This window comes from Nocardioides hungaricus (assembly GCF_054782915.1).
The window spans coordinates 1-55812 of sequence record NZ_BAAGRO010000004.1; the positions used below are offsets into that span (position 1 = coordinate 1).

A 55812-nucleotide genomic window follows, 5' to 3' on the forward strand; every position below is an offset into this window, starting at 1 on the left:
GATGACTCGCGACACCTGTCCGGGATGACGTGAGACAGGGGTCCGGGATGTCCTGAACCAGAACACCCCTACCTCCGCCATTTCGAGTCGTCCGTCTGATGGTGGCGCGTGCACGCCAGAGGCGGACGACCTACCCGTCGCTAGGATCTGAGAGTGTCGAGGGGTACGAACAACGAACACGGCCGTGACCGCGACCGTTCGTTTGAGGTCGCCTTGGACCAGACCGACCGCGAGATCCTGCGGATCCTCCAGAAGGACGGTCGCACCCCCAACGCCGAGATCGCTCGTCGCCTGAGTACCACCGAGACGACGATCCGGAAGCGGGTCGCCGCGATGCGGGCGAAGGACTACTTCGAGGTGGTGGCCGTCCCGGCGCCTCACGTCGCGGGTTTCAACTTATCCGCGATCATCGGCCTGTCCGTCGCCCTCAAGCATCTGCGCACCGTGACGGACGAACTGGTCAAGCTGCCCCAGATTCGCTACGTCGGCGTATCGACCGGCCGGTTCGACGTCATCATCGAGGCGTTCTTCACCGACCACGAGGACGTTCTGGAGTTCGCCACCGACGTCCTCGGCGCCCTGCCCGGCATCACCGACGTGGAGACGTCGTTGATCCTGAGGATCGAGAAGTTCTCGTACGAGTGGGAGCTCGCCTGAGCCGAGCGCGCGCCGGCGACGCGTCCGGCCGTCCGGCAGCACCGGTCCTGAGTCGGCTCGGCGTCGATCACCGGTGATCCACCTGTGCTGGTGATCCTCATCGCCGCGGCACGGCCCTGTCCCCGAATACGGCGTTGCGCAATTCGCGCAGAAAGTTCCCCAACTTGTGCCTGATTTCGATTTTTTAGGCCGCATTACTATTGACATACGAACTAAAACAGGGTCAGCATGCTTCGAAATCGACCCTGAGGAGCAGGTGTGCCCACCCCGGAACAACTTCGTGATGACCTCAAGAGCCAGGGCGTCAAGTACGTCTTCGGCTTCTATGTGGACCTCAACGGCGTCCCGAAGAGCAAGTGCGTGCCGATCGACTCGCTTCCCCAGATGGCCGGCGGCTCCGAGCTCTACACCGTCGGAGCCATGGAGGGCATGGGAGAGCTCGGGCCGCACGAGGACGAGTGCGCCGGCATCCCCGACCTGGATCGGATCACGGTGCTCCCCTGGAAGCCGGACACCGCGATCGCGCCGACGCGTCTGCACCTGAACGGCGTCCCGTACGCACAGGAGGCGCGCAACTTCCTCATCAGCCAGGTGGAGGCCGCGGCAGACCTCGGCTACGTCGCCAACGTCGGGATCGAGCCGGAGCTCTATGTCGTCCGGGAGACCGAGAACGGATGGGAACCCCTGATCGCCTCCGATCGGGTCAACCAGCCGACCCGGGGCTACGACCTCGAGGCGACCGTGCTCGCCCAGAACTTCCTCGATCCCATGGTCACCTACATGAACCAGCTCGGCTGGCGCGTCTACTCCTTTGACCACGAGGGCGGGGACGGCCAGTACGAGTTCAACTTCGACTACACCGACGCCCTAACCATGGCCGATCGGATGGTGCTGTTCCGCCTGATGGCCAAGCACGTCGCACGAGAGCAAGGCTGCATCGCGACGTTCATGCCCAAGCCGTTCCAGGACGACTTCGGCTCTGCGGCGCACGTCAACATCAGCTTGGCCGACGCCGGGACAGGGCGCAACGTCTTCGAGGCTGCCGACGGTCGCGGCTACAGCGACGTCGCCCGGAGCTTCACTGCCGGCGTGCTCAAGCACGCTGGCGCCATCTGCGCGGTCACGTCGCCGACGGTGAACTCCTACAAGCGCTTCACGAGCAAGGGGTTCATGGACGAGATCTCCTGGGCGCCCATCTACCGCGCCTGGGGCGAGAACAACCGCACGCTGATGTGCCGGATGCCGGTCAACCGCCACTGCTTGGAGGTGCGCACCGTCGACGCGGCGGTCAACTATCACCTGGGCGTCGGTCTGATCCTCGCAGCGGGCCTGGACGGCGTGATCAACGAGCTCGACGCGGGTGAGCCACTGAACGCCGATGCCTACCAGATGAGCAGCGCCGACCTAGCGGCCCGGGGCGCGGAGCACCTGCCCCGATCGCTTGAGGCAGCGCTGGATCTGTTCGAGGACAGCGAGGTCGCGCAGAACGTCCTCGGCAAGGACTTCCACCAGACATTCCTGGCGTACAAGCGCGCCGAGTGCCACGAGTACGGCGCCGTCGTCACCGACTGGGAGACCTCGACCTACCTGCAGCGGTGGTGACAGCGATGGAGTCGACGACCATCCAGGTCACCAGCCTTCCCGACGAGGTCGAACACCGTCGTCGAGACGCCAACGAGATTGCGCTGGCCCGGATCGTGGGCGCGCGCCCGCATCTCGTGGGCGTGGCGCCCGCCGGCCACGTCGTGCCAGGCATGGCGCCCAACATGATCCTCACGTCCGGGGCACCTCTGTCCTGGCCCGAGTACAGCGGCGGCCAGCGCCGCGCCATCATCTTCGCGGCGCTCTACGAAGGTCTTGCCGGCACAGATGCCGAGGCCGAGGCACTCCTCGACAGCGGCGACATCGTGGTGTCCACGACGCAGAGCCATTCCTGTATCGGATCGGTGGCCGGCATCTACACGGCCTCGATGCCGGTGCTCATCGTCCGCAACGATGCGCACGGCAACTCTGCGTTCTGCAACCTGTACGAGGGCAAGAGCCGTTACCGCCTGAACTACGGTGCATACAACGCCGAGGTTCGCGACGGGCTCCAGTGGCTCGAGAACGTGATGGCGCCGGTGCTCGCGAACGCGATCGAGCGATCCGGCCCGATCCCCCTGCAACCGTTGATGGCACGAGCCCTGCGCATGGGCGACGAGCTGCACAGCCGCAACACAGCCGGAACGCTCCTCCTGCAGCAGGCCCTGGCGACGGCGCTGTTGGACGTGAGCCGGGCCGGCCGGGACACCGAGGTCAGGGAGGTCCTGGACTTCCTAGCCGCCAACGACTACACGTTCCTCCGAGTCGGCATGGCGGCCGCCAAGGTGACCGCGGACGCGGCACACGGCATCGAGTACAGCAGCATCGTCACAGGCATGGCGTTCAACTGCCGGGAGTTCGCCGTCCGAACCAGCGGACTCGGCGACCACTGGGCCCGTGGAGGCTACCCGGAGCTGGAGGGTCGCTTCTTCGACGGGTTCACCGCTGTCGATGCCGAATGGATCGGCGGCGAGAGCTGCGTGACCGAGACGATCGGGCTCGGCGGGTTCGCACAGGCATGCGCACCCACGCTCATGGATTACCAGGGCGGAAGCTACGCCCGCATGGTCGAGAACAACTCACGCATGTACGAGATCACCGTGGGCGAACATCCCGAGTTCCTGATCCCGTCCTTCGAGTTCCGCGGCACCCCGGTCGGCATCGATCTGTTCAAGGTCCTCGATCGCCAGATCACGCCGGTGATCGACGGGGGGCTGGCCGGCCGTGGTGGTGGCCAGATTGGCGCCGGTGTCCTGCACAGCAGTCCTGCCGCGTTCGAGGCCGCCGCACTCGAATACCTCCGCCGCTACGTCGCCTAGTCACATCGCCACTAATCCCTCAACGTATGGAGTGCCCATGTCTGCCGTGAATGACTCCGTCTCAGCGGACCACTCGGGATCCGCCCCATCCGGCCGTATCTCCGGCCGGATGGGCCCGGTCGAACTCGCCTTCTTTGTCATCGCCGCCGCCGGGCCCCTCCTCGTAGTGGCCGGCTTTGCGCCCATCGCCTTCATGCTCGGCGGCGTCGGCGCACCTGGAGCGCAGCTGGTCGCGGGGCTGGTGCTCCTGTTCTTCGCCGTAGGGATGACGCGGATGGCGCTGCGCATCAACAATGCCGGAGCCTTCTACTCCTATATCGGCCAAGGCATCGGTCGGCCGATCGGAGCGGGCGCAGCAACGCTGGCGCTCGGGGCGTACTCGGTGATTGCGATCGGCCAGCTCGGCGCTGTCGGCGCGTTCGCGCAGATCCCGATGCGCGAGGTCTTCGGGATCGACCTGCCTTGGCAGGTGTATTCCTTGCTGGCTCTCGCCATCGTGATCTACCTGGGTCACCGACAGATCTCGCTCAGCGCCAAGGTCCTCGGCGTCGCCCTCCTCACCGAGGCCGGTGTCCTGCTCCTCCTCGCGGTGCCGGTGGTCCTCCAGGGCGGCGCCGAGGGCATCGACTTCGACTCGTTCGCCCCGAGTGCTGTCTTCGCCGGTGGTGGTACCGGTGCCATGTTCGCCATCGTCTTCGGCGCGTTCATCGGCTTCGAGTCGACCGCGATCTATTCCGAGGAGGCGCGTGACCCGGAGCGCACGGTGCCTCGGGCGGTGTTCCTCGCGGTCGGGTTCCTCGCGATCTTCTACACCTTCATGTGCTGGGTGGTCTACCTCGCCTTCGGCAATGGTCACATCACCGACGCGGCGATCGCGGATCCGGTCGGACTGGTCGCGACGGCCATGACCGAGTACGTCGGCCAGCCCGCTGCCGTGATGATGGAACTACTCCTGGTCACCAGTGCCTTCGCCTCCACACTGGCGTTCCACAACACCGCGTCCCGCTACATGTTCACGCTCGGGCGTGAGCGAATTCTCCCTCGGGCGCTGGCTAAGCCGCACCCCACCCATCGATCGCCTCACATCGCAAGCGCAACGCAAGGCACTCTCGCGGTGATCGTCCTTCTCATCTTCATCCTCGCGGGCGCAGACCCCTACCTCGTGGTCTACCTGATCATGGTCGCCCCGGGCGTGCTGACCGTGATCCTGCTCCAGGCCCTCTGCTCGCTGGCGATCATCGTGTACTTCCGCAAGCAGGCCAACAGAGGTCTGTTCGGCTGGTGGAGCACGCTCGCCGCCCCGCTCGTGAGCCTCGCCGGACTCGCCGTGGCCTCGTGGCTCGTCATCGTCAACTTCGAGCTCATCTCCGGCCGGGTCGGCTGGATCAACTGGCTGCTGTTGACCACCGTCCCCGTCGCCTTCGCCGTGGGCGTCATCAGGGCGGCGATCATGCGACGCTCGGCGCCTGACGACTACCGCCGCCTGACCCAGACCAGCGTGTTCTGACCCGCGGGCTGGAGGCGCACCGAAGCGAACGGCGCCGCACGATAATGCGGCGCCGTTCGTGCGCTTCGGCGTCAGTCCACGCAGCCGTCCAGGGCCGACTTGGTCAGCCGCGGGCCGTCCTTGACCTGGGTGCCGGCGTCGATGCCGAAGCTGCGCTGCCAGTCGGAGTAGATGCTGGTGTTCTTGTACTCGGTGCCCTTCTCGCCGACCAGGCTGAACCGCATCGTCATCGGTACGTCGGACACGGCGGCCTTGCCCGTGACGACCCCGACCGGGGTGCCGTTGACGAACCAGGCGATGTGGCTCTTCGCCACCTCGACCGCGAACGCCGGGATGTTCCCCGACAGCGAGGGCGCCGAGATGGTCCTGGTCCAGCGGGTGTTCATCGCGTTCACGCCGAAGGTCAGCTGCGAGCCGGCGCCGGTGTAGCGGGCGATGGTGATGTTCCGCCGGCCGCACTGGTAGTCGGAGGCCCTCTCGGGCACCAGCTCGACGACGATGTCCATGTCCCTCGACCTGGTCTCGAAGGTCTTCATCCGCAGCCGGGTCTCCCAGCGGCCGTAGGCGTCGGCGTTGCCGGTCAGCGTCGCGCGGGTGGTGCCGAAGTCGCCCGACCCGCTGGGAACCAGCCGGCCGCTGTCGAGCCGGATGCCGCCGTTGTGCTTGCCGGCCCGGCCCGCGCCGTCGGTGTACTGGATCCAGCGACCCTTCCGCACGCCGTTCTTCGGCGGGCTGTCGAGGTCCTGGCCCTCCTCCCAGTCGAAGCCCCAGCGCACCGGGTACCACTGGTACTTCTGCGCGGCGGTCCCGGTCACCTCGACCGCGCGCGCCGCCGGGGCGCGATCCACCGGTGCCGGCGCGGGTGAGGGGCGTCCGGACCGAAGCAGGCCCAGCAGGCTGCCGACCTCGACGTAGGTCGGGAAGGACGCCTGCCAGCCGACGTCACTGCCGTCGCGGGTCCAGTCCTCCATGCGCACCCGGTAGACCTGCTCGCCCCGGCTCTCGAGGAAGGGCAGGAAGACGCCGCGCCCGTCGAGCCCGACCTGCGTCGTCGAGATGGTCTCCCACCCGGTGGGCGAGACCCGGCGCTGGAGGGTGAGGTCGCGGCCGGCGAACACGGGCAGGCCCTGGGTGTCGGGCCGGCGGTAGAGGTCCGGCGTCGTGTCGGCCACGACGACGAGCGCGCCCAGGTTGAGCGGGTTGAGGACCTGCATCGTGACGTCCTGCGTCTTCGGCTCGAACGTGACGCCCGGCGTGACGCCGCCGCCCTGGGCGCCGCGGACCCGGTAGCTGAGCCCGACCATGTCGGGCGCCCGGATCTGCATGGTGAACGAGCCGTCGGCGTTCGTCTGGCCGCGGTAGGGCAGGTCCTCGACCTTGGTCCAGTCGTCGCCGGGGCGGTTCATGTGCCGCTCGAGCCAGATCCTGCGCACGCCGGTCGTCGGGAGCTGGCCGGTGAGCGTGAGGCCCTGGCCGCCGACGTAGGCGTCGTACCCGCCGTTGACGGTCATGCGGAGCGTGGCGTCCTTCCGCGCGGGGTCGGCGGACCCGGGCGCCATCAGTCCGAGCGCGAGCACGACCGCGACGAGCGCACCCAGCGCCTTTCCCACCACCATGGAGAAGAGTGTCCGCGAGCGCGGCCTCCCGCGCCGGGTTATCGCCAAATCAGGTACGCCGGCGTGCGAGCACCGGCCGCAGCAGCAGCGCGACGACGAGGACGCCGCCGCCGATCAGGCCCCACCACACGGCGTCGTCGCGGGTGCCGGCCAGAGGGTCGACCTCGGGGTCCGGCGCGACCGCCGGCTCGGTGTCGCGGGCGGTGGCGACGGTGCGCTCGACGTTGCCGGCGCGGTCCGGGTCGAGCGGCCGGGTCAGCGCCTCGAGCGGCTGCACGACGCCGGCGCCGGTGAGCGGGGTCGGGTCGTCGGGGGTGCCGTTGGCGGTGTTCACGAGGCGGGCGACGGCCTGCTCGTCGGTCTCGCTCGGGTACCGCTGGAACAGCAGCGCGAGCACGCCGCTCACCTCGGCGGCCGCCCACGAGGTCCCGATCGGCTCGAGCACGCAGGCGCGGCCGTCGAGCCCGTAGGACACCGCGCCGAAGGTCGGCACCGCGACCGTCGTGGCGCTGTTCATCACGACGTACGGCGTGGGGTCGGCCTCGCCCGAGCCGTCGGCGGTCGAGTTCGCGGAGACGACCAGCGGCGCGCCGTACCCGGTCGGGAACATGACCGTCGCGGCGTCCTCGCCCGGACCGGGCCCGCCGCTCTGGAAGTCCTCGTCGAACGGGGCGCCGTCGCCGGGCCGGTTGCCGGCCGCGGCCACCACGACGACGTCCGCCCTCCGGACGGCCTGCACCGCCCGCCGGAGACGCGGCGACGGCTCGACCGCGAGAGAGACGTTGGCGACCCTGATGTTCAGGCCGGCGGCGTTCCTCGCCACCCACTCCAGGCCCGCGGCCAGGCTGTCGGTGGAGACCAGGTCGCCGTTCTGCGGGTCGACGTCGTCGTACACCCGGACGTCGACGATCTCGGCGTCCGGCGCGATCCCGACGGGCGCGTCGCCGGCGATCAGCCCGGCCACCGCGGTGCCGTGGTAGTAGGTCACCTCCCGGCGGCCGGTGATGTCCGTGGTGCGGCCGGCCACCGGGATCGACGGCCCCGTCACGCCGGAGTCGAGGACGGCCACGCGGATCGGCAGCTGTGACCGGGGCGCCTCCCGCCGGACCAGCGCCTGGGCGCGGCGCACGTCGAGCTGGTTGAGCACCGCGTCGCCGGCGTCCGGGCCGAGCTGCCCGGTGGCGCAGTACGGGTCGGCCGCCGCCGCGGGTGGGACGGACACGAGCCCGAGCATCCCGCCGCACACGACGCCGAGGAGAGCCGATCTCAGTCGCACGTCCGCGGGCTCCCCTCCGTGGGCGGCTGGAGGGCGGCGTCCTGGGAGAGGTTGACGCCGCACCGGAACAGCTCGACCCAGGTGTCCGGGACGACCGGCACCTCGACGTCGGCGTACCCGAGCTGGTCGGCGGCGCCCGCGCCGACCAGCGGGTCGGCGCGGCCCTTGGCGTCGATCAGGAACGGCGAGGCGCCGGTGGCCCGGCCGGACCAGTCGCCGGAGAGCACGTAGGCGCCGCGACCGGGGTCGACGACCGGGTCCTTCTGCCGCGCGGTCAGCGACCCGACCGCGGTGGCGTCGCCGGGGCCGGCCAGCGCGGCGACCGGGGCCTCGCCGCCGACCGCGGTCAGCTGCGCGCACGGGTCGGTGTCGAGCTGGGTGAGCCGGTCCTCGGGCCAGCTGGTGTCCAGGAGGAACTCCTTCGAGGCGCGGTACGCCGGAGGCGCGGTCGCGATCGGGATCGGCTCGGCCACGGTGCCGTCGGGGCGCACCAGGCGGGGGTAGAGGGCGGCCGCGAAGTCGCCGAGCAGCACCGGGCCGGTGTCGGTGACGAGGAACAGCGAGCCGTCCTCGGTCTCGAGCACGTCGCCGACCCGGGCCTGGCCCGCCTCCTCGGGCAGCGGCTCGGACGGCCGGTCGCCGAACCCCTCCAGCCGCAGGCTCGACAGGTCGAGCGGCGCCCCGGCCGGGAACAGGTTGAGCCACTCGCGCGGCACCCGGACGGCGCCGACGCTCGCGGCCGGGAGCCCGATGTCCTCGAGCAGCGAGTCGGTCTCGGGGCCGGCCCTGCTGATCTGCGGCGGCAGCGGGTAGGCGTAGGCGCTCCCGTCGGCCGCGCCGGCCTGCGCGACCACGAAGTACTTCCTCCCGCTCCTCACGACCAGGCCGCCGCCGGCGACCGGGGTGACGTCGGGGGCCGCGGCGACCGAGACCCGGATGCCGCGCTCGTCGCCGGTGCACGCCGTCCAGCCGCTGTTGATCAGCAGCGACGGCGTCGGCACGCTGGCCGGCGCGCCGAGGATGCCGATGTCCTCGCCGATGCGCTGGTCGTCGATGGTGTCCTGGGAGATCAGCGTGGGCTCGGAGCCCGCGCCGAGGATCAGCTTCGCCGAGGTGGTGTTGATGACCGGCCGCAGCTCGTCCTGCCTGGACTCGAGGATGACGTAGGCCGCCCCGGTCTCCTTGGAGATGATCAGCCCGGGCTGGTTCCAGTCCTCGGGGGTGCGCGGCGCGAACACCCCGGCGATCGCGGCGCCCGCCGCGAGGAGGACGGCGAGCGCGACGCCGCCGACGATGGTGCGCCCGGGCCGCGACGGCTCGACCTCCCGGCCGCCCGGGGCGCCGGAGACGAAGGCGGTGACCAGCCGGCGCCGGCTGAACGAGTAGGCCTCGACGAGGTCCTTCTTGGTCGCCACGTGCGCGTCCTATCCCCGGATGGCCGAGAAGACGCCGACGGCGACGACCAGCAAGGGGAGCAGGGCCAGCAGCGCGACGCTCTCGGCGACGTCCCCGAGCCGACCGCGCCGCACGGACGGCGCGGCCGGCAGCATGCTGGCGGCGAGCACCACCGCGCCGGCGCCGGCCAGCACGACGGCGACCGTCGGCCGCCAGTCCGGACGCAGCCACAGCGCGGCGACGCCGGTCGAGACCAGGCCGAGGATGCCGGAGACCAGGCCCACGAGGACCTCGCCGCGGGTGCGGTACTGCCGGGTCCGCAGCATCACGACGAGGCTGCAGAGCACGGCGATGAGGGTGCCGGCGAGGCCGAGCGAGACCGCGAGCGGCGCGATCAGCGCCAGCAGCAGCCCGACCGTGGCCGACACCGCGACCAGGATCTCGTGCGCGACGCGGGCGTCCGCGGCCACGCGGGCCGGATCGATCGGCTTCGGCTCGGCGGTGATGTCGGCGGTGCTGTAGAGCTGGTCGACCGACGTGCCGGTCAGGCCGAGCGCCAGCCACGGGAAGACGCTGCCGGCGACCACGACGAGCACCAGCGCGATGGCGAGGACGACCGCGGGGTCGAACTCCGCGGCCCGCATGACCAGGCCGGTCGCGAGGAAGATCGCACCGACCACGACCGGCGGGATGACGAGCGCGCGACCCTCGCCGAGGCCGAGCAGGCAGACCAGGCCGACCAGCGTCGCGGCGCCGCCCGCGGCGGCGACCGGCAGGCCGAAGAAGGGGGCCTCGGTGACGAGCATCAGGCCGGCGACGGCGCCGTACAGCGACGCCATCCAGGCCACCGCCACGGCCGCCTCGCCGTCGCGCTGGGCGCGGGACAGCACGATCGCGCCGGTGGCGAGCGCGGCGGCGGCGACGGTCGCGGCGACGCCGGCCAGCAGCGAGCCGCGCTGGATGAGGAGGGCGACGGCGCCGAGCGCCATCAGCAGGCCCGCGGCCCAGAGGGCGGTACGCCGGCCGGCGCCGGGCGCCCACGGCTCGAGGTCCTCCTCGACGACGTCGGTCATCGCCTCGACCACGTCGTCGTAGACGCGCGGGGGGCGGTCGTCGACGCCGGCGGCCACGGTCAGCAGTCCGCCGTCCTCGACGCCCTGGATGGTCAGGCCCGCGTCGGTGGCGAGCTCACGGCCCTCGGGCGTGACGAGCCGGTAGCCGCCGTACACGGTCGCCGGGTCGAGCAGGCCGACGCTGCGCGCCAGCTCCGGCACCAGCTCGGCGACGGGTACGGCGCCGGGGAGGACCAGGTCGACGCGGCGCGTGCCGGAGGCGACCGTCACGCGCACCAGCCCCGACTGCACGGGCGCCTGGCTCATGTCCCTCCCCTCCGGCCGTCAGGTCCGCACGAGGGGCCGGCGCGGCGCGCCGACCCCTCGCGTGTTGCAGGTGTGGTTGCAGGTGTGGTGGTCAGATGTCGAACGAGGCGGCGCCGCGCTGGTCGGCGGCCATGTACTCCTGGTTCGACTGGGTGACCGTGGCGCTGGTGTCGGCGAGCAGGGTCTTCATCTCCTGCATGGCGGCGTCCCACTTCGCCTTCGCGGTCTGGTAGGCCTGCTGGGCGTTACCGGTCCAGTCGCTGCGCAGCGGCGCCAGCTCCGACTCCAGCCGGTTGAGGCGGTCGTCGATCTGCTGGACGGCGCGGCTGAGGTCCTGCGCCGCCGTGTCGAGGCCGGCGTGGTTGACGCGAAGTCCGTCGAGGCTCATCTCTGTCACTCCCTTGTCCCGAGTCGGTGACGTCAGCCGAGACGGCCGGCGACGCGGTTGTAGTTGGACGACTGGGTGTCGTCGGTGCTCATGTTGTCGCGCTCGGTCGAGGTCAGCGAGGCCTCGAACTCGTTCAGCGCGTTGGTGATCACCGTCTGCTTGTCGGTCCAGGCCTGGTGCAGCGTGAAGAACGCCGAGCCACCGGCGCCGGTCCAGCGCCCCTGCAGGCCGGCGATCTGGCCCGAGAGGTTCTTGCTCAGTGAGTCGAAGTCGGCCTTGGCGTCGGCCACGAGGCCGGCCGCCCGGGTGAGTGTGCCCTCACCCTGTCCCATCTCCGGTGCGCCCTGCGACATGTCGCCTTCCTTCCCCCGTGGCGGCGGTCGCCGCCAGAGAATCTCTGTATCTGATTGGCGTGGTATGTGATTGGCGATCCGGTGGAGAGGTCCTCCCGAGCCGGACAGTGGTGCGATTACCCGGGGTCTAGGGCGGTAAACCTCAAGAACTGAGTTCCCACAGGCTCGCCATCTCCCACAGCTGACGGAACCATCCGGTCGCCACGAACAGCGACGCCAGCGCGCACGCGCCGCACAGGCCCTCGGCCACCTCGGCCCGGCGCGACCACCATGCCGAGCGCCAGCCGCGGCCCACCGCGACCGCGACGACGACGAGCAGGACGGCGAGCGCGACCCCGCCGAGGACGACCCACCAGAGGACGGTCGTCGACGCCTCGGCGAGCACCACGGCGGCCAGCGCGGCGACACAGGCCAGGCCGGCGACGCGCAGGAGGACGCGGGCCGCGGCGTGGCGGTGGCTGCGCGCCGCGAGCAGCAGCGCACCTCCGGCGAAGAGCACGGTGAGCCGCGCCCCGATCCGGTCGACGGGCAGCGTGGCCGTCGTGAGCAGCAGCGGCGCCGAGAGCCCGGCGACGGCGAGGACGGCGGCGGCCGCCGCCGTCACCAGCCGGGCCCCGCGGCCGGCGACCTGCGCGACCGCGTCGCGGCGGATCACCGAGCGGCCGCGCTTCCCGGGTGGTGCGGTGCGCGCCGACCACGCGGTGACCGCGAGCCGCTCGAGGTCGAGGAGGTACTGGTCCGGCACGTCGACGGCGAGCGCGGGCACGAAGCGGGCGGCCAGCACGGCACCGACCAGCAGGACCGCCCACGCCACGCGCGGCGGCGTACCGACGAGGGCGAGGAGGCCGGTGAGGCCGAACAGCCCGGCGCCGGCGACGATCCAGACCCGCAGCGCCTCCTCGGACCGCTCGTCGAGCGCGCGCGCGACCGCGGCGACGAGCGCCGCGGCGAGGCCGGCGGCGCCGACGACGACCGGCAGCCGGGCGGGCTCGGGGTCCCAGAGCAGCGCGAACGCGGCGGCGGCGCCGAAGGCCGGCGCGGTCGCGACGCGGTACGGCGCGAGCCGGCCGACCGGCAGGACGCCCAGCCCCGCGGCGCCGAGGAGCACGGCGACGGCGGCCGGACGCAGGCCGTCCGAGCCGGTCGCGGCGGACCATCCGGCGAGCCCGGCGAGCCCGGCCGCGACGGCGAACCACATCCCGGCGAGGCCGGCGGTCGGATCGGGTCCGCCGGCGACCATCGCCCTCCGGTGCGAGCGGCGGGCGGCCGGTGGCGGTCCGCCGGCCGTCGCCACCAGCACGTCGCCCGTCGCGACGCCGGCGCGCAGCAGCGGGACGTCGGCCGGGATCGGCGTGCCGATCCGCGTGCGCAGGTCGGGCACGGCCGCGAGGCCGGCCTGCCCGGCGTACTCCTCCGCGACGTCGCCGGCCGCGGCGCCCGCGGGCACGACGAGGTCGAGGACGCCCGCCGGCCCGTGCACGGTCACCGCGAGCAGCTCGGGGTGCGCGAGGGTGTCGGCCACGCCGTCACCGTGCCCCCATTCGGCAGGCGTCAACCACGGCCGCCGGGGGTAGAGGTGGCAACGTGAGTACGACGCTGCGGGGGACCCGGCTCGACGAGCCCGAGCTGCCGTCGGGCCAGATCGTGCTGCAGCCGCCGCCGCGGCTCGAGCAGGCCGAGGGCGCCAGCGGCGTGCTGATGAACGCGATCCCGATGCTCGGCAGCCTCGGCTCGATCGTGCTGGTCGCGACCATGGGCCGCTCGACCGGCGGGCGCGGCTTCATCGCGGCGGGCATGTTCCTCTTCGCCACGATCGGCTTCATCGTCGTCCAGCTCGACCGGCAGCGTAAGCAGCGCACCCAGCAGGTGACCGGCTCGCGCACGGAGTACCTGCGCTACCTCGGCGGCGTCCGCAAGGTCGCCCGCGAGGCGGCCGACCAGCAGCGCCGCGCGCTCACCTGGCACCACCCCGACCCGGCGTCGCTGCCGGCGCTCGCCGAGGAGCGGTCCCGGGTCTGGGAGCACGGCCCGTCGGACCCGAGCTTCCTGCACGTCCGCTACGGCCTCTGCGCCCAGCCGCTCTCGCTCGAGCTGGTGCCGCCGGAGAGCACGCCGATCGACCAGGTCGACCCGGCGGCCGCGTCCGCGCTGCACCGGCTGCTGGTCGTGCACCGGCTCCAGCCGGACCTGCCGGCGTCGGTCGACCTGCGCGCCTTCGACCGGGTCGAGGTGTGCGGCGGCGAGGCGCCTGCGCGGGCGCTGGCCCGGTCGCTGATCTGCTCGGCGGCCGCGTTCCACTCCCCCGAGCACCTGCAGGTGGCCGTGCTCTGCTCCGAGCAGCACCTGGCCCACTGGGACTGGGTGAAGTGGCTGCCGCACGCCCAGAGCACCCGCCAGTCCGACGCGGTCGGGCCGATGCGGATGGTGTCCACCTCGCTCGCCGACCTCGCCAGCCTGCTCCCGGCCGACCTCGGCGACCGGCCGCGGTTCGGCGCCGACGAGCGGCCGGCGACCCCGCACCTGCTGCTGGTGATCGACGGCGGGGAGCTGCCGCCCGGCAACCACGTCGTACCCCCCGACGGCCTGCACGGCGTCACCCTGCTCGACCTCCCGACCCGCTGGGACGAGCTCGAGGACTCCACGCGGCTGCGCATCCAGCTCGAGGGCGAGACGGCCTCCGACGGCCGACCCGCGATGCACGCGCTGCGGCTGCGCGAGGAGCCGGTGCGCGCCCGCGCCGACCAGTGCACGATCGCGACGGCCGAGGCGTTCGCGCGCCGGCTGACCCCGCTGCACACCACCGCCGCCGGCGTCGTGGAGCAGGGCGGCGAGATCGCCGGGCCCACCGACTTCATGGAGCTGCTCGCGCTCGGCGACGTGCGCAGCTTCGACCCCGCGGGCGCGTGGCGGCCGCGGCCCGCGCGCGACCGGCTGCGGGTGCCGATCGGCCTGGGCGAGGGCGGCTCGCTGGTGCACCTCGACATCAAGGAGAGCGCCCAGCAGGGCATGGGCCCGCACGGCCTGGTGATCGGCGCGACCGGCTCCGGCAAGTCGGAGTTCCTGCGCACGCTGGTGCTCGGCCTGGCCATGACGCACTCCCCCGAGCAGCTCAACATGGTGCTGGTCGACTTCAAGGGCGGCGCGACCTTCGCCGGCATGTCCGAGCTGCCGCACGTCTCGGCCGTCATCACGAACCTGGCCCAGGAGCTCACGCTCGTGGACCGCATGCAGGACGCGCTGTCTGGCGAGATGGTGCGCCGCCAGGAGCTGCTCCGCGAGGCCGGCAACTTCGCGTCGGTCCGCGACTACGAGAAGGCGCGCGCGGCCGGCGAGGACCTCGCGCCGCTGCCGTCGCTGTTCATCGTGGTCGACGAGTTCTCCGAGATGCTGTCGGCGAAGCCGGAGTTCATCGACCTCTTCGTCGCGATCGGCCGGCTCGGCCGCTCGCTCGGCCTGCACCTGCTGCTCGCCTCGCAGCGGCTCGAGGAGGGCCGGCTGCGCGGCCTGGAGTCGCACCTCTCCTACCGGGTCGGCCTGCGCACGTTCAGCGCCAGCGAGTCCCGTGCCGTGCTCGGCGTCCCGGACGCCTACGAGCTGCCGGCGGACCCGGGGCTCGGGTACCTCAAGCCCGACCCGACGACGATGCTGCGGTTCAAGGCGGCGTACGTCTCCGGGCCGCCGGCGACGGCGCGGGTGCGGGTACGCCGCGACGAGGGCGGCCACCTCCAGGGCATCCTCCCCTTCACGATCTCGGAGGTGCAGAAGCTCGACCCCCTGGAGAGCGCCGAGCCCGAGCCGGAGCCCGTGGCCGTCGAGCAGCCGGGCGAGCAGGAGTCGCTGCTCGACCTCGGCGTGCGGCGGATGCTCGGGCACGGCCCGGCCGCGCACCAGGTGTGGCTGCCGCCGCTCGACGTCCCCGACACCCTCGACGCGCTCATGCCCGACCTCAACGAGCACCCCGACCTCGGCCTCGTGTCGCCGCGCTGGCGCGGCGTCGGCGGGCTGGTCGTGCCGCTCGGCACCGTCGACCGGCCGCGCGAGCAGCGCCGCGAGACGATGACGATCGACCTCGGCGGCTCGGGCGGGCACGTCGCCGTGGTCGGCGGTCCGCGCAGCGGCAAGAGCACGCTGCTGCGCACGATCGTCGCCAGCATGTCGCTGACGACGACGCCGCAGGAGTCGCAGTTCTACGTGCTCGACTTCGGCGGCGGCACCTTCGCGCCGTTCACCGGGCTGCCGCACGTCGCCGGTGTCGGCACGCGCGCCGAGCCGGACGTCGTCCGCCGGATCGTGGCCGAGGTACAGACGATCGTCGACCGCCGGGAGGCCCACTTCCGCGCGCAGGGCATCGACTCGATCGAGACCTACCGGTCCCGGCGGCGTACCGCCTCCGTCGACGACGGGTACGGCGACATCCTCCTCGTCGTCGACGGGTGGAGCACGGTCCGGGCGGACTTCGACGACCTGGAGATCGAGCTCCAGCAGCTCGCCACCCGCGGCCTCACCTTCGGCGTGCACCTCGTGGTCGGCGCCGCCCGGTGGGCCGACTTCCGGGCCGCGATGCGTGACCTGTTCGGCACCCGCCTCGAGCTGCGGCTCGGCGACCCGATGGACTCCGAGATCGACCGCAAGGTGGCGGCGCTGGTCCCGGCCGGCCGGCCGGGTCGCGGCCTGGTGCCGGGCAAGCTGCACATGCTGACCGCGCTGCCGCGCATCGACGGCTCTCCCCACTCCGCGGGCCTCGGCGACGGCGTCGAGGACCTCATCAAGCGGATCGCGACGGCGTGGACCGGGCCGACCGGCCCGAAGCTGCGCCTGCTCCCGGAGAGGATCGATCTCGGCGAGGTGCGCGCGATGGCGGCCTCCGCCGGCCACTCCGACTCCACCGACCGCCGGCTGCTGCTGGCCGTCGACGAGCGCGAGCTCGCGCCGGTCGGGCTCGACGTGGACGCCGAGCCGCACCTGCTGATGTTCGGCGACGGCCAGTCCGGCAAGAGCGCCGCGCTGCGGGCCTACGCGCACGAGGTGATGCGCACGCGCCCGCCGAAACAGGCGCAGCTGGTCGTGGTCGACTACCGCCGCTCGCTGCTCGGCGAGGTCCCCGACGAGTACCTCCTCAACTACCTGACCTCGGCGGCCCAGGCCACCCCGGCGATCCGCGACCTGGCGTCGTACCTCGAGTCCCGGATCCCCGGCCCCGACGTGACGCCCGAGCAGCTGCGCAACCGGTCGTGGTGGACCGGCGCCGAGGTGTTCGTGGTCGTCGACGACTACGACCTGGTCGCGACCCAGCAGAGCTCGCCGGTCGCCGCGCTGCAGCCGCTGCTCGCGCAGGCCCGCGACATCGGCCTGCACCTGGTCGTCGCGCGCCGCTCCGGCGGCGCCTCGCGCGCGCTCTACGAGCCGGTCGTCCAGTCGCTGCGCGACCTGGCCATGCCCGGCCTCCTGCTCTCCGGCAGCCCGGACGAGGGCCCGCTGCTCGGCAACCAGAAGCCCCAGCCGGCGCCACCCGGCCGCGGCCGGCTGGTCACCCGCGACCGCGGCGTCGAGGTCGTCCAGCTGGCCTGGCGCGAGCCCAGCCTGTGAGGCGCCGGCCGTCCCGGGACGTCATCCGAGGCGGCTGCCCGGGCTGCCATATCGGCGCAATTGCGCCGCCACGACAGCCACGCCGGATGAGCCCGTCCCGGCACCGACCGCACCCCTACACATCAGCCGCAACCCCTACACATGCGTGTGCTCGCCCGGCCCCTTGATCTTCGTGCCGGGCAGGTCGGCCAGGTCGTAGGTGATCTCGAAGGTACGGCGGTAGCCGGTGTGCGCGACGCGCCAGCCGTCCGGCGTACGCACGTAGCGGTCGTCGTAGAACGCCGCGCCCTCGAGCAGGAACCGGAGCGCCGGGACGATCACCTTGTCCTGGAGGTACCAGCGGGCGTTGGCGGTGTCGCCGTCGACGGCGATCTCGGGGTGGTGCACCTGGTGCATGGTCAGCAGCCCCTCGCCGAGGTTCTCCCGCATGTAGGAGACCAGGGCGGCGCGATCGGCGAAGGCCAGCCCGTTGTAGTCGCCGGTCGCCTCGGGCACGAAGCAGTCGGCGAACTCGTCCCACTGCTTGGTGTCGAGGGTGCGCAGGTAGCGGTACTTCAGCTGGCTGATCGCGGTGAGGTCGTCCACGGAGGTAGAACGTATTCCAGTTCCTGGGATGGGTCACCCCTCCCGGGCCCGCGTTGACGCGCTTGTAACGCGGGGTCAACCTCGCCGCCATCCGGCTTCGGCACTCTGGAGACCTAAGAAGGAGGCCGGACATGGACACCACCGACATTCGTGACATTCGTGAGCAGGACCGACTCCGCGAGCGCCGCGCCGCGCTGCGGGTCCGGCACACCCAGGCGCTCACCTCCCTGATGGAGGAGCGCGCCGACCTCAAGGGCGTGCACGCGCTCGCGGACTACTTCGACGAGGCCGTCCGCTGGTCCGCGTGACCAGCTACCCGGCCACCCGCTGAAGGCCCCGCCGAGGGTGAGCCCGGCGCTGGGACGCGTCGTTATAGTCGCGACGTGATCTTCAAGCGCGTCGGCGTCGGGAGGCCGTACCCCGACCACGGCCTGTCGTCTCGGGCCTGGGCCGGCGTGCCGCCGCGCCAGGTGCGCCTCGACCAGTTGGTCACCACGAAGGACACCCTCCAGCTCGCCGCCCTCCTCGACGAGGACTCGACGTTCTACGGCGACCTGTTCGCCCACGTCGTCGAGTGGGAGGGCGAGCTGTTCTTGGAGGACGGCCTGCACCGGGCGCTGCGCGCCGCGCTCCAGCAGCGGCACGTGCTCCACGCGCGCGTGCACACCCTGGGGGCCTGATGGGCCAGGGCGCGCGGTCGGCGATCACGCTGTCGGTGCTGGGCCTGGTGCTCGTCGTCGCCGCCATCTGGGCGTGGGGCGCCGCGATGGCGCCGCTGCCCGAGAAGGTCGACACCGCGATCTGCGTCGACCGCACCGTCTCCGCGGGCGAGAAGGTCTTCCCCCAGGACGTCACGGTCAGCGTCTACAACGCCGGCACCCGCGTGGGCCTGGCCAGCCGGGTGATGCGGGAGCTGACCGACGCGGGGTTCCGCGAGGGCAACAGCGGCAACGCCGCGCCGACCGTGCGGGTCGCCGACGTGCAGATCTGGTCCCGGGAGCCCGACAACCCCGACGTGCTCCTGGTGGCGAGCCGGCTCGGCGAGGACGTGCGGATCCAGCGTCGCGACCCCGTGGGCTCGGGCGTGACGGTCGTCATCGGCGACGGGTTCACCGAGACCATCAAGGGCCGCAGGGCCGTGGTCGCCCAGGCGGACGCGACGATCTGCAGCCCGCCGGTCGGCTGACCACGCCCCCACACGTAGTCACGGCGTACGCCGGCGCTGCCGGCCGCCCAGCCACTGGGCGAGCCGTCCGTGCTCGCTGACCTGGCGGAGCCGCTCCTCGGTCTGCTCGCGCAGCTTGCGCGGGGTGACCACGAGCAGGTCGTCGCCGTGGCGCAGCACGGTGCGGCGCTCGGGCACGATCGTCTGCCCGTCGCGGATCACCATCGACACCGAGGCGCCCCGCGGCAGCCGGAGCTCGCCGACCTCGACGCCGTGCATCCTCGACACCGGGCTGATCGACACCTGGAGCAGGTCCGCCGCGATCCGCTCCAGGGGCGCGGCCTCGACCTCGAGCCCGCGCGGCTCGGAGCGGCGAGCGACCTTGAGCACCCGGGCGACCATGGGCAGCGTCGGCCCGGTCAGGAGCGTGTAGACCACGACCATCACGAACACCAGGTCGAAGAGCTTGGTCGAGTCCGCGACGCCCTCGGCGAGCGGGATCGTCGTGAGGACGATCGGCACCGCGCCGCGCAGGCCGGCCCAGGAGATGAAGCCGAGCTCGCGCCAGGGCAGGGGCTGCACGACCGAGCTGACCAGGACCGAGATCGGCCGGGCGACCAGCGTCAGGATCAGGCCGGCCGCGATCGCCAGGCCGACGATCTCCAGGGTGATCCGCCCCGGCGAGAGCAGCAGGCCGAGCATCACGAAGAGCCCGATCTGCGCCAGCCACGCGACGCCCTCGGCGAACGAGCGGGTGGCCTGGCGGTGGGGCAGCTCCATGTTGCCGAGCACCAGGGCGGCGACGTACACGGCGGCGAAGCCGGAGGCCTCGACGAACGCGGCGCCGCCGTAGGCGAGGAACGCCAGCGACATCACGGCGAGCGGGTAGAGGCCGGACGACGGGAGCGCCGCGCGCCGCATCACCCAGGCGCCGCCGAAGCCGATCGCCAGCCCGATCAGGGTGCCGGCGACCAGCTCGTAGGCGATGATCCCGACCACCGCGGGGACGCCGTACTCCGCGGTGGCACCGGTCGACACCAGTGTCACCAGGACGACGGTCGGGGCGTCGTTGAGGCCGGACTCCGCCTCGAGCGCACCGGTGAGCTTCTTCGGCAGCGGCACGACCCGGAGCACGGAGAACACCGCGGCCGCGTCGGTCGGCGAGGTCACCGCGCCGAGGAGCACCGCGAGCTCCCACGGCAGCCCGAGCAGGTAGTGCGAGCCGACCGCGACGATCGCCACCGAGATCGCCACGCCCACGGTCGCGAGCGAGACGCCGAGCCGGACCGAGGAGCGCATCTCGCGCCAGCTCGTGGTGAGACCGCCCTCGGCCAGGATCACCGCCAGGGCGGCGAAGCCGAGCGAGTGCGCGAGCGCGGCGTCCTCGAACTGGATGCCGAGCCCGGCCTCGCCGAGCACGACGCCCATGAGCAGGTAGAGCAGCAGGCTGGGCAGGCCGGCGCGGGAGGAGACCCGGACGGCGAGGATCGCCAGCAGCGTGACGGCGGCGCCGACGAGCACGAACGTGTCGAGCTGTTCGACGTCGAACGACACAGGTCACCTCGGCGATCGTCGGGGCGGCGGGGTCGGAGTCTATCGGTGTCTACCGGTGTCGCTCTCACCGCGTCGGGGTGTACCCCGGACGGCCGGCGGCGTCCCACTCCTCCCAGAACGAGGTGAACTCCTCGCCGAGGAACGGGTCGCCGCCCGTCATCGCGATCCCGCCCCGCCGGACGGTCCAGTCCCACGGCGCGAGCTCCTGCGCGAGCGCGAGCTGGGCCCGCGCTGCGTCGGTGCGGCCGGCTCGCTGGTGGTACGCCGCGATCCGCCGGTGCGCGAGCGCCCGCTGCTCGTCGTCGGTGCGCTCCGGGGTCTGCGCGCTCGCGCTCTCAGGCAGCACGCCGTCGCGCACCCAGGCCCGGAGCAGGTCGTGGTGGCGGTCGGCCGGGATCCTGGTGTACTCCACGAACTGGTCGTCGCCGGGCGCGATCGTCGGCGGCTTCACGATCCGGTCGTCCTCGTCGACCCACACGACCGACGGCACGTTGGTGATGCCGTAGCGCTCGGCGGTCACGTGGGCGGTGTCCACCGCGACCGGGTACGACGGCGAGGCGGCCTCGATCCACGGGCGGGCGTCCTCGGGGTCGGCGTCGAGCGCGACCGAGAACAGCCTCAGCCCGGCATCCGCGAGCTCGTCCTGCAGCCGCTGCCACCCGCCGAGCTCGTGCCGGCACCCGCACCAGGACGCCCAGGTCACCAGCACCCGCTTGTGGCCGGAGAGGTCGTCGAAGCAGACCTCGGCGCCGTCCACGTCCCGCAGCCTCAGCGACGGCGCGGTGCGCCCGGTCGCCGGGTGGGTCGCGGCCGCCGGGACGACGGCCACGACGCCGTACTCCTCGTCGCGCACCGCGAGCAGCCCGAGCGCGTCGACCACCGTCCGGCCGCCCAGCGGGACGCAGGTGTCGTCGCGGCACAGCCCCTCGGGCTGGAGCGTCCAGCCGAGCGCGGCCGCGAGCGCCTCGTGGCTGGCGACTCCGTCGGGCAGGGGGTGCTCGCCGCCGTCGAGGTCGATCAGGGTCGCCACCCGGCCAGCATCGCACGGAACTGAAACTTGTTCTAGATTTGGCCCGTGAGTGCCGCGATCCCGGACCTCCTTCCCGCCTCCGCCCTCGGCGAGGGCGCCGAGCGGTACGACGTCGTCGTGGTCGGCTTCGGCATCGCCGGCGGCTGCGCGGCGCTCGAGGCGGCCCGGGCCGGGGCGCGGGTGCTGCTGCTGGAGCGGGCGGCCGTCCATGGCGGCACGTCCGCGATGTCCGGCGGCCACTTCTACCTCGGCGGCGGCACCGCGGTGCAGCGGGCGACCGGGTGGGCGGACTCGGCCGACGAGATGTACGCCTACCTCGTCGCGGTCTCCAAGGAGCCCGAGCACGACAAGATCCGCGCGTACTGCGACGGCTCGGTCGAGCACTTCGACTGGCTGGAGGCGCTCGGCTTCGAGTTCGAGCGCTCCTACTACCCCGAGAAGGCGGTGATCCAGCCCGGGACCGAGGGGCTGATGTTCACCGGCAACGAGAAGGTGTGGCCCTATCTGGAGCAGGCCGTGCCGGCGCCGCGCGGCCACAAGGTCCCGGTGCCGGGCGACACCGAGGGCACCAGGATGGTGATGGACCTGCTCCGCGCCCGCGTCGAGGAGGCCGGGGTCGAGGTCCGCTACGAGACCGGCGCGACCAACCTCGTCGTCTCCTCCTCCGGCGCCGTGGTCGGCCTGGCCTGGCGGTCGTTCGAGGACACCGGCCTGATCGCGGCCGCCGCGGTCGTGATCGCCGCGGGCGGGTTCGTGATGAACCCCGAGATGGTCGCGGCGTACACGCCCGCGCTGGCGGAGAAGCCGTTCACACTCGGCTCCACGTACGACGACGGCCTCGGCATCCGGCTCGGCGCCTCCGCCGGGGCCGAGCTCAAGCACATGGACGAGCCGTTCATCACCGCGCCCTTCTACCCGCCGTCCTCGCTGATGACCGGCCTCATCGTGAACCGGGCCGGCGAGCGGTTCTGCGCCGAGGACGGCTACCACTCGCGCACGTCGCAGTTCGTCATGGAGCAGGCCGGCCATGCGGCGTACCTCATCGTCGACAGCGAGCACGTCGAGTACCCGAAGTTCCCGCTCGTTCCGCTCATCGACGGCTACGAGACCATCCCCGAGCTGGAGGCGGCGCTCGCGCTGCCGGCCGGGTCGGTCGCCACGACCCTCGCGCGCTACAACGAGATGGCCGCCGCCGGCGAGGACCTCGACTTCCACAAGGCGCCCGAGTGGCTGGCCCCGCAGGACACCGGCCCGTGGGCGGTCTTCGACCTCACCCTCGGCAAGGCGATGTACGCCGGCTTCACCCTCGGCGGCATCCGCGTCACCGTCGACGGCCAGGCCCAGCGCCCCGACGGCTCGGTCATCCCCGGCCTGTACGCCGCCGGCGCCTGCGCCTCGAACCTGGCCCAGGACGGCAAGGGCTACTGCTCCGGCACCCAGCTCGGCGAGGGCTCGTTCTTCGGGCGGCTTGCTGGGCGGCATGCTGCGGGTGTATGGATCCCCGGCTGACCGGGGAAGCCTGACGTTGTCAGGGGTTGCAACGCCTGACAACGTCAGGGATCCCCGGCTGACCGGGGATCCATCCACCGCCTACAGTCACCCCATGACCGACCGGTTCGAGGTGGCGAGCCGGGCGAACGTGCCGCCGTTCCACGTGATGGACCTGCTGGCGGCGGCGACCACCCGGCAGCGGACGCACGGCGACATGGTCAACCTGCTGGCCGGGCAGCCGATGACGGGGGCGCCGGCACCGGTGCGCGAGGAGGCCAAGCGGCTGCTCGACTCCGGGGACCCGCTCGGCTACACCCCGGCGGCCGGCGTGCTCGAACTGCGCGAGGCGATCGCCGGCCACCACAAGCGCACGCACGGCATCGACGTCCACCCCGACGAGGTCGTGGTGACGACCGGCAGCAGCGGCGGGTTCCTGCTCGCGTTCCTGGCCGCGTTCGAGGTGGGCGACCGGGTGGCGATGGCGCGGCCCGGCTACCCCTGCTATCGCAACGTGCTGGCCGCGCTCGGCTGCGAGGTGGTCGAGATCCCGACCGGTCCGGAGACCCGCTTCCAACCCACCGTCGAGCAGCTGGCCGACCTGGACGACGTCAAGGGCCTCGTCGTCGCCAGCCCCGCCAATCCCACCGGCACCATGCTGCTGCCCAGCGAGCTGGCCGCGCTGGCGGCGTACTGCGAGGAGCAGCGCATCCAGCTGATCTCCGACGAGATCTACCACGGGATCGAGTACGCCCCCCTCCTGGACGGCGGAGCCCGCCGGGCCCGCAGCGCCTGGGAGACCAGCCGCGAGGCGATCGTCTTCTCCTCCTTCTCCAAGTACTTCTCGATGACCGGCTGGCGGATCGGCTGGATGCTCGTGCCCGACCGGCTGCGCCGCGCGACCGACGTGCTCACCGGCAACTTCACGATCTGCCCGCCGGTGCTCGCGCAGTGGGCGAGCCTGGCGGCGTTCAGCGACGCGGCGTACGACGAGCTCGACGGCCACGTGCGGCGGTACGCCGGCAACCGGGCGCTGCTCCTCGACGGCCTGATGCGGCTCGGCATCACGGAGCTGGCGCCCGCCGACGGCGCGTTCTACGTCTACGCTGACGTCGGGCACCTGGCCGACGACACGATGGCTTTCTGCCACGAGATGCTGGCGCGGACCGGGGTCGCGATGGCGCCCGGGGTCGACTTCGACACCGTCGACGGCCGCCGGTTCGTGCGGATGAGCTTCGCCGGCCCGGGTGCGGAGATCGAGGAGGCCCTCACGCGGCTCTCCACAGCGCTCGACCGCTGACGTTTCTCCACATCCGCGGCCCGGCGACGCTCCCGGGCATGTACGGAGACACCACCGCCATCCGCGCGCTGGCCCGGCGGCTGCGCGAGCGCGCCGACGAGATCCGGGACCTGGCCGCCGACCTGTCCACGCGCGCGGACTCCGTGCCGTGGACCGGCCTGGCCGCCGACGCCATGCGCGCCCACGCCTCCGGCCGGGTGCACGCGCTGCTGCGCACCGCCGCGCTCCACGACGAGGCCGCCGAGGCGGTCGAGCGGCACGCCCGCGAGGTGGACCGGCGTACGGACCTGCTCGACGACCTGAAGGGGCTGCTGACATGAGCGACGGCACCATCACGAACATCACCGGCGGGTCGGACGGCCTGGCGGCGGCGTACGACGCCGTGCACGGTCTCGCCGAGGCCTTCGACCTCGCCGGCAGCGAGCTGCGCGACTGGGCGGGGCTCGGCGTCCGCACCATGGCCGACCCCGACCTGGTCGCGTCGGCGCTGCTGTCCCCGGTCACGTTCGGGCTCGCGGAGGCGGCCGTGGTCGCGGCGACCACCGGCCCGGACGGGGTCCTCGCCGGGTCCCTGCGCTGGGAGACCGACGCGCTGCTGGTGCGCGGCGTCGTCGACGCGCTCCAGGTCACCGACCGCACCGTCGAGTCGTGGCTCCGGATCGCGGTGGTGCCGCAGGTGAGGGCGGGCTGGCTCGCGGGCCGCTACGGCGACGACGGCTCGCCGCGCGTGGTCCGGCGCGGCGCCGCCACCGCCTCGGCCCCGCCGGCCGACCTCGAGGGCCTGGTCCGTCGGCTCTCGAGCGTCGCCGACCGCTCACCCGACCCCGACTCCGAGCAGAACGGCACCATCGAGGTCCAGACCATCGGCAACCGGCACATCGTCTACCTGCCCGGCACCGACGACATGACGACGCTGCCGTGGACGCAGGACGGCGACGTCCGCGACATGGCCACCAACCTGCGGCTCAGCGCGAACCTGCCGAACTCCTACCAGCAGGGCATCCTCGACGCGATGCGCGCGGCCGGCATCGGACCCGACGACCCGGTCCTGCTCGTCGGCCACTCGCAGGGTGGCATGGAGGCGGCCGCGATCCTCAGCCAGGGCAGCGAGTTCAACGTCACGAACGTGGTGACGGCGGGCTCGCCGACGGCGCAGGTGCCGGCGTTCCCCGAGGGCACGCACGTGCTGTCGCTGGAGAACGAGGGCGACGTCGTACCGCTCCTCGACCTCGCGCCGAACCCGGACACGGTCGAGCAGGTGACGGTGACCTTCGACGGCACGGCCGGGCCGGGCGGGGTCGTGGGCGAGCACTCCTACGCCCACTACGTCGCGGGGGCGGCCCTCGTCGACGCGTCGACCGACCCGAGCGTCCGCGAGCAGCTCGCGAGCCTGCGCGCGGCCGGGTTCCTCGGGTCCGGCGGGAGCGCCACCAGCCAGGTCTTCCAGATCACCCGGCGGCAATGAGAACGCGTTTCGGTCCGGGGGATTGCGGGAATGCGGCGTGCGGAGCACCCGGACGATCGCGGAGGAAGGTGCCTCGTGTACGGCGACACCGATGTGATGCGCAAGCGCATGGCCGAGCTCCGCGAGCAGGCCATGGACCTGCGATCGCTGGCCGACCAGCTGGTCGCCCGGACCGAGGGGGTCGGCTGGACCGGGCGCGCCGCCGACGCCCTCGCGCTGCGGATCCGCGAGCGCGCCGTGCAGGTGCGCGACGTCGCGGCCCGCCACGAGACCGCGGCCGAGTCCCTCGACGCCCATGCCGCCGAGGTCGACCGGCTCAAGGACGCGATCGCCGCGGCCGAACGCCGCGCGGAGCGGCTGACCGAGGACCGCGCCGAGCGCGGGGCCGGCAACGGTGTTGGGGGCCGGGTCCGCGACGAGGCCGGCGCCGGGGCTAACTGCCATAACAGCGCATTTGCGCCGCCACCGCCGGGCCACAAGGACTGGCTGGCCGTCGACCTGCCCGGGATGTGACGTGCCGACCATCGACCTGGGCGCGGCCCGCCCGGCCGGCACCGGCCTGCTCGACGCGCTGCCTCGCCGGCTCACCCTGACCCTGCCCGAGCTGCGCTTCGTCGCCGACCGGGCGGGCGGTGCGCCGCTGCCGTTCGAGGTGGCAGACGCGCCGCCCGGCACGGGGCTCGGCGAGCGGCTCGGCTCGACCCCCGCGGTCACCGACGCCGAGGCCCGCGCTGCCGCGCTGGCCCGGCTGCACGAGCCGCAGGCGTCGCTCGCCCGGCGCGGTCTGCTCGTCGACACGGTGCTCGACGAGGGGTTGCTCGGCGCGGTCGGCCTGTTGGCCACCCCGGAGGTCGCGCTCGACCTCGACGTCACCGCCGGCGGCGCCCGGGCGCTCGCGTGGCACCGGCAGGCGGGAGGCGCGGTCGCGACACTGGCGACCGTCGACGGGCTGGTCTTCGAGCTCGCCTGGCTCCCCGTCGACCGCTGGCCGGAGGAGCTCGCCCGCGTCGCGATGGTCCCCGAGGACCTGACGACCGGCGACACCGCCGTACCCGAGCGCCTCGACCTGCCCTTCCAGCTCCTCGACGCCGCGAGCGAGGCGCTGCGCAGCCACCGCGCGGACCTGCTCTCGGTGCTGGTCGCCGAGCACGGCGCCGACCTCGACCTGGTGCCGGTGCTGACCGCCCTCGCCGCCGAGACGCGGGGCCGGCTGCGCGCGCTGGTCGCCGACGTCTCCGGCGCGGACGCCACCGTCGTCGGCGTGCTCTCGTGGGTCCTGCTCGCCGACGGCTGGCGGGCGCTGCGGCCGTACGGCGCCGACCGGGTGGAGGTCCGCCGCGTCCAGCCCGGCGACCTGGCGGCCGAGCTCGCACCCGTGCTGGCGGAGGTACGGCCGTGACCGTGACGGGCAGGTACGACGACCTGATGCGGCTCGCCGACGTCTTCGACGCGGCCGGGGCCGAGATGCGCAGCCGCGCCGGGCTCGGCGAGCAGGTGCTCCGCGACGAGGCGGTCGCCGAATCGGCCGACCTGGCGCCGGCGACGTACGGCCGGTTCGACGAGGACGTCCGGGCGGCGACCACGGGCCGGCACGGCCTGCTCGCGCGCTCGGTCGAGCTGGACGCCGACGCGCTCGTCGTCCGCGCCACCGTCCTGACCTACCGCTGGATCGACGACCTCCAGGCGGCCGCGGCCCGCACGCTCGGCTCGATCGCGAGCCGGGCGATCGGCTACCTCGCGCCCGAGGTCGCACTCGGCGGCGCGATCGTCGCCGCCGGCCTGATCGAGACCGACGCGCTCGACCGCGACGGCGTCGTCGCCTACCTCGACGAGCTCGCCGGCGTGCATCCCGAGCTCCGCGACCACGCGGCGACGTCGGGCGGGCTGCTCGACGGCCTCCAGCTCCGGTCCTGGCTGACCACCGGCGACGTCGACCCGGCGGTCGCGCGAGGCGGCCTGCGCGCGGTCGGCGCTGCCGCGCTCGACGCCGACCTCGGGCCCGCGCTGCGCGACGTCGCCGCCCCGGTGGTCACCGGCCGGCCGCCGGCCCGCACGGCGGCGTACGGCGGCGACGTGCCCACCGGGCTCGCGGACCTGATGACCGCGCTGGCCACCGCCTCGGCGTCGGTGTCGGTCCGCGAGGTCGCGCCGCGGCGGTACCTCGCTCTCCTGCCCGGCCCCGGCTCCGGCAGGGGCCGGCTGCGCCTCGTGGTCGGCGACCACACGGCGTACGCCGAGCAGGCGTGGTCCGCCCTCGCGGAGGCCGTCCCCATCGAGGCGCACGTGATGCTGGTCGGCTGCGGCCACGGCGGCGCGACCGCGGTCGACCTCGCCACCCGGCCCGGTCCGTTCGTCGTCGACCAGGTGGTGACGGCCGGTGCGCCGTCGGCGCTGGTGCCGCGGCTGCCCGACTCCGTCCGCGTGCTGTCCCTGGAGGACCGCGGGGACCCGGTCGTCCAGCTCGGGTCGCTCGTCAACGCCACCACGGCGAACCGCACGACGATCGTCTTCGACGGCGCCGACTACGTCGCCGGCGCCCGTGCGGCCGACGCCGCGACCCACCCGGCGGTGCAGGCGGAGCTGGATCGCCTGCGCGAGTTGGGCTACCTCACCAGACGTTGAGTTGGGCCATGTTCGCCGTTGACTTGGGCTGAAGTTCCCTCCCGGCGCGACTCTCGCCCAACTCGACGGCGAGTTCCGCCCAACTCGACGTCACAGGATGTCGTGCACGAACTCGCCGAGCTGGGTGAGGTTGCGGCACTCCGCCATCGGCACGACGGCGCCGTACTTCGTGGCGGCCGAGTCGCCGGTGTCCCAGTGCCGCCGGTGCTCCGGATTGAGCCACCACGCGTGCCGGGCCGAGCCGGCCAGCCGCGTCAGGACGTCGACGTGCAGGTCGGCGTAGTTGGAGCGCGCGTCGCCGAGGATCAGCAGCGACGAGCGCGGACCGAGGGCGTCGGCGTACGACTCCTCGAACTTGGTCAACGCGCGGCCGTAGTTGGTGCGCCCCCACAGCGCCGCGTGCGCGGTGCTCGCGGCGAGGTCGGCGAGCACGTCGGCCGGGTCGGCGCCGGGTGTGAAGTGGTGGGTGACCTCGTGGACGTGGTCGATGAACGTGAACGCGCGGACTGATGCGAACTGCTCGCGCAGCGCGTAGACGAGCAGCAGCGTGAACTGCGCGAAGCTCGCGACCGAGCCGCTGACGTCGCAGAGCACGACCAGCTCGGTGCGGTGCGGCCGCCGGGGCCGGTGGTGCGTGACGAGAGGTACGCCGCCGGTCGAGACCGCCGAGCGAATAGTTCTTCTGAAGTCGAGTGCCCCGCGCCTGGTGGAGTGTCGCTCTTGCGCAAGCCTGGTGGCGAGCCGTCGCGACAGCGGGTACAGCGACCTTCGCATCTGCTCGAGGTCGGCCTTGCGCGCGGAGGTGAACTCGATCCGGTCGACCGACGGGCGGATCGCCACGCTGGCGACGTGCTCGGGCCCCTTCTCCTCGGCGATCCGCCGGCGCGCGTCGGCCTCGACCATGCCCGTGAACCCGCCGATCCGGCGGCCGGCCTCGCGCCGCGCCTCGCCCTCGGCGCGGCCGGCGGCGAGCAGGGCCTGGACGATCCGGTCGACCAGCTCCTGCGGCGAGACCCGCTGCAGGGCGGTGTAGGCCGACCACGACGACAGCCCCGGGCCGCGTCCGGGCATCGCGCCGAAGCGCGCGACCATCTCCGCGGCGAGGTCCAGCAGCGTCTGCCGGTCGCCCTCGACGAGTCCGTCGGCGAGTGCGTCGCGGAAGCCGCTCAGCGCCTGGGCGTTGTCGGTCTCCGGCTCGCGGTCGGCTCCCGCGACACCGTCCCCGACCAGCCGCGGGAAGTAGACGTCGAAGAGCGCATCGAACGTCGGCCGCTGGCTCTGCCTCTTGACCAGCGTGGCGGCGTACGCCGCGCGCACGATCTCGCGCCGGTCCCACTCCACCGCGGACAGGGCGGCGAAGGCGTCGAGGTTCTCGGCGAGCGAGACCGGCATCCCGGCGGCGCGCAGCGCCTCCAGGAACCCGATGTGCCGATCGACCAGGCCCGAGGTCATCAGCGGAGCCGCAGCTCCCTCACCGCCTTCTGCTGGTCGGACGCGTGCTTGAGGATCACGCCGATGGTGTCGTCGACGGCCTTGGAGTCGAGGTCGCGGATCTCCAGCGCCACCAGGGTTCTGGCCCAGTCGACGGACTCGGCGATCGACGGCGCCTTCTTCAGCTCGAGCTCGCGGAGCCGGTGCACGACGTCGACGAGCGTGTGCGCGACCCAGCCCTCGAGGTCGGGCACCTGGCTGGTCACGATCTGCCGCTCGCGCTCGGCGTCGGGGTAGTCGAGGTGCAGGTAGAGGCAGCGCCGCTTCACGGCCTCCGACAGCTCGCGGGTCGCGTTCGAGGTGAGCACGACGAACGGGCGGCGTACCGCCTCCACCGTGCCGAGCTCGGGGATCGTCACCTGGAAGTCCGAGAGCACCTCGAGCAGCAGGCCCTCGACCTCGACGTCGGTCTTGTCGACCTCGTCGATCAGCAGCACGGTCGGCTGCTCGCGCCGGATCGCGGTCAGCAGCGGGCGGGTGAGCAGGAACTCCTCGGTGAAGATGTCCTCGTGGGTCTGCTCCCACGACTGCTCGCCGGTCGCTTGGATCCTGAGCAGCTGCTTCTTGTAGTTCCACTCGTAGAGCGCCCGCGCCTCGTCGAGGCCCTCGTAGCACTGGAGCCGCACCAGCTCCGCGCCGGACGCGCGCGCGACGGCCTTGGCGAGCTCGGTCTTGCCGACGCCGGCCGGGCCCTCGACGAGGAGCGGCTTCTCCAGCGCGCCGGCGAGGTACGCCGTGGTCGCGGTCGACGCGTCGGCGAGGTAGCCCTGCGCGGCGAGTCGGGTGGCGGCGTCCTCCGGCGAGGCGAACCAGGGATTCGGGTGCGGCATGCCCCCATCCTCGCCCACGCGGCGCGTCACCTCGGCGGGGCTCCGGCCGTTGGTATGTCCATGGGTACCGCGGTGCTGAGCCTCGCCAAGCTGACCATCGTCGGCGCGATCGTCCTCACCGGCCTGGCGACTCCGCCCGCGTCCGCACCGGCGACCTCCGGCCCCGGGTACGCCGGCTACCCGGTCGACGACTCGTCCACCCGCGAGTCCCGGCTCCTCGACCGCCACGACTGCTCGGTCACCGGCTTCTCCGACGCGACGCCGCTCTCGGCGGTGGTGCGTACGGCGCGGGGCCGGCTGCGGCACGTCTCCTTCGACGAGGGCTGGGAGGTCTACACGAGTCACGGGCCCGCGCAGCTCGTGGCGGTCTGCCTGGACGAGGCGCCGGCCCGGACCTGAGGTCCGCCTCAGGTCCGCCTCAGGTCCGCCTCAGGTCCGCTCAGACCTCGACCGCGCCGGCGGCGTGCCGGCGCGCGAGCTCCTGGTAGTACGGCGGGTTCTGCTCGACCCAGAACTCCGAGGACGTGCCCTCGATCGGCTTGGTCGGCCTGGCCGGGATGCCCGCGACCACGTGGCCGCCGGGCAGCCGGGTGCCGGGCGTGACGACCGAGCCCGCGGCGACCAGGGTGCGCGGACCGAGGACGGCGCGGTCGAGGAGGGTGGAGCCGTTGCCGACGAGCGCCTGCTCGCCGACCTCGTCGCAGTGCACGACGCAGCCGTGCCCGACGGTCGCGTTGCGCCCGACGGTCAGGGTCGCGCCGGGCGCCGCGTGCAGCACCGAGTTGTCCTGGACGTTGGCGCCCTCGCGTACGACGATCGTGCAGATGTCGGCGCGCAGCACCGCGCCGTACCAGACGGAGGCGCCGGCCTCGACGGTCACGTCGCCGATCAGCGTCGCGGTCGGGGCGACGAAGGCGTCGGGGTGGACGGACGGGCGCTTGCCCTCGAACTCGAACAGAGGCATGGGCCCATTGTGCTCAGCGGACCGTGACCTCGACCGGCCGGATGGTCGTCGCGAGCAGCCGGGCGCTCCCGCAACCAGTCTGGCGCGGGGATCGAAGGTCCAGGTCGCGACGCTCTCGTCGCGTGCTCGCACCCGGTGCTCAGCCCCTCGGCCGTGACCGTCTGTCCGTCGTCCCGGGCGGGCACGATCCGGTCCTGCGCGAGGGTCGGCCCGAGGAGCGTGGCGAGCAGCGGTCCCAATGTCCTCGGAGCGTCCCGATGACGGTCGCGACCTCATGCGCCCACGCGGCCGTCGATCCCTTCACGGAGCAGGTCGACGTGCCCGCAGTGCTGGGCGTACTCGGTGATCATCCGGAGCACCAGCCAACGCAGATCGACTTCCTCGTGCCAGTCGAGTGGTCGCGCCGTATCGTCGAGGTCGTGCGCAGCGACGATGTCGCGAGAGACCGCGCACTCGGCGCGCCAGGTCTCCAGGTCGGCAGCGAAGTCGGCATCCGCGGGCGGCTCGAAGTCGAGGTCGGGGTGGTCCGAGGTGAAGAAGAGGAAGGGCACGTCGCGCCGCTCGAAGTTCTGCTGGAACCACCAGCGCTCGACGGCGGCGAGGTGGCGCACCACGCCGTGGAGCGACATGGTCGACGGCGGCGTCGACCGGGCCCGGACCTGCTCCGCCGTGAGACCCCGGCACTTCATCTCGACCGTCGCCCGGTAGTAGTCGAGGTAGGCCAGGAGCGCATCCCGCTCGGCGGCCACACGCGGAATGCGCGGACGGTCGTCGTCGGTCCAGATCGGCGAGAAGTCGTCGTCGCTCAGGCCGGACTCTCCTCGGTCGTCACCCGCAGCGATCCGGTCGCCCATGCACAGCACCCTGCCACGCTGTCGCCGGAACCGCATCCCGCGCCGCGTCGACTGACATGACAGGGCGATCCAACGGCCGAACTGAGGACCCCGCGGCGTGACGAGCCGGGTGGACCCATGGTCCCTCGTTCGAGCGGTGAAACGGTGCGTGGTAGCCCCGATTCTCCAGCACTGCAAGGGATTCGTCGTTCTACGCCACGCTCACCACACCAACCTCGTCGGTGGATCCGGGCTCAGCGGAGGCACTCCGAACTCTCAGTACGTGTGAACTCTCAGTACGTGTGGGGACGGCCGAGCCCTTCCCCACACGTACTCAACTTGTGAGACTCTTCAGCAGTTCCTGATCGTTCACCAGTGCTTCCAGGTCGGCAGCGGTAGTCGCGAACGCGGCTTCGAAGTCGGTAGTCGTTGCCCCGTAGACTGTCTCGAGTGCGCTGATCACGCCGCCGCCCGCTAGTTGGAGACGAACGATCCGCTCTATGCGCAGGTTCGGGACCATGGACTCCGTAACATCAGAAGCAGGGACGAGTTGGTACTTGTCGTCACCCAATTCGGGAACTGCGACGGCGATGACTACTTGGGTCGTCTCCGTGCCACTCGACGTCTTCTGACTACTACAGGTGACCATCGCCGGAGCGATCTCAGCAGAATCGCATCCGTCACCCGAGTCGCCGACAGCGACGTCTGTACTCCCGATCGAGGGTGTAGCAGTTGGCGTCTGAACCCGCCGTCTCGAGCAGGCTCCTGGCGATGCAGTTCGTTAGGTTGCGGAAGCCGGGGGCCGATCCGCCGAGGTGTTCGCGGCGACCGTTGAGGGCCTCTGTTGGGCCGTTGGACGTGCCGGGCCGATCGAAGTCGGCGAGCACGTCGGCGGCCCGCTGCTTCAGGGTCGGGCCCAGCGTGGTGACCTCGGTCAGGGCCTTCGGAACGCCGTGGCTGATCGAGTCGATGAGCTTGACCATCAGCTCGCGTCCTTGACGGCGGTCCTCGTGCCGGTAGCGCTGTGCCCGCCCGTGGGCGCTGTGGCCGCGCCGGTAGCGCACAGGACGGCACCAGCCGCCCTGTCGCCGGAGAGGGACGAGGACCCCCGCCGGCTTGACGCCTCGCGAGGGTTCTCACGTCGATCAGTTGGCGGTGGCGGTGGGATTTGAACCCACGGTGGGTTTGACCCCACACATCATTTCGAGTGATGCACCTTCGGCCGCTCGGACACGCCACCGCGGAGGAATGTACCGGAGCGACGGGGTGCGGGCGAAATCCGTTCGCTGCGAAACGGGTCGTGTGCCTGAGACCGCGCCATGGCGCGGTCTCAGGCACACGACCCGACTTCCGCGGCGCGACCAGGGGGTCCAGCGGGGGTTGCGGCCGGTGGCGCCGGGGCGTCCTCCGCGACGGGCACGGCCGGACCGAACGGGCCTTCGCCGGCGCCCTCCGGCACCTCGAAGGACGACACGAAGCCGAGGCAGGCCAGGACGGTGGCCTCGTCGGGGTCGTAGGGCTGACCGGTCGCGACCGCGAGGTCCCAGCCGTGCACGACGACCTCGTTCAGCGCAACGAGGGCGGCGATCTCGCCGGGCATCTCGATCGGGCCCGCCATCGTGAGTCCGGAGTACGCCGACGGGTCGGTCCAGGCGTCGGCGAGGGTGGCCAGCCGGCCGGAGATCTCCGCGCGCCAACCATCGGGCAGCCGGGAGCCGTCCGCCGACGGCTCACCCGCGACCCCGTCCTGGCGGGCCGCCGAGGTGAAGGCGAGGCAGAGCCCGTTCAGGTGGTCGAGCAGGTCGGCGACGGTGTAGTCCGGGCACGGCGTCGGGTTGCCGAGCTGGTCGTCACGGACGCCGTCGACGAGGGCGGCGACCGCGGTGGTGACAGGGGCGAAGTCCAGGGTTCCCATGCCAGGACTGGCCGACCGCCGTACGCCTCGGTCGCGCCTGGATCAGCCCAGCGCCGGGATCGTCAGCACCGACGGCCACTGCGGGCCGGTGCGCACGGTCAGCGGGACCAGCGTCGAGGGGAGGTCGGGGACCGTCGGCGCCAGATGGGGTACGTCGAATGCCTGGATCGCGATCCGCAGCCGGTGGCCGGGGGCGAGCCGCGCGGCGGTCGGGAAGATCTCGACGTCGACGGGTGCCACTTCCCCGGGAGCGAGCGGCTTCTTCGACGCCTTCGTGTACGGGTGGAACGGCTGGATCAGCTTGCCGTCGAGGTAGCGGCTCCTCGACCTGTCGAGCGCGCGCTGCGAGATCACCTGCCAGCCACCGGTCAGGCGGGAGACGGACCCGTCCGGCGCGACGTCGGAGATCGAGACCGAGAGCATGCCGTCGCCGCTCGGCGAGGAGGTGTAGAGCCGCGCGTTGATCGGGCCGCGCAGCCGGAGCGGAGCCGTGAGCGGCTCGGTCTGGAAGACCACGCCGGACTTGTCGTTGGGGCCGTTCTCGGTCCAGCACGGCAGGCCGTCCAGGGCGGCCTGCGGCAGGCCCGCCATCCACTGCGTGGTCGACCGAGTGCACAGCCCCGAGACGGGGACCGGCGGCACGACCGCGCGGCCGTCGACGGCCCGGCCCCGCGTCAGCACGCCGATGCCGCCGCCGGCCGCGGCGGAGCCCGACAGCCGGAACGTCTCGGCGCGCTGGTCGCCCATCCAGCTCTCGGCGGCCGTCCAGTCGCCGCTGCCCTGCTCGTAGTAGGTGATCGGCGGGATGTCGGCGTCGAGCGCCGGGTCGGGCCGGCCGCGCACGTACCTGTCGAACCAGCGCAATTGCAGCTCCGAGAGCGTGCCGTAGCCGGCCCGGCCGATCTCCTCACCCGAGGAGCCCTGGAGGTGGTTCCACGGGCCGATGATCATCTTGACCGGGACGCCGCGCTGCTGGAGGTTCTCGAAGAGCAGCGGCGTGCCCCGCTGGAAGATGTCGTACTCCCCGCCGACCAGGAACGTCGGCACCTGCACCCGGTCGATGACCCGGATCGGCGAGCGGTCGCGGTAGAACCTCCCGTCGTACGCCGCCTCGCCGCCGGCCAGCGCATCCAGCATCAGCGGGATCGTGAACGTGGCGGCCGCGGTCAGGTGGTCGACGAACGCGCCGAACCCGGAGCCCGGGTCGGTGGCCGTGACCGCCGGTGGGATGACGCCGGTGCCGGTGACCAGGCCCAGCCACAGCGGGATGAAGCCGACGTCGATCTGGCCGCCGGATGCGACCACGTCGCGGTAGACGTCCGCGGCGGGCACCTGCGGGAAGATCGCCTTGAGGCCGTCGGGCCGCGCGCCGGCCGCGAAGATCTGGCTCATGCCGAGGTACGACGGACCGCTCATGCCGATGCTCCCGTTGCTCCACGGACGCTTGCGCGAGTGGGCCCACTCGACGATCTCGCCGGCGTCCTTGTTCTCGCGCCGGCTGAACGCCGCCCACTGCCCCTCGGAGCTGCCGGTGCCGCGCGCGTCGACGGTGAGCTGCGCGTAGCCGCGCTGCACGAGGTAGCTCGGACTGCCACCGGTGAGACCGCCGCTGAAGCTGCCCGCCGACTTGTTGTAGGCGGTGATCGTCACGATCACCGGGAACCGGCCGTCGATCGCCTCGCCGTCCTCGTCGGCGGGCAGCTCGAGGTCGCCGCGCAGCACGACGCCGTCCGACATCGGAATCGCCAGGTCGGTCCGCTTCACCGTGCCCGGATAGGTTGCGGGCCGGGGCTCCCATCCGCCCTGCTGCGAGGCGGCGGCGGGCGCGGGAGCGGGCGCGACCAGGGCCGCGAGCGCGACGACCAGGGCAGCGGCGAGAGCGGCGAGGATCCGAGGCATGCCGGACCAACGACGGGATGTAACGGGGAGTTACACACTCCTGGTCACCGGGAGCGCGGTCCCAGGCGCACCAGCTGGGTGACGTGGTCGGGCTGCAGCTCGTCGAGCGTGCGTACGCCGAGCAGCCGCATCGTCCGCTCGATCTGCCCGGCCAGGATCTCGATGGCCCGGTCGACGCCCTCGCGCCCGCCGGCCATCAGCCCGTACAGGTAGGCGCGCCCGACCAGCGTGAAGTGCGCGCCGTGGGCGACCGCGGCGACGATGTCCTGGCCGGACATGATGCCGGTGTCCAGGTGCACCTCGACGTCGGGATGACGAGCACCGACGGCGGCCACGACGTCGGGCAGGAGGTGGAACGGCACCGGCGCCCGGTCGAGCTGCCGGCCGCCGTGGTTGGAGAGCAGGACCGCGTCCACGCCCGCGTCCGCGAGGCGGCGCGCGTCGTCGACGGTCTGCACGCCCTTGACCACGACCTTGCCCGGCCACTGCTCCCGGATCCAGGCCAGGTCCTCGTAGGTCACCGTCGGGTCGAACATCGTGTCCAGCAGGTCCGCGACCGTGCCCGACCACGAGTCCAGCGACGCGAACGCGAGCGGCTCGGTGGTCAGGAAGTTGACCCACCACGCCGGCCGCGGGATCGCGTTGACCACGGTGCGCGGCGACAGCGTGGGCGGGATCGTCATGCCGTTGCGGACATCGCGCAGCCGCGCGCCCGCGACCGGCACGTCGACGGTGACCAGCAGCGCGTCGTACCCGGCCTGCGCGGCCCGCTCGACCAGCGCCATCGACCGGTCGCGGTCCTTCCACATGTACAGCTGGAACCACTTGCGGGCGCCGGGGGCCGCCGCGGCGACGTCCTCGATCGAGGTGGTGCCCATCGTGGACAACGAGAACGGGATGCCAGCCGCGGCCGCCGCGGCCGCGCCGGCGACCTCGCCCTCGGCCTGCATCATCCGGGTGAACCCGGTCGGCGCGATCCCGAACGGCAGCGCCACCCGCCCACCCAGCACCTCCCGCGAGGTGTCGACCGTCGAGACGTCGCGCAGGATCGCCGGGTTGAACTGCACGTCCCCGAACGCCTCCCGCGCCCGGGCCAGCGACACCTCGCCGTCGGCGGCGCCGTCGGTGTAGTCGAACGCGGCCTTCGGCGTACGCCGCTTGGCGATCCGGCGCAGGTCCTCGATGGTCAGCGCCGACGCGAGCCGCCGCTCCTTCGGCGACCAGACCGGCCTCTTGAACTTCAACAGGGGCGCCAGGTCGTGGCGCCTCGGCAACTGCCGCTTCAACGCTGGCTCCGGAAGAACTCGTCGAGCAACGACGCCGCCTCGTCGGCGAGTACGCCGGGCACCACCTCGGGCCGGTGGTTGAGCCGCCGGTCGCGCACCACGTCCCAGAGGCTGCCGACCGCACCGGCCTTGGGGTCCCAGGCGCCGAACACGATCCGCTCGACCCGGCTGAGCACGGCCGCGCCGGCGCACATCGTGCAGGGCTCGAGGGTGACGACGAGGGTGTGGCCCTCGAGGCGCCACTCGCCGTGTCGCTGCGCGGCCGCGCGCAGCGCGACCACCTCGGCGTGCCCCGTGGGGTCGTGGTCGGCCTCGCGCGCGTTGCGACCACGCGCCACCGGCGTACCGCCCGGGTCGAGGACGACGGCGCCGATGGGTACGTCGCCGGTGGCCAGCGCCGCGCGCGCCTCGTCGAGCGCGGCCCGCATGGGGCCGTCCCAGGAGGCGCTCACGCCGAGGTGAGGCCGGCGGCGGCGTCGAAGAGCTCTCCGAAGCCGAGCCGGCGGGCGATGTCGGAGAGCATCTCGTCGGGGTAGAGGTCGACGTCGTCGAGCAGCACCCCCATGTCCATGGCGTGCACGCCGAGGTCGCCGAGCAGGTCGAGGTCGCCGGCCGGCACCTGGTCGTCCTCGTCCTCGGGCTGCGGGAGGCCGAGGAACTCGACCGCCGAGCTGGCGAGCTCCCACTCGTCGGCGGCGGTGATGTCGGAGAGCAGCACCCGGGTGTCGGCGCCGGTGACCCGCACCAGCACGAAGAAGTCCTCGTCGACGGCGATCATCGCGACCGCGCCGCCGTCGCCGGGGAGCCGGCGCAGCGCGTGGGCGACGGTGTCGACGTCCTCGAGCAGGTCGTGCGCGAGCTCCTCGACGGTCCACGCGCCCTCCTCGCGGAAGGCCGCCAGCGCGAAGTCGATCCCCTCGACCTGGTCGGCCATGGCTGTCCCTCCGATCCGTGCGCGGCTGCAGGTGCTCGCGCTCCAGGGTGTCAGACCCGCGCGGTGCGGCCAACCCCTGTGCCGCACAGGCTATGTCGCCCGTGTCGGCGCCGTCGCGAGCGGGGTTTCGTGCCGATCTGGCAAGGCGGAGGTGCGAAGGCCCGCGCAGCAGGCGCTTCCGGCGCGGGCGCCATGGCCTAGGGTCTGCTCCATGCGCACGCACGTCGTCGACCACCCGCTCGTCGCCCACAAGCTGACCCACCTGCGCGACGAGAGGACGGACTCGCCGACGTTCCGCCGCCTCGCCGACGAGCTCGTCACCCTGCTCGCCTACGAGGCGACCCGCGACGTGCGGGTGGCGCCGTACGACATCGTCACGCCGGTCGCCCCGACCACCGGCGTCTCGCTCGCGACACCGAAGCCGCTGGTGGTGCCGATCCTGCGCGCCGGCCTCGGCATGCTCGACGGGATGATGCGGCTGCTGCCGACCGCCGAGGTCGGGTTCCTCGGCATGATCCGCAACGAGGAGACGCTGGAGGCCTCGACGTACGCCGAGCGGCTGCCCGACGACCTCTCCGGCCGCCAGTGCTACGTGCTCGACCCGATGCTGGCGACCGGCGGCACCCTGGCGGCGGCGATCAGGTTCCTCACCGACCGCGGCGCCAACGACATCACCGCGATCTGCCTGCTGGCCGCCCCCGAGGGCTGCGCGCGCCTGGAGCAGGAGCTCGACGGTCTGGCCGTCCCGGTCACGGTGGTCACCGCCGCCATGGACGAGCGGCTCAACGACAAGGGCTACATCGTCCCCGGCCTCGGCGACGCCGGCGACCGCCTGTACGGCGTGGTGGGCTGACTCGGCGGGCGTCACATCCAGCGCATGAATCCCCGGCTGACCGGGGAAGCCTGACGTTGTCAGGGGTTGCAACGCCTGACAACGTCAGGGATCCCCGGCTGACCGGGGATTCCGACAGAGCCCCAGCGACCACCTCAGCCCGCGAAGATCGGCACCGTGCCGGTGGCGACGAGCACGAGCAACACGAGCACGAGGATGCCGAGGACGGCGTAGGCCCACTCCTTGCTGACCCGGGTCTCGTCGGACTCGGGGGCGTCGTAGCGGTGGCCGTCGGGTCGGCCGAGGCGGTCGTCGTCGTCGGTCATGCCCCACTCAACGACCGAGCCGCCGACGGGTCACAGAGCCTTGACCGCGTTGAGCAGCTTGCCCAGCGAGTCCTTGGCGTCGCCGAAGAGCAGGGTCGTCTTGGGGTCGAAGAGCAGCTCGTTCTCGATGCCGGCGAAGCCGGGGCGCATGGACCGCTTCATGAACACGATCTGCCTGGCCTCGTCGGCGTTGAGGATCGGCATGCCGTAGATCGGGGCGCCCGGCGTGGTCTTCGCGGCGGGGTTGACCACGTCGTTGGCGCCGACGACGAGCACGACGTCGGTGTGCTTGAAGTCGCCGTTGATCTCGTCCATCTCGATCAGCTGCTCGTAGGGCACCTGCGCCTCGGCGAGCAGCACGTTCATGTGGCCGGGCATCCGGCCGGCGACCGGGTGGATCGCGTAGTCGACCTGGGTCCCCCGCGCACCGAGCACGTCGACCAGCTCGCGCAGCGTGTGCTGGGCCTGGGCGACCGCGAGACCGTAGCCGGGGACGACGATCACCCGGTCGGCGTACCCGAGCAGGATCGCGACGTCCTCGGGCCCGGCAGACCGCACCGGCCGGTCGGAGGCCTCGCCGGCGCCGAGAGTGGAGCCGCCCTTGAGCGCGCCGAACAGGATGTTCGACACCGACCGGCCCATCGCCCTGGCCATCAGCAGCGTCAGGTACGTGCCGGACGCGCCGACCAGGGTGCCGGCCACCAGCAGCACCACGTTGGAGAGCACGTAGCCGCCGGCGGCGACGGTCAGGCCGGTGAACGCGTTCAGCAGCGAGATCACGATCGGCACGTCCGCGCCGCCCACCGGCAGCACGAGGAGTACGCCGATCAGCAGGCCCAGCAAGGCGAGCACGATCCCGACGGTGACGGTGGGGCCGGTGACGGTGAGCACGCCCAGGACGATCGTGGCGACGCCCGCGGCGCCGAACGCGATCGGCAGGCCGGGGAAGATCACCGGCCGCGAGGTCATCAGCTCCTGGAGCTTGGCGAAGGTGATGATCGAGCCGGAGAAGGAGATCGAGCCGACCGCGATCGTGAACGCGGTCGCGGCGAACACGAACCAGCCGTACGCGCTCTCGTCGGGGATCATCTCGTCCAGCTCGAGCAGCGCCACCAGGGCCGCGGCGCCGCCGCCGACGCCGTTGAACAGGGCCACCATCTGCGGCATCTGCGTCATCTGCACCTTGCGCGCGCCGAAGACGCCACCCACGGTGCCGACCGCGATCGCGGCGACGATCAGCGGCACGTGGTTCAGGTCGAGGTAGAGGAACGGCACGACCACCGCGACGACCGCGGCGCCCGCGCCGATCAGGTTGCCGGCGCGGGCGGTCCTCGGACCGGAGAGGCCCTTGAGCGCGAGGATGAAGCACACCGCGCAGGCCAGGTAGACCAGCTGCACCCAGGTCGGCATCAGGCGGCGCCCCCGTCGGAGGTCGGGGCGGGCGCGGGCTTCTTCTTCCGCACGAACATCTGCAGCATCCGGTCGGTCACCACGAACCCGCCCACCATGTTGACCGCGGCCAGCACGATGGCGACGAGCCCGACGACCAGGGCGACGTTGCTGTCCGTCGTACCCGTCACCAGGACGGCGCCGAGCAGGATGATGCCGTGGATGGCGTTCGCGCCGGACATCAGCGGCGTGTGCAGCGTCGAGGACACCTTGGAGATCACCTCGATGCCGACGAACACGCTCAGGATGAAGATCGTCAGCCAGACGACGGCCTCGTCCATCAGTTGGCTCCTTCCAGAGCGGTGCCCTCAATCTGGGAGCGAGTCGGCTCGTGCCGGATCGCGCCGGCATGCGTGACGCACGACCCGGCGACGATCTCGTCCTCGAAGTCGGGGGCGAATGCCCCGTCGACCGTCATCAGCGTCACGATGTTGACGATGTTCTGCGCGTAGAGCTTCGACGCCGGGCCGGGCATCTGCGAGGGCACGTTCTGCCCGCCCCACACCTGCGCGTTGCCGATCCGCACCACCTCGCCGGCGACCGCGCCCTCGACGTTGCCGCCGGTCTCGGCGGCGAGGTCCACGACCACGGAGCCGGGCCTCATCTGCTCGACCATCGCGCCGGTCACCAGCAGCGGCGCCCGGCGGCCCGGGACGGCGGCGGTCGTGATCAGCGCATCGGCCGCGGCGACGTACGGCGCCAGCCGCTCCATCTGCAGCGCGGCCCGCTCCTCGGTCATCTCCCGGGCGTAGCCGCCCGCGCCCTCCAGCGTGTCCAGCTCGAGGTCGATCGCCTGCGCGCCCATCGAGCGGATCTCCTCGGCGGCGGCCGCGCGCACGTCGTAGGCCCTGACGACCGCGCCGAGCCGCTTCGCGGTCGCGATCGCCTGCAGGCCGGCGACCCCGGCGCCGAGCACCACGACCTCGGCCGGCGGGACCGTGCCCGCGGCCGTCATGTTCAGCGGGAGGAACCGCCGCAGCATCCCGGCCGCGACGATCGCGCAGCGGTAGCCGGCGACCAGCGCCTGCGAGGACAGCGCGTCCATCGACTGCGCCCGCGAGATCCGCGGCACCAGCTCCATCGCGAACGACGTGATCCCGCCGTCGCGCAGCGCCGCCACGACCTCGGGCTCGGAGCCGGTCGGCAGGAACGACACCGTCGCCGCACCCGACCGCAGCCGCCGCACCACGTCGGTGCCGGGCGGCTGCACGGAGACGAGCAGGTCCGCCTGCTCGACCGCGCCCGCGTCGACCGACGCGCCCGCCGCCTCGTAGTCGGAGTCCGCGATCAGCGCATGCGCGCCCGCCTCGGGCTCCACGAGGACGTCGTACCCCAGGGCGGTCAGCTTGCCGACCAGCTCCGGGACCATCGCGACCCGCGCCTCGCCCTCCCGGGCCTCTCTCGCCACAGCGATCTTCACTCGTGGCAACCTAGGGCACTTCGCGGGCCGGTGCGAGTGTGAACTCCTCCACGTTGACATATCGGGGTCGGCCGCGTGCGCCCTCGCCGAGGTACGACGCGACCAGCGTGATCCGGTCCGCGGACCACCGCGGCCCGGCGTAGCCGTCCAGCAGCCGGACCCAGCTCGACACCTCGGCGGGATGGCCGAGCCGGGCGACGGTGACGTGCGGGCGGAACCGCTGCCCGTCCACGGGTACGCCGGCCCGGTTGGCCGCCGCGCGGCAGCCGGCCGCCAGCCGGTCGAGCTCGAGTCGCCGCGGGCCGAGCGACGCGTCTCGAGACCCGTCCGGCTCGTCGAGGTCGAGACCGGCCCAGATCACCCGGGCGCGACCGGCGTCCGGGAACGCCCCACCGCCGGCGATCGCGGTCTCGAACGCGGTCCGCCGCGCCGCCGCCCGGCCGAGCCGCTCGGTGAGATCGTCGAGCCGACGCTCCTCCACGTCGGCCAGGAAGGCCAGGGTCACGTGGAACTGCTCGGCGGTCGCCCAGCGGAACGACCCCGCCGACCGGCGTACCTCCAGGAAGTCGTCGAGGTGCTCGACGGCCTCCTCGGGAGGGATGAGCGCGACGAAGGCCCGCATCAGCCGATCTGGGTGCCCAGGAGCGAACCGATCAGATAGGTGACCGCCATGGCGAAGAGGCCGCCGGTCACGTTGCGGGCGACCGCGCGGCCGGGCCGGGCGTAGCCGAGCCGGGCGGACACGAAGCCGGTGACGGCGAGCGCGGCCACGACCGCGGCGACGGTGAGCCAGAGCCGCAGGCCGGGCGAGCCGAGCGTCATCGTGAGCAGCGGCAGCAGCGCGCCGACCGTGAAGGAGAGCATCGACGCCCAGGCCGCGTGCCACGGGCTGGCGATGTCGTCGGGGTCGAGGCCGAGCTCGGCCTCGGCGTGCGCGCCGAGCGCGTCCTTCCTCGTCAGCGCCTCGGCGACCTCGCGGGCGAGCGCCTCGTCGAGCCCCTTCTCGACGTAGAGGCCGGCAAGCTCGGCGAGCTCCTCCTCCGGGTCGTCGCGGAGCTCGCGCCTCTCCTTGGCGAGCAGGGCGAGCTCGCTGTCGCGCTGGGTGCTGACCGAGACGTACTCGCCCGCGCCCATGCTCATCGCGCCCGCGGCCAGCCCGGCGACGCCGGCGATCACGATCGCGGTCCGGTCGCTGGTGGCACCGGCCGCGCCGATCACGATGCCGGCGGTCGAGACGATGCCGTCGTTGGCGCCGAGGACGGCGGCGCGCAGCCAGTTCAGGCGGTTGTTGAGGCCAGCCTCGTGCGGCTCGTCCGGATGCGGGCCGACGGGGGCGTCGGGATCGGTGCTCACGGCGCCATCATCCGCCGTCGGAGGGCTCGGTGACCCGCCGGGGCATCAGCAGGCCGACGAGCAGCAGCGCCAGCGCCACGAAGACGCAGGCGACGAACACGGCGCGGACGGCGGGATCGAGCACCGCCGGCGTGAGGCTCTCGAGGTCGGGCACGCCGCCGCCGAGGCGCGAGGTGACCACGCCGTTGACGACGGCGCCGAAGACGGCGACGCCGACGGCGCTCCCGACCGAGCGCGCGAACACCGTGGCGCCGGTCGCCACCGCGCGCCGGTCCCACGCGACGGCCGACTGCGCGGCGATCACCGCCGGGCTCGAGACCAGGCCGAAGCCCAGGCCCATCACGAAGCACGGCAGCGCCAGCACCAGGATCGAGCTGTCCTCGCCGACGAGCAGGAGGAGGGCGGCGCCGGCGGCGCCGAACACGCCGCCGATCAGCATCGTGGCGCGGAAGCCCACGGTGAGGAAGAGCCGGCCGGAGTTGGAGGCGGCGAGCGGCCAGCCGAGCACGAACGCCGCGAGCGCCAGCCCGGACGCGACCGCGCCGCTGCCCAGCACGCTCTGCCCGTAGAGCGGGACGTACGTCGTCATGGCCATCATCAGCACGCCGACGATGAGCGAGGCGACCATCGCCGCCACCACGACCCGGTGGCGGAACACCCACGCCGGGAGCACCGGCTCGGACGCCCGGCGCTCGACGAGGACGAACGCCGCCAGCAGGACCGCGGCCGACGCGAACAGCGTGGCGCTGGTGGCCGACGTCCACGACCACCGCACGCCGCCCTCGAGCAGGCCGAGCAGCAGCAGCAGGCCGCCCACCGTGAGCAGCGCGGAGCCGGCGTAGTCGATGCGGTGCCGGCGCCGCTCGACCCGCTCGTGGAAGCCGCGCCAGAGCATGACGGCGGCGGCGATGCCGATCGGCAGGTTCACGAGGAAGACCCAGCGCCAGGACAGGTAGTCGGCGAAGAAGCCGCCGAGCGTGGGCCCGACGACGGCCGAGATCGCCCAGACGCTGGCGACGTAGCCCTGCACCTTGGCGCGCTCGGCGACCGAGTAGATGTCGCCGACGATCGTCATGCCGATCGGCTGGACGGCGCCGGCGCCGAGGCCCTGGATCGCGCGGAAGACGATGAGGGAGGTCATCCCCCAGGCGAGGCCGCAGAGCAGCGAGCCGATCACGAACAGGCCGATGCCGACGAACATCATCGGCTTGCGGCCGTAGAGGTCGGCGAGCTTGGCGTAGATCGGGACCGAGACGGCCTGGCCGAGCAGGTACACCGAGAACAGCCACGGGAACTGGGTGAACCCGCCGAGGTCGGCGACGACCGCGGGTACGGCGGTGGCGAGGATCGTCGAGTCGAGCGCGACCAGCCCGGTGCTGAGCATGACCGCCAGCAGCACCGGCCCGCGCTCGCTGCGCAGCCCGACGCTGGCCCGGGTCACCTGGGTATCGGCTCGGTCGACGGCCACAACGATCGCCAACCTACGCCCTGCGGCTCCTCATTCCCTGTCGATCGTCGTACCGCTCGGCGCCGCCGGTGACCGTTCAGCTCGGCTGCCGCGAGGCCTCCACCGCGATCAGCAGCAGGTCCGCGGCGGCGTCGTTGATCCGCTCGTCCGAGCGCCAGACCGCGGTGAGCGGCCGCAGCAGGTCGAGCTCGGTCGGGACGATCCGCAGCCGGCCGGTCTCGACCTCGGCGCGCACGGACAGCGCCGACAGCACGGCGGGGCCCACCCCGGCGACGGCGGCGCCGACCAGGGAGGTCGTCGAGCCGCCTTCGAGGGCGATCCTGGGCTCGGCTTGCAGGGCCCCCTCGAACGTGCCTCGGGTGCCGCTCCCCCGCTCGCGCAGCACCCACTTCTCCCGTCGCAGCTCCTCGCGCGTGACCGGCGTCCGCCGACGGGCCCAGCGGTGGGAGGGCGCGGCCACCACGACCAGCCGGTCTCGTCCCACCGTGCGCCGGGCCAGCCCCAAGGGCAGCTCGGTGGACTCGATGAACCCGAGGTCGGCGACACCCGCCCGGACCGCGGCCGCCACCGTCTCGCTGTTGACCACCTGGAGCACGGGGCGAACCTCCGGCCGACGCTCGTGCAGCTCGCCCAGCCATCGGGGGAGCACCTGCTCGGCGACCGTGAGGCTGGCGGCGACCGCGAGGCCGCCGCGGCGCTCCTCGGTGAGCGCCGTGAGCGCCGCCCGCATGGTGTCCGCGCCATGGAGGACGGCACGCGCCCAGGAGACCACCGCCTCGCCGTCCGTGGTGAGCTGCGACCCTCGCGACGACCGGCGTACGACGCCCAGGCGCCACCGGGCCTCGAACTCCTTGACCCGCGCGCTGGCCGCCGGCTGGCTGATCCCGCAGTCGGCCGCGGCCGCGCTGAGACTTCCGCGCTCGCCGACCGCGACGAGCAGGCGCAGCGTTTCGATGTCGAGATCCCCTGCCATCACCAAAACCTATAGCCCACCTCGCGTCTGCCCGCTACCCGGACCCGGTCTCCGGCCCGAGGCTGCTGCGGTGACCTCGCTCGCCTCGCCGGTGCCGGCCCGCCAGCGGGTCCGGGCCGCCGTACCTCCGCTCGTGGTCGCCGGGGCCGCGCTGCTCCTCGGGCTCGTCGCGCCGCTCCTGAGCCCGCTCCTGACCGCGATGCTGGTCGGCGCCGTCATCGCCAACTCCCGCCTGCACCGGTACCCGTGGCTGACCTCCGACGGCACCACGACCAGACTGCTGCTGCGGCTCGGCGTCGTCCTGGTCGGGCTTCGCCTTCCGGTCGACGACGTGCTGGCCATCGGCCTGCCGGGAGTGCTGGTGATCGTCGGCACCGTGTCGGCGACCTACTGGCTGACGTGCCAGGTCGGCCGCCGGATGGATCTGGACCGGGGCTTCGTCGCGGTCCTCGCCGCCGGCTTCGCCATCTGCGGGGCGGCTGCGATCGCCACGGTCAGCGACGCCGTACGCGCACGCCAGCGCGATGTCGCGCTCGCCGTGGCTCTCGTGACCATCTACGGCAGCGCCCTGATCGTGGCGATCCCCTGGCTCGCCGGCCTGCTCGGGCTCGACGACGACCAGGCCGCCGTCTGGGCAGGCGCCAGCATCCACGAGGTCGCCCAGGTCGCGGTGACGGCATCGATCCTGGGCGGCGGCGCCGTCGGCATCGCCATGACGGTCAAGCTGGGGCGCGTCGCCCTGCTGGCACCTCTCTACGTCCTGGTCGCCCGCGGGAAGTCCCCGGACCGGCCGGGGGCACCCATGGTCCCCTGGTTCGTCGTGGGATTCGCGGTCGCCGTCGCCGTCAGGAGCACACTGCCGCTGCCGGACCTCGCCCTCTCCGTGGCCAACACCGTCACCACGCTCCTGCTCGGAGCCGGGATGTTCGGCCTCGGCACCGGCCTCCGGGTCAGGGACCTCTGGCCGATCCCACCCGCCGCGCTCCTCCTCGCCACCGCGTCGACCGCGGTCGCGGCGGGCGTCTCGCTGACGCTCGTCGTGCTGGTGCTCTGACCGCCGGTCGAGCGTCGGTCGCCGGTGCTAGCTCCCGATGGTGTTGAGGTCGACGACCTGGTCGGCGGTCGGCGCCTCGACCTGGAACGCCTCGTCGAACGCCGAGAAGCTCACCGTGCCGATGTCGTCGCCCTCGGTCTTCTCGATCTTCACCAGGTAGTGCGGCTCGTCGACGAGGACGTAGCCGGTCGACGTGCCGTTCTTCGGATCCTCGTTGTCGACGAGCACGACCTCGTCGCCGTCGAGGTCGTCGGTGCCGGTGACCGAGTACGTCGAGCCGTCGTCCTCGTCCTCGAGCAGCTGGTTCAGCAGGTCGTCGAGGTCGCAGAACTGGCCGAAGGACTTGCCCCCGGCCGGGATCACGACCCACTTGTCGCCGACGAGCGTGAGCACCTGCTCGGCGTTCTGACCGGCGAACGAGCGCCAGAAGGCCTCGTCCGGGCGCATCCAGGTCTCGCCACCGACACCGAGGAGCTCGGCCGTCCCGTCGTCGATGCCGATCGAGCCGGTGCAGTCCCCCTCGGAGCTGGCCTGGAGGTCGATGGTGATCTGCTGGCCGTTGGTCGTGACCGTGCCGGAGACCTTCACGGCCTCGAGGTCGCCCATGTCCGCCTTCGTCTCCGCGACGATGTCCTTCGCCGGGCTCGTGGCGAAGTCGTTGCCGCCACCGCCGCCGTCTCCCCCACCGTCTCCCCCGCTGCACGCGGTCAGGGTCGCCGCGACGCCGAGCGTGGCCACCGCCGACCCGATCCGTGCCAGTCCGATGCGCTCCATGGACGGCAACCTACCGCGGGACTCGGGCCACGGCGGCGGTCTCGCGCGCGGCGGGCAGATCCGGGAATGGCTCTGCTCGGATAGTCCCTGACGTTTCGGCCGGCGACACACGGGGCGGAAGGGCCCAAACGTCAGGGACTATCCGAGCAGATCGTCCACCCACGCCGGCACCAGCTCGGCGGCCCGGCCGTGCTGCGCGCGATCGAAGAGGTGGGTGCCCTCGCTGGGCACGAGGTTGAGCTCGAGGGTGCGGGCACCGGCCCGGGCGGCGTACTGGACGAAGCCGGCGGCGGGGTAGACCGCGCCGGAGGTGCCGACCGAGACGAACAGGTCGGCGGAGGCGAGGGCGCCCTGGATCCGGTCCATCTCGTAGGGGATCTCGCCGAACCACACCACGTCCGGGCGCAGCTCGGTCACGCCGCACGTCGGACACGGCGGGAGGTCGAGCAGCGGGCCGTCCCACCGGTGCCGGCCGCCGCACGACCGGCAGAGCGCGGAGCGCAGTTGGCCGTGCATGTGCAGCACCCGGGTGGAGCCGCCGCGCTCGTGGAGGTCGTCGATGTTCTGGGTGACGACGAGCAGGTCGTCGCCGATCGCCTGCTCGAGCCGCGCGAGCGCGTGGTGCGCGGGGTTCGGGTCGACGCCGAGCAGCGCCGCGCGGCGCTCGTCGTAGAAGCGCTGCACGACCGATGGCTGGAGGTCGTAGGCCTCCGGGGTCGCGACGTCCTCGACCCGGTGGCCCTCCCACAGCCCGTCGGCGTCGCGGAACGTCGGCACCCCGCTCTCCGCGGAGATGCCGGCACCCGTGAGGACGACGACCCTCATCGGAGCCTCCGGTACGTCGCGACGACGTACTCGCCCTCGAACGGTCCCGCCGACCAGGTCCCGTGACGATCCGCCGCGGTCAGGCCGGCGGCCGCCATCGCGGCATCGACCTCCGCGAGCGGCGTCACCGGGCAGTCGCCGGGGAGGTGCGCGGTGTCGAGGCCGAACCCGGCCACGACGACGCCGCCCGGGGCCAGGTGCGCGGCGAGCCGCTCGCACGTGACGGGCAGCGTGCCGGGCTCGAGCAGCGGGATGGTGTTCCCCGCGACCAGCACCGCGTCGAAGGCTCCCCGAAGCCCCGGGCCGAGGTCGAGGGTCGAGAGGTCGCCGACCCGCCAGTCCAGGCCGGGCGCGGCGGCGCGGGCCTGGCCGAGCATCGCCGCGTCGACGTCCACGCCGACGACGTCGTACCCCAGCTCGTACAGTCGTACGGCGACGCGGCCGGTGCCGCACCCGGCGTCGAGCACCCGCGCGGGCGCCGGGACCAGACCGGCGACGAAGGCCGCCTCGCCGTGGACGTCCTCGCCGCGCTCGGCCATCGCGCGGAACCGCTCCGCGTAGGCCGCCGCGTAGTCGGATCCCGCGCCCTGCCGGGCGATCCGCTCCCACCGCGTGGTCACGAGGACAGCTTCCGCCGCGCCGCCTGCGCCTTGAACTCGTCCATGAACACGCGGTGGATCCGCTCGCTCTCCAGCGCTCCGCCGACGATGCCGAGCTCGCCGCGCGCCAGCCGCTCGCAGACCCGCACCCAGGCATGGCCCATCGCGTAGGTGAACGTGCCCGCGATGGTGGCGTTGATGGTGCCGGCCACGGCGGTCCCGGCGCCGGGGACGAACTTGATCAGGTTGCCGACCACCGATCGCCCGGCGGTCGTCGCCGCGGCGGTCGCGGCGATCGAGGCGGCCGTGGACCGCTCGACCGAGATCCCGTAGGTGACCGCGATCGAGGCCATCATCGTCAGCTGGATGGGGACGAGGAGGGCGGCGTCGGAGAAGGGGATGGGGGAGGCGCCGGCGGTGGTGGCGGCCCCGGTCGCCACCTTGATCGCAGCCTCCGCGCGCTCGCGCTTGCGGTCGAAGTCGATGCGCTGAGACGCCGTGAGCGCGTGGGCGACGCCCGCAGGCGCGCCGCGAAAGGTGGCATCGAGCAGCTCCTGCAGGCCGTACGCCGCCTGCCCGGTGAACTCGTCGCCGAGCGCCATCGTGTAGTGGATCAGACCGTCGGCGATGGGCAGCCGCAGGTCCGCGATCCGGGCCGCGAGCGCCTCCGCGTCGGGGTGGACCCTGCCGCCGCTGGTCGGCACCTGGGTGAGCACCAGGATCACCGGCAGCCCGAGATCGTGCAGCGCCCGGACGAACTCGGCCTCGGTGCTCTCGAAGCGACGATCGCCCGCGCGCACGCAGTACCAGGCGACGTGCAGCTGCTCGGCCAGCGGCCGGCGCCGCATCGCGCCGAGGTAGTCGCGCAGCTCGCCGATCAGCGCCTCGTTGTCGCGCCCGACCTCCAGCCCGCGGGTGTCGAGTACGCCGAGCGTGCCGGACTGGTGCAGGTAGAGGTGCTCCTGCCGCGTCACGGGCTCCCCGATGCCGGTCTGCGCGATGTCGGTGCCGAAGATCGCGTTGACCAGGGTGCTCTTGCCGACCCCGGTCTTGCCGAAGATCGCCAGGTTGAAGCGCCCGATCTCCTCGGCCTTGTCCTTCCACGCCTTCGAGAAGGCCCGGCCGAACCAGTCGTCCGCGGGTGTCGCCATGGTCACATGGTGTCAGGATCGGACAAGCCGCTCATAGGCATCGGTGAACTCATGACGGACCATCTCGTCGCCGACCAGGTCACCGAACCAGTCGAGCTCATCGAGGACGTCAGCGGGCGAGCGACGCAGGCGGGTGACCGCCGCAACAACGGCGTCCACCTGCCGGTCGGCGAAGGGCAGCGGGGCTCTCCCGACGTCGCGAGCTCGTCGGGATCTACGCGAGCTTCGCCGTGCACCACCCCGAGCTCGTCGACGTCCTCATCTTCGAGGTCCGCAGCCTCGACCCCGATCATCACTCTGGTCAGCGCTCCAGAACCGACCCGACCCGACCCGACCCGACCCGACCAGCCTCAACACCGCTAGTCAGTCGTCCAGGTGGAGAACCGCCTTGACGACGTCACGCCGGCACGACAGCGACCCGATGGACTGTCACGATGGCTACGCTGGAACGACCTGCACCAGTTCTGCCAACGGAGTGAGGTCACGTCCGTTGTCGTAGTGCACCAGTGCGTCGATGTAGGCCGGGCGGTCAATGTCCCAATCGAAGCGGACAGCATCTCCTGTGGCTGCGGCGGCGAGGACCACATCAGCCAGCAGCCGGGTCACGCGACCGTTGCCGTCGACGAACGGATGGATCCGAACTACCTCGACGTGTGCCAGCAGCCCGAGCGACTTCGGATCGAGGTCGTGGACTTCTTCCCAGCGATAGCGCAGGTTGTCCATCTCCGAGCGAAGTTGAACGGCGATCTGCTCGGGCGCGACTCCGATGTTGGTCTGGAGGAGCCGGAACTTGCCGCCCCACTCCCACACGTCGCCGTACAGACGTCGGTGGAGGTCACGGACGGAGTGGTCGGTCAGGATGTCGCTGAGCGTGAGCACGCCGGAACGAATCTGGCCCAACAGCGCAGACCCGACACGATCCTGGAGCGTCTGCTCGATGTCGTACAGCGCCGCCTTGAACACCGGCTCACCGAGAACCTTCAGCGCGTAGGGAGTGAGCGCCTCGCGCTCCTCCTCCGATACCTCGGTCTCGCCGTACCCAGGATCGAAGGACGCCATCAGCCCTTGGCCAGGCTGTCCAAGAACTCCTGCACGTTGGCCGGGCGAACATAATCGGCCGGAATCTCACGGCCTTCGAGGCGTGCGGACGCGACCGTGCTCTCGTGCACCATCCGGTGGAGCACCTCGACTGACATCTCCTGGATCGTCATCGTCGCCTCCTTCGCGTTCCCAGGGAGGATACCGCGAGCCGTCCACCGCCGCCGAGACGAGGCAGGACACTGGCAGTCGCTGGGGATCTTGCGGACCTTTGCGGACTACAGGCGTGTCAGCGACCCCCTGAACCCCGCCCGACCTGCGGAAACAGGCCGGATCAGTAGTACCAGGGGTACGGCGACCAGTCGGGGTCGCGCTTCTCGAGGAACTGGTCGCGGCCCTCCTGGGCCTCGTCGGTCATGTAGGCCAGCCGGGTGGTCTCGCCGGCGAAGAGCTGCTGGCCGACCAGGCCGTCGTCGAGGAGGTTGAAGGAGTACTTCAGCATCCGCTGCGCGGTGGGCGACTTGCCGTTGATCAGCCGGCCCCACTCCAGGGCGACCTGCTCCAGCTCCGCATGGGGTACGGCGCGGTTGACGGTGCCCATCCGGACGCCGTCGTCCGCGGAGTACTCCTGGCCGAGGAAGAAGATCTCGCGGGCGAACTTCTGCCCGACCTGGCGGGCGAGGTACGCCGATCCGAAGCCGCCGTCGAACGACCCGACGTCGGCGTCGGTCTGCTTGAACCGTGCCTCCTCGGTGCTCGCGAGGGTCAGGTCGCAGACGACGTGGAGGCTGTGGCCGCCGCCGGCGGTCCAGCCGGGGACCACGCAGACGACGACCTTCGGCATGAACCGGATCAGCCGCTGGACCTCCAGGATGTGCAGCCTCCCCAGGCGCGCCTGGTCCACGGCCTCGGCGGTCTCGCCCTCGGCGTACTGATAGCCGGCACGGCCGCGGATGCGCTGGTCGCCGCCGGTGCAGAACGCCCACTTGCCGTGCTTCGCGCTCGGGCCGTTGCCGGTGAGCAGCACGCAGCCGACGTCGCTGGACGTGCGGGCGTGCTCGAGCACGCGGAGCAACTCGTCGACGGTGTGCGGGCGGAACGCGTTGAGGACGTCCGGCCGGTCGAAGGCCACCCGGACCGTGCCGTGCGCCTTCGCGCGGTGGTAGGTCAGGTCGGTCAGGTCCTCGAAGCCGGGCACCGCGTCCCAGTCGTCGGTGTCGAAGATCTCCGACACCCCGTCGATCGCGCTCATGGGCTGCACGCTATCGCCGGGGAATGCGGGCGGCCCGATCGGGCATTTGACCGGGTATGGCACTTGAAGGCGAGTACGAGCCCAGCTCCGATCAATGGGTCCGCGACCATGTCGAGGAGTTCGAGTCCTCGGGCGGCGAGCGCGCGAACACCCTGCCCGGTCATCCGGAGTGGCCGATCGTGGTGATCACCTCGGTCGGCTCCAGGTCCGGCAAACTCCGCAAGAACCCGGTCATCCGGGTGGAGCACGACGGCGTGTACGCCGCGGTCGCGTCCAAGGCCGGCGCTCCCGAGCACCCGGCCTGGTACCACAACTTCGTGGACCACCCCGAGGTCGAGCTCCAGGACCAGGGCGAGAGGCATCTCTACCGAGCCCGCGTCGCCGAGGGCGAGGAGCGCGCCGAGTGGTGGGAGCGCGCAATTGCGCGGTATGCGCCGTACGCGGAGTATCAGGAGAAGACCGACCGGGTGATCCCGGTCTTCGTGCTCGAGCGGGTCTGATCGTCGAGACACGCGAATCGGCCCCTGCTGAGCTCATTTCAGGGCCATTTCGGGTGTCTCGACGGTAGACATGCTCCTGTGACCGAGCTTCCGGTACGCCGTTCCGCGCTGGCCGAGCCGACGGCGGACCCGCCCGCCCGCTGGGTGGCGTTCCTGACGCTGGCGAGCATCGGCCTGTGGGCCGGGTTCTTCGGCCCGATCCAGGTGCTGCTCGCCCAGCAGGCCGAGGCGATCGACCCGGGGGCGAAGAAGGAGATCCTGGCGGTCGTCCTCGGGCTGGGCGCGTTCGTGTCGGTGATCTGCAACCCGGTCTTCGGCGCGTTCTCCGACCGCACCTCGCTGCGGATGGGCCGCCGGCTCCCCTGGGTGATCGGCGGCGCGGCCGGCGGTGCGCTGTCACTGCTGCTGCTCGGCGTCGCCGACAGCGTCGTCGTGATGGCTCTCGGCTGGTGCGGCGTGCAGGCGGCGCTCAACGCGATGCTCGCCGCGGTGACCGCGACCGTCCCGGACCAGGTGCCGGTCGACAGCCGCGGCCGGATCGGCGGCATCCTCGCGATCGCCCAGACCCTCGGCGTCATCGGCGGCACCGGCATCGCGTCCGCGACCGGCAGCATCGCGGCCGGCTACACCGTCACCGCCGCCGTACTGATCGTGTGCACGATCCCATGGTGCCTCGACGCACGCGACGTCCCGCTGCTCCCGGAGGAGCGGCCGGCGGCGTTCGACTGGGGCGCCTTCCTGCGCGGCTTCTGGGTGTCGCCACGGCGGCACCCCGACTTCGCCTGGGCGTGGATCACGCGCTTCCTGGTCAACCTCTGCAACGCGCTCGGCCTGCTCTACCTCCTCTACTACATGCAGGACGTGCTCGGCTTCGGCGCGGACGAGGCCGACGAGCGGGTCTTCGTGCTGACCGCGATCTACGGCGTGGTGGTGATGGCCACCGCGGTCGCGTTCGGCGTGTGGAGCGACCGCAGCGGCAGGCGCAAGGTCTTCGTGATCTGGTCGGGCGTCGTGATGGGCCTCGCGACGCTGCTGCTCGCGGTCGCACAGTCCTGGCCGGCCGCGGTCGCCGCGGCGGCGCTGATGGGCATCGGGTACGGCAGCTACGTCTCGGTCGACTTCGCGCTGATCACCCAGGTGCTGCCCGGCGCGGAGGACCGCGCCAAGGACCTCGGCGTCATCAACGTCGCCAATGCGCTGCCCCAGGTGTTCGCGCCGTTCCTCGCCGCACTGATCCTGCTGGTCGTCGCGGGCCTCGGCGGCGTCACCGAGACGAACGGCGACCGCTTCTCGGTCGGGTACTGCGTGCTCTACCTCAGCGCGTTCGCGGTGGCGATCCTCGGCTCGGTGCTCGTGACGCGGATCCGCTCGGTGCCGTAGCGGCGGGGTAGTCCCTGACGTTTGGGCCCCGGATCGTGGGGATCGAGGGCCCAAACGTCAGGGACTACCCCACATGCAGGTCAGTGGGCGGGAGCCTTGGCGGTGCGCGAGATCGACATCGCCAGGCCGACGAGGTGGCCGAGGCGCGCGAGCTCGGAGTCGAGGAACTCCGGTCCACCCCGGCGGCCGATGAGCACGCACTCGGTCTTGTTGAGGCGGGCGCCGATGAGCACGGCGTTCTCGTCTTCGGACTCGAGGTGCGCGGCGCGCTCGATCTGGATCCAGGCCAGCTGGCCGGGGGCGGTGTGGGTCGCGTAGCGGACGCCGTCGGTCCTCGACACCCGCGCGGCCCAGTCGGCGCGGAAGGTCACCGGCAGCAGGTCGATCAGCCGGTCGAGCGCGGCCTCGGGCTCGGCGGTCAGCTCCTCGACGGCCTCGAGGTCGAGGACCAGGTTGCTGCCGGCGGCGTACCGGCTGATCCAGACGACGCGGACCCCGTCGAGCGCATTGCACGCCGAGACGATCGAGTCGGGCATCGCGCCGGGCGCGGTCTCGAGCAGCACGTCGTCGACGGCGGTGCCGTCGTGGCGCTTCTCGACGATCTCGATCGCCTCGATGTCGCCGCCCGCCACACCGATGGCGCTCGCCAGCCGGCCCAGGGAGCCTGGGACGTCGGGCAGTTCCACGCGGAGCAGGTACGGCATGTCCTCGACCCTAGCCCGAGCACGTTGCGCGGGCGTTTCCGCGTCACCGATCGGCGAGACGCAGCCGCAGGCCGGTCGCGCGCTCGGCGCGGGTGCCGACCGCGGCGCGTACGGCGGCCTCCGACCCGACCACGCGCACGTGCTGCCGCGCGCGGGTGACCGCCGTGTAGAACAGCTCGCGGGTGAGCAGCCGGGACGCCTCGTCGGGCAGCAGCACGGTCACCCGGTCGGCCTGGCTGCCCTGGCTCTTGTGGATGGTCATCGCGTGCATGGTCTCGACCGCGTCGAGCCGGCCG

57 protein-coding genes, 1 tRNA gene and 1 pseudogene (1 of these 59 only partly in view) are annotated in these 55812 nt (G+C 72.4%); 20 read left to right on the forward strand and 39 right to left on the reverse strand.

Going from position 1 to position 55812, the window contains the following annotated elements; all coding sequences use genetic code 11:
• The first annotated feature begins 213 nt into the window (after positions 1-213).
• The 4 genes from ACYVKX_RS01680 to ACYVKX_RS01695 all read left to right on the forward strand — a co-directional run bounded on the left by ACYVKX_RS01680 (position 214) and on the right by ACYVKX_RS01695 (position 5064).
• On the forward strand, positions 214-657 hold the full coding sequence (locus ACYVKX_RS01680; protein WP_460828785.1) for an Lrp/AsnC family transcriptional regulator: 444 nt from the start codon (positions 214-216) through the stop codon (positions 655-657).
• A gap of 258 nt (positions 658-915) precedes the next feature.
• Positions 916-2259 (forward strand): hypothetical protein, encoded by a 1344-nt coding sequence (locus tag ACYVKX_RS01685; protein ID WP_460828786.1) that lies wholly within the window; start codon positions 916-918, stop codon positions 2257-2259.
• 5 nt (positions 2260-2264) lie between these two features.
• Complete coding sequence (locus ACYVKX_RS01690) at positions 2265-3557, forward strand: YlbE family protein (RefSeq protein WP_460828787.1); 1293 nt, start codon at positions 2265-2267, stop codon at positions 3555-3557.
• Positions 3463-5064, forward strand: a complete 1602-nt coding sequence (locus ACYVKX_RS01695; protein WP_460828788.1) for an APC family permease — start codon at positions 3463-3465, stop codon at positions 5062-5064. Before ACYVKX_RS01690 ends, ACYVKX_RS01695 begins: the two co-directional genes overlap by 95 nt.
• Before the next feature lie 71 nt (positions 5065-5135).
• Here ACYVKX_RS01695 and ACYVKX_RS01700 read toward each other — a convergent pair whose 3' ends face one another.
• The 7 genes from ACYVKX_RS01700 to ACYVKX_RS01730 all read right to left on the reverse strand — a co-directional run bounded on the left by ACYVKX_RS01700 (position 5136) and on the right by ACYVKX_RS01730 (position 12993).
• The gene (locus ACYVKX_RS01700) at positions 5136-6680 is read right to left on the reverse strand and encodes a hypothetical protein (RefSeq protein ID WP_460828789.1); all 1545 of its coding nucleotides are present in this window, start codon (positions 6678-6680) and stop codon (positions 5136-5138) included.
• Positions 6681-6729: 49 nt separating this feature from the next.
• The gene (locus ACYVKX_RS01705; RefSeq protein ID WP_460828790.1) at positions 6730-7902 is read right to left on the reverse strand and encodes a S8 family serine peptidase; all 1173 of its coding nucleotides are present in this window, start codon (positions 7900-7902) and stop codon (positions 6730-6732) included.
• Positions 7903-7946: 44 nt separating this feature from the next.
• The gene (gene eccB, locus ACYVKX_RS01710; RefSeq protein WP_460828791.1) at positions 7947-9371 is read right to left on the reverse strand and encodes a type VII secretion protein EccB; all 1425 of its coding nucleotides are present in this window, start codon (positions 9369-9371) and stop codon (positions 7947-7949) included.
• Positions 9372-9380: 9 nt separating this feature from the next.
• Positions 9381-10730 (reverse strand): type VII secretion integral membrane protein EccD, encoded by a 1350-nt coding sequence (gene eccD, locus ACYVKX_RS01715; protein WP_460828792.1) that lies wholly within the window; start codon positions 10728-10730, stop codon positions 9381-9383.
• A gap of 91 nt (positions 10731-10821) precedes the next feature.
• Complete coding sequence (locus ACYVKX_RS01720) at positions 10822-11118, reverse strand: WXG100 family type VII secretion target (protein ID WP_460828793.1); 297 nt, start codon at positions 11116-11118, stop codon at positions 10822-10824.
• 32 nt (positions 11119-11150) lie between these two features.
• Positions 11151-11471 (reverse strand): WXG100 family type VII secretion target, encoded by a 321-nt coding sequence (locus ACYVKX_RS01725; RefSeq protein ID WP_460828794.1) that lies wholly within the window; start codon positions 11469-11471, stop codon positions 11151-11153.
• A 142-nt stretch (positions 11472-11613) separates the two neighbouring features.
• A complete protein-coding gene (locus ACYVKX_RS01730; RefSeq protein WP_460828795.1) occupies positions 11614-12993 on the reverse strand; it encodes a ubiquitin family protein in 1380 nt (459 codons plus the stop codon).
• Positions 12994-13055: 62 nt separating this feature from the next.
• Between ACYVKX_RS01730 and eccCa the strand changes: the two genes are divergently transcribed.
• Positions 13056-17057, forward strand: a complete 4002-nt coding sequence (eccCa, locus tag ACYVKX_RS01735; RefSeq protein WP_460828796.1) for a type VII secretion protein EccCa — start codon at positions 13056-13058, stop codon at positions 17055-17057.
• Positions 17058-17192: 135 nt separating this feature from the next.
• Here eccCa and ACYVKX_RS01740 read toward each other — a convergent pair whose 3' ends face one another.
• Complete coding sequence (locus tag ACYVKX_RS01740) at positions 17193-17642, reverse strand: nuclear transport factor 2 family protein (RefSeq protein WP_460828797.1); 450 nt, start codon at positions 17640-17642, stop codon at positions 17193-17195.
• 131 nt (positions 17643-17773) lie between these two features.
• On the opposite strand from ACYVKX_RS01740, the gene ACYVKX_RS01745 reads away from it, so the two are divergent.
• The 3 genes from ACYVKX_RS01745 to ACYVKX_RS01755 all read left to right on the forward strand — a co-directional run bounded on the left by ACYVKX_RS01745 (position 17774) and on the right by ACYVKX_RS01755 (position 18828).
• On the forward strand, positions 17774-17950 hold the full coding sequence (locus ACYVKX_RS01745; RefSeq protein WP_460828800.1) for a hypothetical protein: 177 nt from the start codon (positions 17774-17776) through the stop codon (positions 17948-17950).
• Positions 17951-18025: 75 nt separating this feature from the next.
• Positions 18026-18322 carry a type II toxin-antitoxin system VapB family antitoxin gene (locus tag ACYVKX_RS01750; RefSeq protein ID WP_460828801.1) on the forward strand — a complete coding sequence of 99 codons (297 nt, stop codon included), beginning with the start codon at positions 18026-18028 and terminating at the stop codon, positions 18320-18322.
• Positions 18322-18828, forward strand: coding sequence for a LytR C-terminal domain-containing protein (locus tag ACYVKX_RS01755; protein ID WP_460828802.1), 507 nt, complete (start codon positions 18322-18324; stop codon positions 18826-18828). Before ACYVKX_RS01750 ends, ACYVKX_RS01755 begins: the two co-directional genes overlap by 1 nt.
• A gap of 18 nt (positions 18829-18846) precedes the next feature.
• Here ACYVKX_RS01755 and ACYVKX_RS01760 read toward each other — a convergent pair whose 3' ends face one another.
• Together ACYVKX_RS01760 and ACYVKX_RS01765 are read right to left on the reverse strand one after the other, a co-directional pair.
• The gene (locus ACYVKX_RS01760; RefSeq protein WP_460828803.1) at positions 18847-20361 is read right to left on the reverse strand and encodes a potassium/proton antiporter; all 1515 of its coding nucleotides are present in this window, start codon (positions 20359-20361) and stop codon (positions 18847-18849) included.
• A 64-nt stretch (positions 20362-20425) separates the two neighbouring features.
• On the reverse strand, positions 20426-21391 hold the full coding sequence (locus tag ACYVKX_RS01765; protein WP_460828804.1) for a redoxin domain-containing protein: 966 nt from the start codon (positions 21389-21391) through the stop codon (positions 20426-20428).
• 45 nt (positions 21392-21436) lie between these two features.
• Here ACYVKX_RS01765 and ACYVKX_RS01770 point away from each other — a divergent pair, with 45 nt between their 5' ends.
• From ACYVKX_RS01770 to ACYVKX_RS01800, 7 genes are all read left to right on the forward strand, one after another.
• Complete coding sequence (locus ACYVKX_RS01770) at positions 21437-22900, forward strand: FAD-binding protein (RefSeq protein WP_460828805.1); 1464 nt, start codon at positions 21437-21439, stop codon at positions 22898-22900.
• Between the two features lie 94 nt (positions 22901-22994).
• A complete protein-coding gene (locus ACYVKX_RS01775) occupies positions 22995-24179 on the forward strand; it encodes a pyridoxal phosphate-dependent aminotransferase (RefSeq protein ID WP_460828806.1) in 1185 nt (394 codons plus the stop codon).
• A 38-nt stretch (positions 24180-24217) separates the two neighbouring features.
• Positions 24218-24499 (forward strand): hypothetical protein, encoded by a 282-nt coding sequence (locus ACYVKX_RS01780; RefSeq protein ID WP_460828807.1) that lies wholly within the window; start codon positions 24218-24220, stop codon positions 24497-24499.
• Positions 24496-25644: a hypothetical protein gene (locus ACYVKX_RS01785; protein WP_460828809.1), complete on the forward strand. Its 1149-nt coding sequence runs from the start codon at positions 24496-24498 to the stop codon at positions 25642-25644. Before ACYVKX_RS01780 ends, ACYVKX_RS01785 begins: the two co-directional genes overlap by 4 nt.
• Positions 25645-25740: 96 nt before the next feature.
• Positions 25741-26157: a hypothetical protein gene (locus ACYVKX_RS01790; RefSeq protein WP_460828810.1), complete on the forward strand. Its 417-nt coding sequence runs from the start codon at positions 25741-25743 to the stop codon at positions 26155-26157.
• 1 nt (position 26158) lies between these two features.
• On the forward strand, positions 26159-27043 hold the full coding sequence (locus ACYVKX_RS01795) for a hypothetical protein (RefSeq protein WP_460828811.1): 885 nt from the start codon (positions 26159-26161) through the stop codon (positions 27041-27043).
• The gene (locus tag ACYVKX_RS01800) at positions 27040-28266 is read left to right on the forward strand and encodes a hypothetical protein (RefSeq protein ID WP_460828812.1); all 1227 of its coding nucleotides are present in this window, start codon (positions 27040-27042) and stop codon (positions 28264-28266) included. Before ACYVKX_RS01795 ends, ACYVKX_RS01800 begins: the two co-directional genes overlap by 4 nt.
• 90 nt (positions 28267-28356) lie before the next feature.
• Here the strand turns inward: ACYVKX_RS01800 and ACYVKX_RS01805 are convergent, their stop codons facing one another.
• Positions 28357-29718 (reverse strand): vWA domain-containing protein, encoded by a 1362-nt coding sequence (locus ACYVKX_RS01805; RefSeq protein WP_460828813.1) that lies wholly within the window; start codon positions 29716-29718, stop codon positions 28357-28359.
• Positions 29718-30587, reverse strand: a complete 870-nt coding sequence (locus ACYVKX_RS01810; protein ID WP_460828814.1) for an AAA family ATPase — start codon at positions 30585-30587, stop codon at positions 29718-29720. The genes ACYVKX_RS01805 and ACYVKX_RS01810 overlap by 1 nt, the downstream gene beginning before the upstream one ends.
• Positions 30588-30647: 60 nt before the next feature.
• On the opposite strand from ACYVKX_RS01810, the gene ACYVKX_RS01815 reads away from it, so the two are divergent.
• Positions 30648-30986, forward strand: coding sequence for a hypothetical protein (locus ACYVKX_RS01815; protein WP_460828815.1), 339 nt, complete (start codon positions 30648-30650; stop codon positions 30984-30986).
• A gap of 40 nt (positions 30987-31026) precedes the next feature.
• On the opposite strand, the gene ACYVKX_RS01820 is transcribed toward ACYVKX_RS01815, so the two are convergent.
• The 10 genes and pseudogenes from ACYVKX_RS01820 to ACYVKX_RS01865 form a co-directional block, all read right to left on the reverse strand.
• Positions 31027-31551 (reverse strand): gamma carbonic anhydrase family protein, encoded by a 525-nt coding sequence (locus ACYVKX_RS01820; protein ID WP_460828817.1) that lies wholly within the window; start codon positions 31549-31551, stop codon positions 31027-31029.
• Between the two features lie 272 nt (positions 31552-31823).
• On the reverse strand, positions 31824-32405 hold the full coding sequence (locus tag ACYVKX_RS01825) for a DinB family protein (protein ID WP_460828818.1): 582 nt from the start codon (positions 32403-32405) through the stop codon (positions 31824-31826).
• A 313-nt stretch (positions 32406-32718) separates the two neighbouring features.
• Positions 32719-32904, reverse strand: coding sequence for a hypothetical protein (locus ACYVKX_RS01830; RefSeq protein WP_460828819.1), 186 nt, complete (start codon positions 32902-32904; stop codon positions 32719-32721).
• A gap of 194 nt (positions 32905-33098) precedes the next feature.
• Positions 33099-33403 (reverse strand): annotated as a pseudogene (locus ACYVKX_RS01835) (transposase); the annotation flags it as partial.
• Between the two features lie 131 nt (positions 33404-33534).
• A tRNA-Ser gene (locus tag ACYVKX_RS01840) sits at positions 33535-33624 on the reverse strand.
• A 90-nt stretch (positions 33625-33714) separates the two neighbouring features.
• Positions 33715-34299 carry a TIGR03086 family metal-binding protein gene (locus tag ACYVKX_RS01845; protein WP_460828820.1) on the reverse strand — a complete coding sequence of 195 codons (585 nt, stop codon included), beginning with the start codon at positions 34297-34299 and terminating at the stop codon, positions 33715-33717.
• Between the two features lie 42 nt (positions 34300-34341).
• Positions 34342-36198 (reverse strand): CocE/NonD family hydrolase, encoded by a 1857-nt coding sequence (locus tag ACYVKX_RS01850; RefSeq protein WP_460828821.1) that lies wholly within the window; start codon positions 36196-36198, stop codon positions 34342-34344.
• A 44-nt stretch (positions 36199-36242) separates the two neighbouring features.
• Positions 36243-37472: an alpha-hydroxy acid oxidase gene (locus tag ACYVKX_RS01855; protein ID WP_460828822.1), complete on the reverse strand. Its 1230-nt coding sequence runs from the start codon at positions 37470-37472 to the stop codon at positions 36243-36245.
• An 8-nt stretch (positions 37473-37480) separates the two neighbouring features.
• The gene (locus ACYVKX_RS01860; protein ID WP_460828940.1) at positions 37481-37912 is read right to left on the reverse strand and encodes a nucleoside deaminase; all 432 of its coding nucleotides are present in this window, start codon (positions 37910-37912) and stop codon (positions 37481-37483) included.
• Between the two features lie 20 nt (positions 37913-37932).
• Entirely contained in the window at positions 37933-38418 is a 486-nt protein-coding gene (locus ACYVKX_RS01865) for a tRNA adenosine deaminase-associated protein (protein WP_460828823.1), read from the reverse strand.
• 211 nt (positions 38419-38629) lie between these two features.
• Here ACYVKX_RS01865 and upp point away from each other — a divergent pair, with 211 nt between their 5' ends.
• Entirely contained in the window at positions 38630-39271 is a 642-nt protein-coding gene (gene upp, locus ACYVKX_RS01870) for a uracil phosphoribosyltransferase (RefSeq protein WP_460828824.1), read from the forward strand.
• Between the two features lie 134 nt (positions 39272-39405).
• Here upp and ACYVKX_RS01875 read toward each other — a convergent pair whose 3' ends face one another.
• The 8 genes from ACYVKX_RS01875 to ACYVKX_RS01910 all read right to left on the reverse strand — a co-directional run bounded on the left by ACYVKX_RS01875 (position 39406) and on the right by ACYVKX_RS01910 (position 46239).
• Positions 39406-39576: a hypothetical protein gene (locus ACYVKX_RS01875; protein ID WP_460828825.1), complete on the reverse strand. Its 171-nt coding sequence runs from the start codon at positions 39574-39576 to the stop codon at positions 39406-39408.
• A gap of 30 nt (positions 39577-39606) precedes the next feature.
• Positions 39607-40986 (reverse strand): NAD(P)(+) transhydrogenase (Re/Si-specific) subunit beta, encoded by a 1380-nt coding sequence (locus tag ACYVKX_RS01880; RefSeq protein ID WP_460828826.1) that lies wholly within the window; start codon positions 40984-40986, stop codon positions 39607-39609.
• Complete coding sequence (locus tag ACYVKX_RS01885) at positions 40986-41306, reverse strand: NAD(P) transhydrogenase subunit alpha part 2 (protein WP_460828827.1); 321 nt, start codon at positions 41304-41306, stop codon at positions 40986-40988. The genes ACYVKX_RS01880 and ACYVKX_RS01885 overlap by 1 nt, the downstream gene beginning before the upstream one ends.
• Positions 41306-42445 carry an NAD(P) transhydrogenase subunit alpha gene (locus ACYVKX_RS01890; RefSeq protein ID WP_460828828.1) on the reverse strand — a complete coding sequence of 380 codons (1140 nt, stop codon included), beginning with the start codon at positions 42443-42445 and terminating at the stop codon, positions 41306-41308. Before ACYVKX_RS01890 ends, ACYVKX_RS01885 begins: the two co-directional genes overlap by 1 nt.
• 10 nt (positions 42446-42455) lie before the next feature.
• Positions 42456-43067, reverse strand: coding sequence for an RNA 2',3'-cyclic phosphodiesterase (gene thpR / locus ACYVKX_RS01895; RefSeq protein WP_460828829.1), 612 nt, complete (start codon positions 43065-43067; stop codon positions 42456-42458).
• Positions 43067-43798, reverse strand: coding sequence for a VIT1/CCC1 transporter family protein (locus tag ACYVKX_RS01900; RefSeq protein ID WP_460828830.1), 732 nt, complete (start codon positions 43796-43798; stop codon positions 43067-43069). Before ACYVKX_RS01900 ends, thpR begins: the two co-directional genes overlap by 1 nt.
• A 7-nt stretch (positions 43799-43805) precedes the next feature.
• Positions 43806-45266: an MDR family MFS transporter gene (locus tag ACYVKX_RS01905; RefSeq protein WP_460828831.1), complete on the reverse strand. Its 1461-nt coding sequence runs from the start codon at positions 45264-45266 to the stop codon at positions 43806-43808.
• Positions 45267-45342: 76 nt separating this feature from the next.
• Complete coding sequence (locus ACYVKX_RS01910) at positions 45343-46239, reverse strand: LysR family transcriptional regulator (protein WP_460828832.1); 897 nt, start codon at positions 46237-46239, stop codon at positions 45343-45345.
• A 70-nt stretch (positions 46240-46309) separates the two neighbouring features.
• On the opposite strand from ACYVKX_RS01910, the gene ACYVKX_RS01915 reads away from it, so the two are divergent.
• Complete coding sequence (locus ACYVKX_RS01915; protein ID WP_460828833.1) at positions 46310-47293, forward strand: YeiH family protein; 984 nt, start codon at positions 46310-46312, stop codon at positions 47291-47293.
• 27 nt (positions 47294-47320) lie between these two features.
• Here ACYVKX_RS01915 and ACYVKX_RS01920 read toward each other — a convergent pair whose 3' ends face one another.
• The 7 genes from ACYVKX_RS01920 to ACYVKX_RS01950 all read right to left on the reverse strand — a co-directional run bounded on the left by ACYVKX_RS01920 (position 47321) and on the right by ACYVKX_RS01950 (position 52932).
• Positions 47321-48067, reverse strand: a complete 747-nt coding sequence (locus tag ACYVKX_RS01920; protein WP_460828834.1) for a hypothetical protein — start codon at positions 48065-48067, stop codon at positions 47321-47323.
• A gap of 138 nt (positions 48068-48205) precedes the next feature.
• Positions 48206-48892 carry an NAD-dependent deacylase gene (locus ACYVKX_RS01925; protein ID WP_460828836.1) on the reverse strand — a complete coding sequence of 229 codons (687 nt, stop codon included), beginning with the start codon at positions 48890-48892 and terminating at the stop codon, positions 48206-48208.
• Positions 48889-49512 carry a class I SAM-dependent methyltransferase gene (locus ACYVKX_RS01930; RefSeq protein WP_460828838.1) on the reverse strand — a complete coding sequence of 208 codons (624 nt, stop codon included), beginning with the start codon at positions 49510-49512 and terminating at the stop codon, positions 48889-48891. Before ACYVKX_RS01930 ends, ACYVKX_RS01925 begins: the two co-directional genes overlap by 4 nt.
• Positions 49509-50642, reverse strand: a complete 1134-nt coding sequence (locus ACYVKX_RS01935) for a GTPase family protein (protein WP_460828839.1) — start codon at positions 50640-50642, stop codon at positions 49509-49511. Before ACYVKX_RS01935 ends, ACYVKX_RS01930 begins: the two co-directional genes overlap by 4 nt.
• A gap of 438 nt (positions 50643-51080) precedes the next feature.
• Positions 51081-51701 (reverse strand): Fic family protein, encoded by a 621-nt coding sequence (locus ACYVKX_RS01940; protein ID WP_460828840.1) that lies wholly within the window; start codon positions 51699-51701, stop codon positions 51081-51083.
• Positions 51701-51853 (reverse strand): hypothetical protein, encoded by a 153-nt coding sequence (locus tag ACYVKX_RS01945; protein WP_460828841.1) that lies wholly within the window; start codon positions 51851-51853, stop codon positions 51701-51703. The genes ACYVKX_RS01940 and ACYVKX_RS01945 overlap by 1 nt, the downstream gene beginning before the upstream one ends.
• A 161-nt stretch (positions 51854-52014) precedes the next feature.
• Positions 52015-52932 (reverse strand): 1,4-dihydroxy-2-naphthoyl-CoA synthase, encoded by a 918-nt coding sequence (locus ACYVKX_RS01950; protein ID WP_460828843.1) that lies wholly within the window; start codon positions 52930-52932, stop codon positions 52015-52017.
• A 56-nt stretch (positions 52933-52988) separates the two neighbouring features.
• On the opposite strand from ACYVKX_RS01950, the gene ACYVKX_RS01955 reads away from it, so the two are divergent.
• Together ACYVKX_RS01955 and ACYVKX_RS01960 are read left to right on the forward strand one after the other, a co-directional pair.
• Entirely contained in the window at positions 52989-53432 is a 444-nt protein-coding gene (locus ACYVKX_RS01955; RefSeq protein ID WP_460828845.1) for a nitroreductase family deazaflavin-dependent oxidoreductase, read from the forward strand.
• 78 nt (positions 53433-53510) lie between these two features.
• Complete coding sequence (locus ACYVKX_RS01960) at positions 53511-54812, forward strand: MFS transporter (RefSeq protein WP_460828846.1); 1302 nt, start codon at positions 53511-53513, stop codon at positions 54810-54812.
• Positions 54813-54892: 80 nt separating this feature from the next.
• Here the strand turns inward: ACYVKX_RS01960 and ACYVKX_RS01965 are convergent, their stop codons facing one another.
• Together ACYVKX_RS01965 and recD are read right to left on the reverse strand one after the other, a co-directional pair.
• A complete protein-coding gene (locus tag ACYVKX_RS01965; protein WP_460828847.1) occupies positions 54893-55516 on the reverse strand; it encodes an ACT domain-containing protein in 624 nt (207 codons plus the stop codon).
• A gap of 43 nt (positions 55517-55559) precedes the next feature.
• A protein-coding gene (recD, locus tag ACYVKX_RS01970; protein ID WP_460828848.1) for an exodeoxyribonuclease V subunit alpha crosses the window boundary here: on the reverse strand, positions 55560-55812 show its 3' end. The gene runs 1493 nt beyond the window's last position; the window shows 253 of its 1746 coding nt (coding positions 1494-1746); its start codon lies off the right edge, out of view; its stop codon occupies positions 55560-55562.

Bases quoted from the DNA above. Each gene is read 5' to 3' on its own strand.
- ACYVKX_RS01690 (WP_460828787.1), top strand. From the start codon at position 2,265: ATGGAGTCGACGACCATCCAGGTCACCAGCCTTCCCGACGAGGTCGAA.
- ACYVKX_RS01700 (WP_460828789.1), bottom strand. From the start codon at position 6,680: ATGGTGGTGGGAAAGGCGCTGGGTGCGCTCGTCGCGGTCGTGCTCGCG.
- eccD (WP_460828792.1), bottom strand. From the start codon at position 10,730: ATGAGCCAGGCGCCCGTGCAGTCGGGGCTGGTGCGCGTGACGGTCGCC.
- ACYVKX_RS01720 (WP_460828793.1), bottom strand. From the start codon at position 11,118: ATGAGCCTCGACGGACTTCGCGTCAACCACGCCGGCCTCGACACGGCG.
- ACYVKX_RS01725 (WP_460828794.1), bottom strand. From the start codon at position 11,471: ATGTCGCAGGGCGCACCGGAGATGGGACAGGGTGAGGGCACACTCACC.
- ACYVKX_RS01745 (WP_460828800.1), top strand. From the start codon at position 17,774: ATGGACACCACCGACATTCGTGACATTCGTGAGCAGGACCGACTCCGC.
- ACYVKX_RS01755 (WP_460828802.1), top strand. From the start codon at position 18,322: ATGGGCCAGGGCGCGCGGTCGGCGATCACGCTGTCGGTGCTGGGCCTG.
- ACYVKX_RS01775 (WP_460828806.1), top strand. From the start codon at position 22,995: ATGACCGACCGGTTCGAGGTGGCGAGCCGGGCGAACGTGCCGCCGTTC.
- ACYVKX_RS01780 (WP_460828807.1), top strand. From the start codon at position 24,218: ATGTACGGAGACACCACCGCCATCCGCGCGCTGGCCCGGCGGCTGCGC.
- ACYVKX_RS01785 (WP_460828809.1), top strand. From the start codon at position 24,496: ATGAGCGACGGCACCATCACGAACATCACCGGCGGGTCGGACGGCCTG.
- ACYVKX_RS01790 (WP_460828810.1), top strand. From the start codon at position 25,741: ATGCGCAAGCGCATGGCCGAGCTCCGCGAGCAGGCCATGGACCTGCGA.
- ACYVKX_RS01805 (WP_460828813.1), bottom strand. From the start codon at position 29,718: ATGACCTCGGGCCTGGTCGATCGGCACATCGGGTTCCTGGAGGCGCTG.
- ACYVKX_RS01810 (WP_460828814.1), bottom strand. From the start codon at position 30,587: ATGCCGCACCCGAATCCCTGGTTCGCCTCGCCGGAGGACGCCGCCACC.
- ACYVKX_RS01815 (WP_460828815.1), top strand. From the start codon at position 30,648: ATGGGTACCGCGGTGCTGAGCCTCGCCAAGCTGACCATCGTCGGCGCG.
- ACYVKX_RS01820 (WP_460828817.1), bottom strand. From the start codon at position 31,551: ATGCCTCTGTTCGAGTTCGAGGGCAAGCGCCCGTCCGTCCACCCCGAC.
- ACYVKX_RS01825 (WP_460828818.1), bottom strand. From the start codon at position 32,405: ATGGGCGACCGGATCGCTGCGGGTGACGACCGAGGAGAGTCCGGCCTG.
- ACYVKX_RS01830 (WP_460828819.1), bottom strand. From the start codon at position 32,904: ATGGTCCCGAACCTGCGCATAGAGCGGATCGTTCGTCTCCAACTAGCG.
- ACYVKX_RS01845 (WP_460828820.1), bottom strand. From the start codon at position 34,299: ATGGGAACCCTGGACTTCGCCCCTGTCACCACCGCGGTCGCCGCCCTC.
- ACYVKX_RS01850 (WP_460828821.1), bottom strand. From the start codon at position 36,198: ATGCCTCGGATCCTCGCCGCTCTCGCCGCTGCCCTGGTCGTCGCGCTC.
- ACYVKX_RS01860 (WP_460828940.1), bottom strand. From the start codon at position 37,912: ATGCGGGCCGCGCTCGACGAGGCGCGCGCGGCGCTGGCCACCGGCGAC.
- ACYVKX_RS01865 (WP_460828823.1), bottom strand. From the start codon at position 38,418: ATGGCCGACCAGGTCGAGGGGATCGACTTCGCGCTGGCGGCCTTCCGC.
- upp (WP_460828824.1), top strand. From the start codon at position 38,630: ATGCGCACGCACGTCGTCGACCACCCGCTCGTCGCCCACAAGCTGACC.
- ACYVKX_RS01875 (WP_460828825.1), bottom strand. From the start codon at position 39,576: ATGACCGACGACGACGACCGCCTCGGCCGACCCGACGGCCACCGCTAC.
- ACYVKX_RS01880 (WP_460828826.1), bottom strand. From the start codon at position 40,986: ATGCCGACCTGGGTGCAGCTGGTCTACCTGGCCTGCGCGGTGTGCTTC.
- ACYVKX_RS01885 (WP_460828827.1), bottom strand. From the start codon at position 41,306: ATGGACGAGGCCGTCGTCTGGCTGACGATCTTCATCCTGAGCGTGTTC.
- thpR (WP_460828829.1), bottom strand. From the start codon at position 43,067: ATGCGGGCCTTCGTCGCGCTCATCCCTCCCGAGGAGGCCGTCGAGCAC.
- ACYVKX_RS01910 (WP_460828832.1), bottom strand. From the start codon at position 46,239: ATGGCAGGGGATCTCGACATCGAAACGCTGCGCCTGCTCGTCGCGGTC.
- ACYVKX_RS01920 (WP_460828834.1), bottom strand. From the start codon at position 48,067: ATGGAGCGCATCGGACTGGCACGGATCGGGTCGGCGGTGGCCACGCTC.
- ACYVKX_RS01925 (WP_460828836.1), bottom strand. From the start codon at position 48,892: ATGAGGGTCGTCGTCCTCACGGGTGCCGGCATCTCCGCGGAGAGCGGG.
- ACYVKX_RS01935 (WP_460828839.1), bottom strand. From the start codon at position 50,642: ATGGCGACACCCGCGGACGACTGGTTCGGCCGGGCCTTCTCGAAGGCG.
- ACYVKX_RS01940 (WP_460828840.1), bottom strand. From the start codon at position 51,701: ATGGCGTCCTTCGATCCTGGGTACGGCGAGACCGAGGTATCGGAGGAG.
- ACYVKX_RS01945 (WP_460828841.1), bottom strand. From the start codon at position 51,853: ATGACGATCCAGGAGATGTCAGTCGAGGTGCTCCACCGGATGGTGCAC.
- ACYVKX_RS01950 (WP_460828843.1), bottom strand. From the start codon at position 52,932: ATGAGCGCGATCGACGGGGTGTCGGAGATCTTCGACACCGACGACTGG.
- ACYVKX_RS01955 (WP_460828845.1), top strand. From the start codon at position 52,989: ATGGCACTTGAAGGCGAGTACGAGCCCAGCTCCGATCAATGGGTCCGC.
- ACYVKX_RS01965 (WP_460828847.1), bottom strand. From the start codon at position 55,516: ATGCCGTACCTGCTCCGCGTGGAACTGCCCGACGTCCCAGGCTCCCTG.